General features: G+C 74.1%; 51 protein-coding genes and 7 tRNA genes (2 of these 58 running past the window's edge). 15 read left to right on the top strand and 43 right to left on the bottom strand.

Annotated elements, in window-relative coordinates:
• The 13 genes from secD to pgsA form a co-directional block, all read right to left on the bottom strand.
• Positions 1 to 1198, bottom strand: the 5' portion of a protein-coding gene (gene secD, locus QSK52_RS24335) for a protein translocase subunit SecD (RefSeq protein ID WP_435053345.1). 590 nt of this gene lie to the left of the window's left edge; the window shows 1198 of its 1788 coding nt (coding positions 1-1198); the start codon lies at positions 1196 to 1198; its stop codon lies beyond the left edge, outside the window.
• Between the two features lie 149 nt (positions 1199 to 1347).
• A complete protein-coding gene (yajC, locus tag QSK52_RS24330) occupies positions 1348 to 1740 on the bottom strand; it encodes a preprotein translocase subunit YajC (RefSeq protein WP_285738260.1) in 393 nt (130 codons plus the stop codon).
• 215 nt (positions 1741 to 1955) lie between these two features.
• The gene (gene ruvB, locus QSK52_RS24325; RefSeq protein ID WP_285738259.1) at positions 1956 to 3059 is read right to left on the bottom strand and encodes a Holliday junction branch migration DNA helicase RuvB; all 1104 of its coding nucleotides are present in this window, start codon (positions 3057 to 3059) and stop codon (positions 1956 to 1958) included.
• Positions 3060 to 3099: 40 nt separating this feature from the next.
• Positions 3100 to 3711: a Holliday junction branch migration protein RuvA gene (ruvA, locus tag QSK52_RS24320; protein WP_033252073.1), complete on the bottom strand. Its 612-nt coding sequence runs from the start codon at positions 3709 to 3711 to the stop codon at positions 3100 to 3102.
• Between the two features lie 51 nt (positions 3712 to 3762).
• Entirely contained in the window at positions 3763 to 4335 is a 573-nt protein-coding gene (gene ruvC / locus QSK52_RS24315) for a crossover junction endodeoxyribonuclease RuvC (protein WP_285738258.1), read from the bottom strand.
• Between the two features lie 115 nt (positions 4336 to 4450).
• Entirely contained in the window at positions 4451 to 5206 is a 756-nt protein-coding gene (locus tag QSK52_RS24310) for a YebC/PmpR family DNA-binding transcriptional regulator (RefSeq protein ID WP_285738257.1), read from the bottom strand.
• 98 nt (positions 5207 to 5304) lie between these two features.
• Positions 5305 to 5916 (bottom strand): pyridoxal 5'-phosphate synthase glutaminase subunit PdxT, encoded by a 612-nt coding sequence (pdxT, locus tag QSK52_RS24305; RefSeq protein WP_285738256.1) that lies wholly within the window; start codon positions 5914 to 5916, stop codon positions 5305 to 5307.
• 99 nt (positions 5917 to 6015) lie between these two features.
• A complete protein-coding gene (gene pdxS / locus QSK52_RS24300) occupies positions 6016 to 6927 on the bottom strand; it encodes a pyridoxal 5'-phosphate synthase lyase subunit PdxS (protein WP_285738255.1) in 912 nt (303 codons plus the stop codon).
• 147 nt (positions 6928 to 7074) lie between these two features.
• Positions 7075 to 7620, bottom strand: a complete 546-nt coding sequence (locus QSK52_RS24295; protein WP_285738254.1) for a hypothetical protein — start codon at positions 7618 to 7620, stop codon at positions 7075 to 7077.
• A gap of 19 nt (positions 7621 to 7639) precedes the next feature.
• Positions 7640 to 8002 (bottom strand): tautomerase family protein, encoded by a 363-nt coding sequence (locus tag QSK52_RS24290; RefSeq protein WP_285738253.1) that lies wholly within the window; start codon positions 8000 to 8002, stop codon positions 7640 to 7642.
• A 61-nt stretch (positions 8003 to 8063) separates the two neighbouring features.
• Entirely contained in the window at positions 8064 to 9236 is a 1173-nt protein-coding gene (locus tag QSK52_RS24285) for a glycosyltransferase family 4 protein (protein ID WP_285738252.1), read from the bottom strand.
• Positions 9233 to 10138: a phosphatidylinositol mannoside acyltransferase gene (locus QSK52_RS24280; protein ID WP_285738251.1), complete on the bottom strand. Its 906-nt coding sequence runs from the start codon at positions 10136 to 10138 to the stop codon at positions 9233 to 9235. The genes QSK52_RS24285 and QSK52_RS24280 overlap by 4 nt, the downstream gene beginning before the upstream one ends.
• Entirely contained in the window at positions 10135 to 10791 is a 657-nt protein-coding gene (gene pgsA, locus QSK52_RS24275; RefSeq protein ID WP_285738250.1) for a phosphatidylinositol phosphate synthase, read from the bottom strand. Before pgsA ends, QSK52_RS24280 begins: the two co-directional genes overlap by 4 nt.
• Before the next feature lie 127 nt (positions 10792 to 10918).
• On the opposite strand from pgsA, the gene QSK52_RS24270 reads away from it, so the two are divergent.
• A complete protein-coding gene (locus tag QSK52_RS24270) occupies positions 10919 to 12943 on the top strand; it encodes an elongation factor G (protein WP_285738249.1) in 2025 nt (674 codons plus the stop codon).
• A 6-nt stretch (positions 12944 to 12949) separates the two neighbouring features.
• Here QSK52_RS24270 and QSK52_RS24265 read toward each other — a convergent pair whose 3' ends face one another.
• Positions 12950 to 13372: a thiol-disulfide oxidoreductase DCC family protein gene (locus QSK52_RS24265; protein ID WP_285738248.1), complete on the bottom strand. Its 423-nt coding sequence runs from the start codon at positions 13370 to 13372 to the stop codon at positions 12950 to 12952.
• A 191-nt stretch (positions 13373 to 13563) separates the two neighbouring features.
• Between QSK52_RS24265 and QSK52_RS24260 the strand changes: the two genes are divergently transcribed.
• The gene (locus QSK52_RS24260; protein ID WP_285738247.1) at positions 13564 to 15207 is read left to right on the top strand and encodes a hypothetical protein; all 1644 of its coding nucleotides are present in this window, start codon (positions 13564 to 13566) and stop codon (positions 15205 to 15207) included.
• A gap of 67 nt (positions 15208 to 15274) precedes the next feature.
• Here the strand turns inward: QSK52_RS24260 and QSK52_RS24255 are convergent, their stop codons facing one another.
• Positions 15275 to 15832, bottom strand: a complete 558-nt coding sequence (locus QSK52_RS24255) for an HIT family protein (protein ID WP_285738246.1) — start codon at positions 15830 to 15832, stop codon at positions 15275 to 15277.
• 83 nt (positions 15833 to 15915) lie between these two features.
• Positions 15916 to 17895: a threonine--tRNA ligase gene (thrS, locus tag QSK52_RS24250; protein ID WP_285738245.1), complete on the bottom strand. Its 1980-nt coding sequence runs from the start codon at positions 17893 to 17895 to the stop codon at positions 15916 to 15918.
• A gap of 269 nt (positions 17896 to 18164) precedes the next feature.
• On the opposite strand from thrS, the gene QSK52_RS24245 reads away from it, so the two are divergent.
• Complete coding sequence (locus QSK52_RS24245) at positions 18165 to 18929, top strand: exonuclease domain-containing protein (protein WP_285738317.1); 765 nt, start codon at positions 18165 to 18167, stop codon at positions 18927 to 18929.
• A 75-nt stretch (positions 18930 to 19004) separates the two neighbouring features.
• Here QSK52_RS24245 and QSK52_RS24240 read toward each other — a convergent pair.
• Both QSK52_RS24240 and QSK52_RS24235 read right to left on the bottom strand, forming a co-directional pair.
• Positions 19005 to 19076, bottom strand: a tRNA-Val gene (locus tag QSK52_RS24240).
• Positions 19077 to 19274: 198 nt separating this feature from the next.
• Positions 19275 to 19346 (bottom strand) — tRNA-Val (locus tag QSK52_RS24235).
• A gap of 439 nt (positions 19347 to 19785) precedes the next feature.
• Between QSK52_RS24235 and QSK52_RS24230 the strand changes: the two genes are divergently transcribed.
• The 3 genes from QSK52_RS24230 to QSK52_RS24220 all read left to right on the top strand — a co-directional run bounded on the left by QSK52_RS24230 (position 19786) and on the right by QSK52_RS24220 (position 21610).
• Positions 19786 to 20199 carry an SsgA family sporulation/cell division regulator gene (locus tag QSK52_RS24230; protein WP_030459107.1) on the top strand — a complete coding sequence of 138 codons (414 nt, stop codon included), beginning with the start codon at positions 19786 to 19788 and terminating at the stop codon, positions 20197 to 20199.
• 265 nt (positions 20200 to 20464) lie between these two features.
• Positions 20465 to 21040, top strand: a complete 576-nt coding sequence (locus tag QSK52_RS24225) for a CGNR zinc finger domain-containing protein (protein ID WP_285738244.1) — start codon at positions 20465 to 20467, stop codon at positions 21038 to 21040.
• An 81-nt stretch (positions 21041 to 21121) separates the two neighbouring features.
• Entirely contained in the window at positions 21122 to 21610 is a 489-nt protein-coding gene (locus tag QSK52_RS24220; protein WP_285738243.1) for a DsbA family protein, read from the top strand.
• Positions 21611 to 21636: 26 nt separating this feature from the next.
• On the opposite strand, the gene QSK52_RS24215 is transcribed toward QSK52_RS24220, so the two are convergent.
• From QSK52_RS24215 to QSK52_RS24200, 3 genes are all read right to left on the bottom strand, one after another.
• Positions 21637 to 22482: a GNAT family N-acetyltransferase gene (locus tag QSK52_RS24215; RefSeq protein ID WP_285738242.1), complete on the bottom strand. Its 846-nt coding sequence runs from the start codon at positions 22480 to 22482 to the stop codon at positions 21637 to 21639.
• Between the two features lie 264 nt (positions 22483 to 22746).
• The gene (locus QSK52_RS24205) at positions 22747 to 23565 is read right to left on the bottom strand and encodes an aminotransferase class IV (RefSeq protein ID WP_285738241.1); all 819 of its coding nucleotides are present in this window, start codon (positions 23563 to 23565) and stop codon (positions 22747 to 22749) included.
• Entirely contained in the window at positions 23562 to 24614 is a 1053-nt protein-coding gene (locus QSK52_RS24200; RefSeq protein WP_285738316.1) for a chorismate-binding protein, read from the bottom strand. Before QSK52_RS24200 ends, QSK52_RS24205 begins: the two co-directional genes overlap by 4 nt.
• Before the next feature lie 322 nt (positions 24615 to 24936).
• Here QSK52_RS24200 and QSK52_RS24195 point away from each other — a divergent pair.
• From QSK52_RS24195 to QSK52_RS24175, 5 genes are all read left to right on the top strand, one after another.
• Positions 24937 to 25009 (top strand) — tRNA-Gly (locus QSK52_RS24195).
• 57 nt (positions 25010 to 25066) lie between these two features.
• Positions 25067 to 25140: transfer RNA gene (locus QSK52_RS24190), tRNA-Cys, on the top strand.
• Between the two features lie 36 nt (positions 25141 to 25176).
• A tRNA-Val gene (locus QSK52_RS24185) sits at positions 25177 to 25248 on the top strand.
• 34 nt (positions 25249 to 25282) lie between these two features.
• A tRNA-Val gene (locus tag QSK52_RS24180) sits at positions 25283 to 25354 on the top strand.
• 36 nt (positions 25355 to 25390) lie between these two features.
• Positions 25391 to 25465: transfer RNA gene (locus QSK52_RS24175), tRNA-Val, on the top strand.
• A gap of 212 nt (positions 25466 to 25677) precedes the next feature.
• Here QSK52_RS24175 and QSK52_RS24170 read toward each other — a convergent pair.
• On the bottom strand, positions 25678 to 25854 hold the full coding sequence (locus QSK52_RS24170) for a hypothetical protein (protein ID WP_285738240.1): 177 nt from the start codon (positions 25852 to 25854) through the stop codon (positions 25678 to 25680).
• A 588-nt stretch (positions 25855 to 26442) separates the two neighbouring features.
• Between QSK52_RS24170 and QSK52_RS24165 the strand changes: the two genes are divergently transcribed.
• On the top strand, positions 26443 to 28335 hold the full coding sequence (locus QSK52_RS24165; RefSeq protein ID WP_435053344.1) for a serine/threonine-protein kinase: 1893 nt from the start codon (positions 26443 to 26445) through the stop codon (positions 28333 to 28335).
• A gap of 18 nt (positions 28336 to 28353) precedes the next feature.
• On the opposite strand, the gene QSK52_RS24160 is transcribed toward QSK52_RS24165, so the two are convergent.
• The gene (locus QSK52_RS24160) at positions 28354 to 29790 is read right to left on the bottom strand and encodes a hypothetical protein (RefSeq protein ID WP_285738239.1); all 1437 of its coding nucleotides are present in this window, start codon (positions 29788 to 29790) and stop codon (positions 28354 to 28356) included.
• A gap of 15 nt (positions 29791 to 29805) precedes the next feature.
• Complete coding sequence (locus tag QSK52_RS24155; RefSeq protein WP_285738238.1) at positions 29806 to 30369, bottom strand: GNAT family N-acetyltransferase; 564 nt, start codon at positions 30367 to 30369, stop codon at positions 29806 to 29808.
• A 72-nt stretch (positions 30370 to 30441) separates the two neighbouring features.
• Here QSK52_RS24155 and QSK52_RS24150 point away from each other — a divergent pair, with 72 nt between their 5' ends.
• On the top strand, positions 30442 to 30999 hold the full coding sequence (locus tag QSK52_RS24150; RefSeq protein WP_285738237.1) for a hypothetical protein: 558 nt from the start codon (positions 30442 to 30444) through the stop codon (positions 30997 to 30999).
• A 12-nt stretch (positions 31000 to 31011) separates the two neighbouring features.
• On the opposite strand, the gene QSK52_RS24145 is transcribed toward QSK52_RS24150, so the two are convergent.
• Positions 31012 to 31854 carry a hypothetical protein gene (locus QSK52_RS24145; RefSeq protein ID WP_285738236.1) on the bottom strand — a complete coding sequence of 281 codons (843 nt, stop codon included), beginning with the start codon at positions 31852 to 31854 and terminating at the stop codon, positions 31012 to 31014.
• Positions 31855 to 31981: 127 nt separating this feature from the next.
• Between QSK52_RS24145 and QSK52_RS24140 the strand changes: the two genes are divergently transcribed.
• Entirely contained in the window at positions 31982 to 32356 is a 375-nt protein-coding gene (locus QSK52_RS24140) for a hypothetical protein (protein ID WP_285738235.1), read from the top strand.
• A gap of 16 nt (positions 32357 to 32372) precedes the next feature.
• Here QSK52_RS24140 and QSK52_RS24135 read toward each other — a convergent pair whose 3' ends face one another.
• The 17 genes from QSK52_RS24135 to argC all read right to left on the bottom strand — a co-directional run bounded on the left by QSK52_RS24135 (position 32373) and on the right by argC (position 53797).
• On the bottom strand, positions 32373 to 33176 hold the full coding sequence (locus QSK52_RS24135; protein WP_285738234.1) for a TrmH family RNA methyltransferase: 804 nt from the start codon (positions 33174 to 33176) through the stop codon (positions 32373 to 32375).
• 43 nt (positions 33177 to 33219) lie between these two features.
• Positions 33220 to 34452 (bottom strand): uroporphyrinogen-III C-methyltransferase, encoded by a 1233-nt coding sequence (cobA, locus tag QSK52_RS24130; protein WP_285738233.1) that lies wholly within the window; start codon positions 34450 to 34452, stop codon positions 33220 to 33222.
• Between the two features lie 161 nt (positions 34453 to 34613).
• Positions 34614 to 38174 carry a nicotinate-nucleotide--dimethylbenzimidazole phosphoribosyltransferase gene (gene cobT, locus QSK52_RS24125; RefSeq protein WP_435053343.1) on the bottom strand — a complete coding sequence of 1187 codons (3561 nt, stop codon included), beginning with the start codon at positions 38172 to 38174 and terminating at the stop codon, positions 34614 to 34616.
• Between the two features lie 428 nt (positions 38175 to 38602).
• Positions 38603 to 39841: a precorrin-6y C5,15-methyltransferase (decarboxylating) subunit CbiE gene (cbiE, locus tag QSK52_RS24120; RefSeq protein ID WP_285738232.1), complete on the bottom strand. Its 1239-nt coding sequence runs from the start codon at positions 39839 to 39841 to the stop codon at positions 38603 to 38605.
• Positions 39842 to 39930: 89 nt separating this feature from the next.
• Positions 39931 to 40557, bottom strand: a complete 627-nt coding sequence (locus QSK52_RS24115) for a GNAT family N-acetyltransferase (protein ID WP_285738231.1) — start codon at positions 40555 to 40557, stop codon at positions 39931 to 39933.
• Between the two features lie 144 nt (positions 40558 to 40701).
• Positions 40702 to 41538 (bottom strand): MetQ/NlpA family ABC transporter substrate-binding protein, encoded by an 837-nt coding sequence (locus QSK52_RS24110; protein ID WP_285738230.1) that lies wholly within the window; start codon positions 41536 to 41538, stop codon positions 40702 to 40704.
• Between the two features lie 77 nt (positions 41539 to 41615).
• On the bottom strand, positions 41616 to 42356 hold the full coding sequence (locus QSK52_RS24105) for a methionine ABC transporter permease (protein WP_285738229.1): 741 nt from the start codon (positions 42354 to 42356) through the stop codon (positions 41616 to 41618).
• Positions 42353 to 43393 (bottom strand): methionine ABC transporter ATP-binding protein, encoded by a 1041-nt coding sequence (locus tag QSK52_RS24100; RefSeq protein ID WP_285738228.1) that lies wholly within the window; start codon positions 43391 to 43393, stop codon positions 42353 to 42355. Before QSK52_RS24100 ends, QSK52_RS24105 begins: the two co-directional genes overlap by 4 nt.
• 418 nt (positions 43394 to 43811) lie before the next feature.
• Positions 43812 to 44306 carry a GNAT family N-acetyltransferase gene (locus QSK52_RS24095; RefSeq protein ID WP_285738227.1) on the bottom strand — a complete coding sequence of 165 codons (495 nt, stop codon included), beginning with the start codon at positions 44304 to 44306 and terminating at the stop codon, positions 43812 to 43814.
• A gap of 286 nt (positions 44307 to 44592) precedes the next feature.
• Complete coding sequence (locus tag QSK52_RS24090; protein ID WP_285738226.1) at positions 44593 to 45957, bottom strand: FAD-binding oxidoreductase; 1365 nt, start codon at positions 45955 to 45957, stop codon at positions 44593 to 44595.
• 91 nt (positions 45958 to 46048) lie between these two features.
• Positions 46049 to 47470 carry an argininosuccinate lyase gene (gene argH / locus QSK52_RS24085; protein WP_285738225.1) on the bottom strand — a complete coding sequence of 474 codons (1422 nt, stop codon included), beginning with the start codon at positions 47468 to 47470 and terminating at the stop codon, positions 46049 to 46051.
• Between the two features lie 81 nt (positions 47471 to 47551).
• Complete coding sequence (locus QSK52_RS24080; RefSeq protein WP_285738224.1) at positions 47552 to 48745, bottom strand: argininosuccinate synthase; 1194 nt, start codon at positions 48743 to 48745, stop codon at positions 47552 to 47554.
• A 112-nt stretch (positions 48746 to 48857) separates the two neighbouring features.
• A complete protein-coding gene (locus tag QSK52_RS24075) occupies positions 48858 to 49412 on the bottom strand; it encodes an arginine repressor (RefSeq protein ID WP_033211503.1) in 555 nt (184 codons plus the stop codon).
• Positions 49413 to 49437: 25 nt separating this feature from the next.
• Positions 49438 to 50640, bottom strand: coding sequence for an acetylornithine transaminase (locus tag QSK52_RS24070; protein WP_285738223.1), 1203 nt, complete (start codon positions 50638 to 50640; stop codon positions 49438 to 49440).
• Positions 50637 to 51569: an acetylglutamate kinase gene (argB, locus tag QSK52_RS24065; RefSeq protein WP_285738222.1), complete on the bottom strand. Its 933-nt coding sequence runs from the start codon at positions 51567 to 51569 to the stop codon at positions 50637 to 50639. The genes QSK52_RS24070 and argB overlap by 4 nt, the downstream gene beginning before the upstream one ends.
• A gap of 24 nt (positions 51570 to 51593) precedes the next feature.
• The gene (gene argJ / locus QSK52_RS24060; RefSeq protein WP_285738221.1) at positions 51594 to 52772 is read right to left on the bottom strand and encodes a bifunctional glutamate N-acetyltransferase/amino-acid acetyltransferase ArgJ; all 1179 of its coding nucleotides are present in this window, start codon (positions 52770 to 52772) and stop codon (positions 51594 to 51596) included.
• Positions 52769 to 53797 carry an N-acetyl-gamma-glutamyl-phosphate reductase gene (gene argC, locus QSK52_RS24055; RefSeq protein ID WP_285738220.1) on the bottom strand — a complete coding sequence of 343 codons (1029 nt, stop codon included), beginning with the start codon at positions 53795 to 53797 and terminating at the stop codon, positions 52769 to 52771. The genes argJ and argC overlap by 4 nt, the downstream gene beginning before the upstream one ends.
• Before the next feature lie 104 nt (positions 53798 to 53901).
• Between argC and QSK52_RS24050 the strand changes: the two genes are divergently transcribed.
• Positions 53902 to 55092, top strand: coding sequence for a hypothetical protein (locus QSK52_RS24050; RefSeq protein ID WP_285738219.1), 1191 nt, complete (start codon positions 53902 to 53904; stop codon positions 55090 to 55092).
• A gap of 71 nt (positions 55093 to 55163) precedes the next feature.
• Here QSK52_RS24050 and QSK52_RS24045 read toward each other — a convergent pair whose 3' ends face one another.
• Positions 55164 to 56152 carry the 3' portion of a LacI family DNA-binding transcriptional regulator gene (locus tag QSK52_RS24045; RefSeq protein WP_285738218.1) on the bottom strand. The gene runs 10 nt beyond the window's last position, so the window shows 989 of its 999 coding nt (coding positions 11-999); its start codon lies off the right edge, out of view; the stop codon is at positions 55164 to 55166.

Below are 56152 nucleotides of genomic sequence, written 5' to 3'. Positions count from 1 at the left end.
TCAGCTGCTCCGAGCCGAGCTGCGGGGAGACGGTGGTGACGTCGCTCTTCACGAAGTCCAGCGGGAGCGCGCCGTAGCTCAGCACGTTCGCCAGCGACTTGGCCTCCTCCGCGCTGAAGGTGCCGCTGATCACGGCGCTGCCGCCGGTGATCGACTCCGACACGTACGGGTGCGAGACGACCTGGCCGTCCAGCACGATCGCGAACTGGTTGGCCGGGGAGGTCTGGGTGGCCAGCTGGCCGGTGGTGTCGGCGAAGGCCTTGGAGCCCGCGTCGTTGAACGACAGGTCGACCATCCAGCCCTTGCCGCTCTGGGTGTCGTAGGCGGCCTGCGCCTTGGTGACGTCCGAGCCGTTCACCGCGACGCCGCCGAGCACGAACTTGTACCAGACGCCGTTCTCGGCGTCGTACGAGCAGGCGATCGCCGGGGCGCTCGGGTCGTTGGTCTTCTGGTAGTTGATCCGCTGCGACTCGTTGGTGCAGTCCAGCGCGGCGTACTGCTGCTGCAGCGCGACGGTGGCGGCATCCGGGGTCGGCGCGGCGCTCGGGTCGGCCGCGGGGGCCGAGGCGGCGGCGCTCGGCTGGGCCGGGGCGGAGCCGCTCGCGGAGGCGGAGGCCGAGGGGTCGGCCTGCAGCGCGCCGGAGAGGGCGCGGCCGGCCTTGGTGGCGGAGGCGCTCGCGGAGGCGGGGGCGCCGGCCGAGGCGGAGGCGCCCGCGCTCGCGGAGGCGCCCGCGCTCGGGGCGGCCGAGGCCTCGGCGCCCGAGGAGGCGGAGGCCGACGGCTGGGGCTGCTGGGCGGCCGCGCCGGACGGCTCCAGGGTCAGCACCGGGCGGAAGTAGAGCTTGGCGGTGTCGCCGACCTTGTCGATGGACTGCTGCGTGTTACCACCGTCGGGAATGTTGACGATGATGTTCGCATTGCCCTGGGTCTGGACCTCCGCCTCGGAGACGCCCATGCCGTTGACGCGCTTCTGGATGATGCTGACCGCGGTGTCCAGATTGGTCTTGTTGACCGCGGAAGGATCATCAGACTTAGCGGTCAGCGTGACGCTGGTGCCACCGGCGAGGTCGATTCCGAGACGCGGCTTGGTGTTGCCCGTCCCGAACATGAGGGCCACAAGGCCGACGGTGACCACCAGGATGAGCGCCAGCGCCCGTCCCGGGTATCCGTCGCGCGACCGCGACTTGGGTGTTGCCACCTTGCTCGTTTCTCCCTGTCCATGCCGCCCGGCGGCCGGCCTCCGGCCCCGCGCTGGGCGGGGGCCGGAAGGCGGCGGACGCACGACGGCCCAAGAGGTCCTGTTGGGCTTGCGGCGGGTGCCGCTCGGTCGAGGGTGCCCCGACCGTACTACTTGCTCTCGGGAGCCTCGGCGTCGGCCTTCGCCTCGTCCTTGGACAGGCTCAGCGGCTTCTCGTCGGCCCCGGCGTCCTCCGCGGCGTCCTCGACGGCCTCGTCCTCGGCGGGACGGCCGTTGATGATCGCGTCGTACTCCAGCGGCTCCAGGACGGCCGCGATCGCGCCCTTGGTGTAGTGGGCCACCACGCCGGGGGAGACCTCCAGCTCGACCGTCTCGTCGTTGACCGCCTTCACCAGCGCGTACATGCCGCCGATGGTGCGCACGCCCGACCCCGGCTGCAGCGAGGTCTGCATGCTCTGCATCTGGGCCTGACGCTTCTTCTGCGAGCGCATCATCATGAAGATGGCGAGCAGGGGGAGGAGAAGGATGATGTAAGAGAACACAGCCAGGGTCCTTTGTGGGCCGCCTTCCGGCAGCCAGTGCGTGTACGTCGGCCCGTCGGGCGAGAGGGGCGGTCCGGCGGAGTCTAGGCGACCCGCACTGAACGGACAACGCCAAGCATGCCAGTGTGCCGCCGAAAGTGGCGAGCCTTGGCATGCACATAAACTCCCGATAAGGCGCCGGAGTTATCCCCGGAACCTCCGGCCCGACGGCCGCGTCATCCCTGGCCCTCGGCCCACAGCCCGTTCTGCTGGCCACCCGGCGCCGCCTTCGGCGCCCGCGCCGACTGCGGCGGGGTCAGCCCCAGGTGCTGCCAGGCCGCCGCGGTGGCGATCCGCCCGCGCGGGGTGCGCGCCAGCAGGCCCTCCCGGACGAGGAAAGGTTCAGCCACCTCCTCGACCGTCTCCGCCTCCTCCCCCACCGCCACCGCCAGCGTGGACAGGCCCACCGGGCCGCCGCCGAACAGCTTCAGCAGCGCCTCCAGCACCGCCCGGTCCAGCCGGTCCAGGCCGCGGGCGTCGACCTCGTAGACCTCCAGCGCCTGCGCGGCGATCTCCCGGGTGACCAGGCCGTCGTGCCGGACCTGCGCGAAATCCCTCACCCGGCGCAACAGCCGGTTGGCGATCCGCGGCGTGCCGCGCGAGCGCCCGGCGATCTCGGCCGCGCCCGCCGGGTCGATCTCCACGTCCAGCAGGCCCGCCGAGCGGTGCACCACCCGCTGCAGCTCGGCCGGAGCGTAGAACTCCATGTGGCCGGTGAACCCGAACCGGTCGCGCAGCGGCGGCGGCAGCAGGCCCGCCCGGGTGGTCGCGCCGACCAGCGTGAACGGCGGCAGCTCCAGCGGGATCGCGGTGGCGCCGGGGCCCTTGCCGACGATCACGTCGACCCGGAAGTCCTCCATCGCCATGTACAGCATCTCCTCGGCGGGCCGGGACATCCGGTGGATCTCGTCGAGGAACAGCACCTCGCCCTCGGTCAGCGAGGACAGGATCGCCGCCAGGTCGCCCGCGTGCTGGATCGCCGGGCCCGAGGTGATCCGGATCGGGGCGTTCAGCTCGGCCGCGATGATCATCGACAGGGTGGTCTTGCCCAGCCCGGGCGGGCCGCTCAGCAGCACGTGGTCCGGCGCGGCGCCGCGCTTGCGGGCCGCCTGCAGGACCAGCGAGAGCTGCTCGCGCACCCGCTCCTGCCCGATGAACTCCTCCAGCAGCTTCGGCCGCAGCGCGGCCTCCACCGCCTGGTCCTCACCGTCGGCGGACGCCGTCACCAGGCGGTCGGCGGGGTCGGACTCGTACGGGCTCATCGGGAAACCGCTCTCCATGTCGACTTGGTGACGTGTCGTCTCATTGCTTCGGCGCTGTTCAGCGGGCCCGGTTCAGGCCGCGCAGGGCCAGCCGCAGCAGGGCGCCCACGTCCGGCACGGACTGCGCCTCGGCGTCCGGCGCGACCCGGGCCACCGCCTCGTCCGCCTCCCGCGGAGCGTAGCCCAGGCCCACCAGCGCGGAGTGCAGCTGCTCGTGCCAGGGCGCCGGGCCGGAGGCCACCGGCTTCTGCGCGGGGACGGTGCCGTGCGGGGCCCCGAGCTTGTCCTTGTACTCCAGCAGCAGCTTGGCCGCCTTCGCCTTGCCGATGCCGGGCACCGCGATCAGCGCCTTCTCGTCGCCGCCCGCGACCGCCACCCGCAGCGCCTCCGGCGAGTGCACCCCCAGGATCGCCTGGGCCAGCTTCGGCCCGACCCCGGGCGCGGCCTGCAGCACCTCGAACGTGGCCCGCTCGTCGTCGTCCACGAAGCCGAACAGCGTCAGCGAGTCCTCCCGGACCACCAGCGAGGTCGCCAGCCGGGCCACCTCCCCCACCCGCAGCGTCGCCAGCGTGGTCGGCGTGCACTGCACCGCCATCCCCACCCCGCCGACCTCCACCACGGCCACCCCGGCCCCCACCACCGCAACCGGCCCCTGCACAAAGGCGATCATGGTGAAGTCGTTCCTCTCGATGGTTCCGATGCTTGCCGTGCGCCGAGCCCGTCAGGGGCGCGGGGAACTGCGCGAGCGGCCCGGTGCCGCGCCGTGCCAGGAGCTGCCGCCGGTGCCGTGGGCCCTGATCGCGGCGGTCAGGCGGTTGGTGGTGCCGCCGCGCCAGATGTGGCAGATGGCCAGGGCCAGGGCGTCCGCCGCGTCGGCGGGCTTCGGCGGGGCGTCGAGCCGCAGGATGCGGGTGACCATGGCGGTGACCTGCGCCTTGTCGGCGCGGCCGGAGCCGGTGACGGCGGCCTTGACCTCGCTGGGGGTGTGCAGCGTGACGGGGATGCCGCGGCGGGTCGCGCACAGCACGGCGACCGCGGAGGCCTGCGCGGTGCCCATCACGGTGCGCACGTTGTGCTGGGCGAACACCCGCTCCACCGCGACGAGTTCGGGCGAGTACCGGTCGAGCCAGGACTCCAGGCCCTGCTCGATGGCGAGCAGCCGCGGCCCGATCTCGTCCTCCGCGGGCGTGCGCACCACGCCGACGCCGAGCATCGCCAACTGCCGCCCGGGCAGCCCTTCGACCACCCCGACGCCGCACCTGGTCAGCCCAGGGTCCACACCCAGCACTCGCACGGCCCCGCCTCTCTCCGACCTGCGCAGGTTACCCCCGGCCTCCGACAACCGGCCCCGGACACGCCTCCGCCCGGCGGCCACCAGCGGGCCGCCGGGCGGGGTCGCCGGAGCGGACTCAGGCGTCCAGCTCGGCCATGATCTCGTCGGAGACGTCGAAGTTGGCGAAGACGTTCTGCACGTCGTCGCTGTCCTCGAGCGCGTCGATCAGCTTGAAGATCTTGCGGGCGCCCTCGGCGTCCAGCTCGACCTGCATGCTGGGGACGAAGTTGGCGTCGGCGGAGTCGTAGTCGATGCCCGCGTCGACCAGCGCGGTGCGGACCGCGACCATGTCGCCGGCCTCGGAGAGCACCTCGAAGGCCTCGCCCAGGTCGTTGACCTCCTCGGCCCCGGCGTCCAGGACCACGTCGAGGACCTTGTCCTCGTCCACGCCCTCGGCCTTGGGGACGATCACCACGCCCTTGCGGTTGAACAGGTACGACACCGAACCCGGGTCGGCCATGCTGCCGCCGTTGCGGGTCATCGCCACGCGCACGTCGGAGGCGGCGCGGTTGCGGTTGTCGGTGAGGCACTCGATCAGCACGGCCACGCCGTTGGGGCCGTAGCCCTCGTACATGATGGTCTGGTAGTCGGCGCCGCCGGCCTCCAGGCCGCCGCCGCGCTTGATCGCGCGGTCGATGTTGTCGTTCGGGACGGACGCCTTCTTCGCCTTCTGCACGGCGTCGTACAGCGTCGGGTTGCCCGACAGGTCCGCGCCGCCGGTGCGGGCCGCCACCTCGATGTTCTTGATCATCTTGGCGAAGAGCTTGCCGCGCTTGGCGTCGATCACGGCCTTCTTGTGCTTGGTGGTAGCCCACTTAGAGTGGCCGGACATCGCCAGCTCCTTTTCGTCGCCAATGGGAAATGAACAGGGGAGATCTTACCGGTGCCGCACCGCCGGGTGGCACACGGTCACCGCGCCGCACGGGGCGCTCAGCGCGCCGCGGCCTCGACCATCCGGACGAAGTACTCGTGGACGCGGTGGTCGCCGGTCAGTTCCGGGTGGAAGGAGGTGGCCAGCAGGTTGCCCTGGCGGACCGCGACGATCCGGGCGTCCGGGCCGTCCGCGGCCGGGACCTCGGCGAGCACCTCGACGCCCGCGCCGACCGCCTCGACCCAGGGGGCGCGGATGAACACGCCGGTGACCGGGTCGCCGGCCAGGCCCGCGAACGGGATGGCGGTCTCGAAGGACTCGTTCTGCCGGCCGAAGGCGTTGCGCCGGACGGTCATGTCGATGCCGCCGACGGTCTCCTGGTCGTCCCGGCCGTCCAGGATCTTGTCCGCCAGCATGATCATGCCCGCGCAGGTGCCGTACACCGGCATGCCGGCCGCGACCCGCTCGCGCAGCGGCTCCATCAGGCCGAACAGCACGGCCAGCTTGGAGATGGTGGTGGACTCGCCGCCGGGCATCACCAGCGCGTCCACCTCGGCCAGCTCCTCCGGGCGGCGCACCGGCCGGGCCAGCGCGTCGGCGGCGGCCAGCGCCACCAGGTGCTCGCGGACGTCGCCCTGCAGGGCCAGGACGCCGATGGTGGGGGTGCTCACGGTCTCACTACCTCTTCGTTCTCGAACTACAGGGCCCGGACGCCACGCAGCGGCCCGCCGTACCGGGAACTCGCACGGCGGGCCGGACGCGTGGAGCGCTTACCAGCCGCGGTTGGCGTAGCGCTCGGTCTCCGGGAGGGTGTCGCAGTTGATGCCGACCATGGCCTCGCCCAGGTTGCGGGAGGCGTCCGCGATGATCTTCGGGTCGTCGTAGAAGGTGGTGGCCTTGACGATGGCGGCGGCGCGCTTGGCCGGGTCGCCCGACTTGAAGATGCCGGAGCCGACGAAGACGCCCTCCGCGCCGAGCTGGCGCATCAGCGCGGCGTCGGCCGGGGTGGCCACGCCGCCGGCGGAGAACAGCACGACCGGCAGCTTGCCGAGCTCGGCGACCTCGCGGACCAGCTCGTACGGGGCGCGCAGCTCCTTGGCGGCGGCGTACAGCTCGTTGTTGTCGAAGCCGCGCAGCTTGGCGATCTCGTTCTTGATCTGGCGCAGGTGGCGGACGGCCTCCACCACGTTGCCGGTGCCGGCCTCGCCCTTGGAGCGGATCATGGCCGCGCCCTCGGCGATCCGGCGCAGGGCCTCGCCCAGGTTGGTGGCGCCGCAGACGAAGGGGGTGGTGAAGGCCCACTTGTCGGAGTGGTTGACCTCGTCGGCCGGGGTGAGGACCTCGGACTCGTCGATGTAGTCGACGCCCAGCGACTGCAGGACCTGGGCCTCGACGAAGTGGCCGATCCGGGACTTGGCCATCACCGGGATGGAGACGGCGCCGATGATCTCCTCGATCATGTTCGGGTCGGACATCCGGGCCACGCCGCCGTCCTTGCGGATGTCGGCGGGAACGCGCTCCAGCGCCATGACCGCGACCGCACCGGCGTCCTCGGCGATCTTCGCCTGCTCGGCGTTGACCACGTCCATGATCACGCCGCCCTTGAGCTGCTCGGCCATGCCGCGCTTGACCCGGGCGGTGCCGACCTGGGGCTGCTCAGCGGAAGTGGGGGTGGTGGACACGTAAGACCTCACTCAGGGATGAACCGGTGCTATCGATCTATCGTAGGCCCGGAGGCCCTCCGACCCATGCGCCACATGGTCCAGGGCCGTCCCCGGCATACGACAATCAGGCCAGCGACCCGGCTGCGGCAGGAAACGGGGTTCAGCCTACGCGGGCGCGCCCTCGGGCGTGAGCGCCACCGGGGGCTCGTCGTCCATCTCGAAGGCCATCGGGAACGGCGCACGCCCCGCGAGGCGGAAGTAGCGCACCAGCCGGTGCTCGCGCACCGCACGCGCCGCCCGCACCGCGTCGTTGTGGAAGCGCCGCGCCATCGGCACCCGGCGCACCGCCTCCACCAGGTCGCGCACCGCCTCCTCGCCGCCCGGCGCCGCCCGCAGCGCCCCGACCTGCTCCGGCTCGTCCAGCACCGCCCGCAGCGCCAGGCTCAGCTCGCTCTCCGCCACTTCGCGCTGCTCCGCCTCGGCCTGCCGGGCCGCGTGCGCCGCCTCCAGCAGCAGGATCGACGCCGCCGGGTCCAGCAGCGAGGAGGTCGCCAGCTCGACCGCCACCGCGGAACGGCGCAGCAGCTGGGCGTCCAGCGAGGCCCGGGCCGCGTCGATCCGGGCGTGCAGCCGGTCCAGCCTGCCCGCCGTCCAGCTCAGGTAGACGGCGAACAGCACGACGGCCGCAACGGCCCAGATCCAGGTAGCCACGGGGCGCTACGGTACCGGCTCAGACCCCGAGAACCGTCGAGCGGTAGGCGAGGTGGTCCAACTCCTCGACCTGGACGGCGACTTGCACCGGCCCGGCATCCGGCCCCAGGTACTCGGGCAGCGCCTCCAGCACCGCCTCGGCCAGCGCCGCCTTCGCCTCCGCGCTGCGCCCCGGGAAGATCTCGACCTTCACCGCGACCAGCGCGAAGGTGTCGGCGTCCGCCCCGACCACGTTCTCCTCGGTGCGCCGGAACCTGGTCTTGCACTTGGTCGACGTGGCGCCCAGCAGCTCCACCGCCAGCCGGTTCAGGGCCAGGCCGAAGCCCCGCCGGTCGAAGGAACCGGCGAGCCGGTCGGTGTGGTCGACGGTGATCAGCGGCATGCGGAACTACCTCTCCGGGCGGGACGGATCGACGGACGGGACGGGTCGACGGACGGGACGGTCAACGGCTCGGACGCGGACGGCGGTCGGACGGTTCGACCTCGGCCACCGGCGGGCGCCCGTCGGTCACCGTCTCGTACACCGACAGCACCTCGGCGCCGACCGTCTCCCAGTCGAAGCGCCGCACGTGCCGGGACGCCGCCGCGCGCAGCGCCGCCAGCCGGTCGGGGCTGCCCAGCAGCTTGAGCGCCGAGGCCGCCAGCGCCTCCGCGTCCTCCACCGGGAACAGCTCCCCGGCCGCGCCGCCGTCCAGCACCTGACGGAACGCGTCCAGGTCGCTGGCCAGCACCGGGGCGCCCGCCGACATCGCCTCGACCAGGATGATGCCGAAGGACTCGCCGCCGGTGTTCGGCGCCACGTACAGGTCGACCGAGCGCAGCAGCCGGGCCTTGTCCCGGTCCGAGACCATGCCGAGGAACTCGACCTGGGCCCGCACCTCGGGCGCCAGGCCCGCGACCGCCTCCTCCTCGTCGCCCTTGCCCGCGACCAGCAGCCGCACCCCGGGGCGCTCGGCCAGGATCCGCGGCAGCGCCGCCAGCAGCGTCGGCAGGCCCTTGCGCGGCTCGTTGATCCGCCCGATGAAGCCGATCGTCCCCGGCCCGCCCGTGGACGCCCCGCCCTGCCAGCGCGGGTCCGGCTCGGCGTCCGCGAAGAACCGCACGTCCACGCCGTTCGGGATCACCACCGCGTCGCCGCCCAGGTGCTCCACCAGCGTGCGCCGGGCGTACTCCGACACCGCGATCCGGCCCGACATCTTCTCCAGGCCCGGCTGCAGGATCGGCGAGGCCGCGATCATCGCCCGCGAGCGCGGGTTCGAGGTGTGGAACGTCCCCACCATCGGCCCGGACGCCGCCCAGGCCGCCAGCATCGACAGCGACGGCGAGTTCGGCTCGTGCACGTGCAGCACGTCGAACCGGCCCTCGCGCAGCCAGCGCCGCACCCGCGCCGCCGACAGGATCCCGAAGCTCAGCCGCGCCACCGACCCGTTGTACGGCACCGCCACCGCCCGCCCCGCCGAGACCACGTACGGCGGCAGCGCCTCCTCGTCCTCCGCCGGGGCCAGCACCGACACCTCGTGCCCCAGCCGGATCAGGTGCTCCGCCAGGTCCCGGATGTGGAACTGCACCCCGCCCGGCACGTCCCAGTCGTACGGGCACACCACGCCGATCCTCACCCCTCCGCCCTCCGCGGGGTCAGGTCGGCCAGCCACAGCTTCTGCAGCATGTGCCAGTCCACCGAGTGCTCGCGGATCGCGCCCGCCCACACGTCCGCCATCGCCTGGGTCATCGCCGCGGCCTGCTCCTGCCGGGTGCCCTCCCCCGACGGCACCACCTCCGGGTGCACCTCCGCCCGCAGCATCGCCCCGTCGTACCAGAGCGACACCGGGAACAGCGCCGCCCCCGTCCGCTGGGCCAGCGCCGCCGGACCGGCCGGCATCCGGGTCGGCTCGCCGAAGAAGTCCACCTGGATCCCGGCCTCCGAGAGGTCCCGGTCGCCCACCAGGCACACCAGCCTGCCCTCGCGCAGCCGCCGCGCCAGCGTCCCCACCACCGAGACCTGGGAGCCGGTCAGCGCCAGCACCTCCATGCCCAGGCTCTCCCGGTACGCCACGAACCGGTCGAACAGCGACTCCGGCTTCAACCGCTCCGCGACCGTGGTGAACGGGAACCCGCCCGCCGAGGCGATCCACGCCCCCGCCAGGTCCCAGTTCGCCATGTGCGGCAGCGCCAGCACCGCGCCCCGCCCGGCCGCCATCGCCTCGTTCAACTGCTCCAGGTTCTTCACCGTTATGGCACCGGCGATCCGCTCCCGGCTCCAGGTCGGCAGCCGGAAAGACTCCATCCAGTACCGCATGTACGAGCGCATCCCGGCCCGCGACAGCTCCCGCAACCGGATCCCGTCCGCGTCCGGGTGCACCCGCGACAGGTTGGCCTCCAACTGCCGCACCCCCTTGCCCTGCCGCCGCCACGCCACGTCGGCGATGGCGTCGAACAGGCCGCGGGCCACCGGCTCGGGCAGGTGCTTCAGCCCCGCCCAGCCCGCCGCGTAGGCGGCGTCGACCAACCGTTCCCTCACTTGACCCCCTCGGCGGCGGCCGCCGCCTCCAGCTCCGCCGACTCCCGGCGCACCGTCAGCATCCGCTGCGCCACCGTCACCAGGCTGCCCGCCGCGACCGCCCACAGGGCGACCGGCAGCAGCCACTCGACGTACGGCACCCCGAACGTGTGCAATCCCGCGACCCCCGCCGCGGTCAGACTGATCACCAGCCGCTCCGCCCGCTCCACCAGCCCCGACACGTTCACCGGGAAGCCCAGCGACTCGCCGCGCGCCTTGGTGTACGACACCACCTGGCCGCTGGCCAGGCAGAAGACCGCCACCGCGCACAGCAGGTCGTCGTTCCCGCCCCCCGCGTACCACATCGCCAGGCCGCCGAAGATCGCCGCGTCGGCGACCCGGTCCAGCGTCGAGTCCAGGAACGCGCCCCACTTGCTGGAACGGCCCGCCTGGCGGGCCATGTTGCCGTCCACCAGGTCGGAGAAGATGAACAGCGTGACGGTGATCACGCCCCAGAAGAACTCCCCGCGCGGGAAGAACACCAGGGCACCCGCCACCGACCCCGCCGTACCGATCAGCGTGACGGCGTCCGGACTGACGCCCCACCGCAGCAGCATCGCGGCGAACGGGGTGAGGACACGTGTGAAGAAGGCACGCGCGTACTTGTTGAGCATGGCCTTCCGGTCCGCTCCGCTCCTCGGATTGGCGCCCGCGGACCGCTCGCCCGCCGGGCGGCCGCGCGAATGGACCCGCCCGGCTGGACAATGGTATCCACGCTGATCGAGCGGCAGGAGGCCAACCATGCCGGACCGGACGGCCCACACCCCCGCCCCGCCCGCCGACCGACCCGACCGGCTCCGCAACGTGGCCCTGGTCGGGGCCGGCGGAGCCGGGAAGACCACCCTCGCCGAAGCCCTCGCCCGCACCGCGGGCGTCCTGACCAGGGCCGGAACCGTCCCCGACGGCACCACCGCCGCCGACTGGGAGGACGTCGAGCACCAGCAGCAGCGCTCCGTCCAGCTCGCCCTGCTCCCCCTGCCCTGGCGCGACCTCAAGGTCAACCTGGTCGACGCCCCCGGCTACGCCGACTTCGCGGGCGAGCTCCAGGCCGCCCTGCGCGCCGCCGAGGCCGCCCTGTTCGTCCACTCCGCCGCCGACCCCGAGGTCGCCCGCCCCGTCCGCGCCCTGTGGCAGCAGTGCGAGGACGCCCGGCTGCCCCGCGCGATCGTCCTCACCCACCTGAACACCGCCCGCGTCCGCCTCGACGACGTCCTGCGCCTGCTCCAGGACACCCTCGGCACCCCCGACACCGTCCGCCTGCTGCACCACGTCGACCTGCGCGACGGCCACCTGCACGGCCTCACCGACCTGCTCACCGGCCGCACGTACGGCGCCCCCGGGGACGCCCCCGGCCCGGACGCCGACCTGGACGCCGAGCGCGCCCGCCTGGTCGAGGCCCTGGCCGGCGAGGACGACACCCTGCTGGCCCGCTACCTCGACGGCGCACCCCTCGACACCGCCGCCCTCAGCGCCGGACTGCGCCGCGAACTCCTGGCCGGCACCCTGCACCCCGTCCTGGCCACCGCCCCCGACGGCACCGGCTGCGACGCCCTGCTCGACCTGCTCGCCGACGCCTTCCCCTCCCCCGCCGACCGCACCGACGACCTGCCCGCCGCCGACCCCGACGCCCCCCTCACCGCCCAGGTCGTCCACACCGGCGAGGACCCCTACCTCGGCCGCCTCAGCCTGCTCAAGGTCTTCTCCGGCACCCTCCACCCCGACACCACCGCCCACCTCCCCGACGGCACCGAGGAACGCCTCACCGCCCTGCACTCCCCCTTCGGCCACCACCTGCGCCCCGTCCCGCACGCCGTGGCCGGCGACCTCGCCACCGTCACCAAGCTCACCACCGCCCGCACCGGCGACACCCTCGCCACCGGCAGCACCGCCCTGCCCCCCTGGCCGCTGCCCGAGGCCCTGCTCCCCACCGCCGTCCGGGCCCGCTCCAAGGCCGACGAGGACAAGCTCTCCCAGGCCCTCGGCCGACTCTCCGCCCAGGACCCGGCCCTGCGCGTCGAACAGAACCCCGACACCGGCCAACTCGTCCTGTGGTGCACCGGCGAGGCCCACCTCGCCGTCACCCTCGACCGCCTCACCACCCGCCACGGCGTCCACGTCGACACCGTCCCCTACCAGGTCGCCCTCCGCGAGACCTTCGCCGCCCCCGCCGCCGGCCACGGCCGCCACGTCAAGCAGTCCGGCGGCCACGGCCAGTACGCGATCTGCGACCTCACCGTCGAACCCCTCCCCGGCGGCGGCTTCGAGTTCGTCGACCGCGTCGTCGGCGGCGCCGTCCCCCGCCACTTCGTGCCCTCCGTCGAGAAGGGCGTCCGCGCCCAGCTCGCCCAGGGCCTGCACGGCCACCCCATGACCGACGTCCGGGTCACCCTCACCGACGGCAAGGCGCACTCCGTCGACTCCTCCGACGCCGCCTTCCAGACCGCCGCCGCCCTCGCCCTCAAGGAGGCCGCCGGCCACACCGCCGTCGAGGTCCTCGAACCCGTCGACGAGGTGCGCGTGCTCCTCCCCGACGAGTACCAGGGCGCCGTCCTCACCGACCTGTCCGCCCGCCGCGGCCACGTCCTGGGCACCGAGGTCGGCGGCCCCGGCCTCAGCCTCGTCCGGGCCGAGGTCCCCGAACTCGAACTCACCCGCTACCCGCTCGACCTGCGCTCGCTGTCGCACGGAACCGGCCAGTTCACCCGCAGCTACCTGCGGCACGCCCCGATGCCCGCCCAGCTCGCCGCGCAGCACACCGGCGGCTGAACCCCGCTACGAGCGCCGCGGCAGCGCGCACGCCGGAGTGCCGCCCGGCATCCGGTCCCGGTTCCGCGCCACCCAGCGGTAGACCGCGTCCGCCACCGGCCGCACCGGCGCCAGCGCCAGCACCCCGCCGGCCCACGCCCACAGCCCGCCCGAACGCATCAGCAGCCGCGCCACCGCCTGCGCCCCGCCGTACACCCTGCGGTCCGGCGTCACCCACAGCACCTCCCGCGAGGCCCGTTCCGCCGTCACCTCCCCGCCGGTGAACTCCTCCAGCGCCGCCATGTCCGCGAACTGCCAGGCCACCGCCTCCCACCCCGCCGAGGACAGGCTCTGCCGGGGGTAGCGCTCCGCCCACCGCACGCAGCTGGAGCAGAACGCGCAATCGCCGTCGAAAACCAGCACCGGGCCCGGTGCGTACGCACTCGTCATGCCGGTGATCCTCCACCCCCGCGGCACCGCACCACAAACCGGGGGCGTCGAACCCGCCCCCACGGGGCAGCATCACCCCGAAACCACCGCAGGCGGCCGATATGTGACCCGGGATCAGCCGATGATCCGCACGGCCCGGCCCCCGCGCGGTAACCTGCCGCAGATCGATCAGGGGAGAAGGAGCTGCACAGGTGACTCAGCTCGACATGACGCCGGGCGCGCAGGTACCGCGGACGGACGTCGGCAACCAGACCGCGGTCACCCAGGCGTTCTCCTCCGCCGCGTACCGCACCGGCGAGTACACCGAACTGGAAGTCCTCACCGGAGTCACCGTCAAGAAGGGCAAGTTCGCGCTCTTCCGCCCCAGCGCGGGCGAGGCCTTCAGCCGCGCCCTGATCGACCGCACCCTCGGCAGCGGCCGCAAGCCCCTGGTCCCCTCGCACGGCACCGACGTCCGCATGGTCGTCGAACACTGCCTCGCCGCCCAGGACCTGCGCGAGGCCCGCGACCGCAAACTGGCCGGCCTCAGCCTGCTCTTCGGCGTCCTCTTCCTCCCCGGCACCCTGGTCTGGCTCGCCGCCTACCAGGCCCGCGCCTGGCTCGGCACCAAGAAGTCCGCCGCCCGGGACGGCTTCGTCGGCACCCTCGCCCTGCTGCTCGCCCTCGGCCTGACCGCGCTGCTGCTGGTCCGCCCGCCCTTCGGCGGCCTGCCCGGCCTCTACTTCCGGGTGGTCATGCTCGGCCCGGTCCTCGGCTGGTACCTCGCCAAGCGCACCGTGGTCGCCAGCGTCATGGAGCAGCGCGCCCGCTGGGGCGACCTGGTCGGCGGCAGCCCCGTCGCCGCCGTCGTCCCCAAGGCCGTCCCCAAGGACCACCTCGACAAGAAGGCCAACGCCCTCAAGGCCGCCCTGGACCGCCTCACCACCGAGCAGGCCACCAACATCCAGCACTACGCCGGCCCCAAGGGCATCCTCGGCATCGGCGCCCGCTGGTCCGAGTGGTCCATGACCGAGGACCTCCGCCCCGCCGAGGGCCACGACGACTTCCGCACCTTCCACGTCGCCGACCTCACCCGCCGCATCGCCGACCGCCTCTCCGGCCTCACCGCCAGCGACGTCCCCAACGGCGGCCTGCCCCGCCCGCAGATCAGCCACTGGGTGGTGCTCGACATCGGCGAGGGCGCCGACGAGATCGGCCGCCCCTCCGGCCCCGACATGGACGGCGACCGGATGCGCGACTTCGCCGTCCAGGAACTCGCCAGCAAGCAGAGCCTCGGCACCGACACCCGGCACCGCATCGCGGTCCAGTTCGTCCTGCACAAGGGCCAGTTGGTCGCCACCATCGTCATCAACGTGATGGTGCTCTCCCGCAACCTGCAGATCCACGTCACCCCGCACACCCTCGGCCCGGTCAACGGCTACTTCACCGCCAAGCCGAAGGTCCCCGAGAAGGACGTCCCGAAGACCCTCGTGTTCTGGGAGAACCGCACCGTCCAGCTCCCGATCGTCACCGACGACGAGGTGGTCCGGCAGGCCGTCCGCGCGCCCTTCCACAAGATCCCCAACCTGCTGAAGTGGCTCGGCGGCTCGATCTCCTTCCCCGAACCCCTCTGCCTGCGCCAGGCCTGGGCCGACCCCACCTGGAACAGCCGCTACAAGTCCGACGACACCATCTACCTGCCCCGCCCCGTCGTCGGCATCATCCACGCCGCCGTGATCGAGTTCCTCGAGGAGCACGACGTGGCCACCGACCGGTTCACCAACCGCTCCAACATCCTGCGCAGCGAGATCCAGGGCTCCCGCCCCTACCGCGCCGACAAGTACGACGCCGGCTGACCGGCCCCGCCCGCGGAATCGCTCAGGGGCGTACGGGAGGGTTCCCGTACGCCCCTGAGCGCTTCCGTCAGACCGGCCACACCTCGGACAGCATCTTCCGGGTGTCCGCCAGCAGCTGCGGTAGCACCTTGGTGTGCCCCACCACCGGCATGAAGTTCGTGTCCCCGCCCCAGCGCGGCACCACGTGCTGGTGCAGGTGCGCGGCGATCCCCGCCCCCGCGGCCGCCCCCTGGTTCATCCCGATGTTGAACCCGTGCGCCCCCGACGCCGCCCGCAGCGCCGTCATCGCCCTCTTGGTGAACTCCCCGAGCTCCGCCGTCTCCGGCCCGTCCAGCTCGGTGTAGTCCGCGACGTGCCGGTACGGCACCACCATCAGGTGCCCGCCGTTGTACGGGTACAGGTTCAGCACCGCGAACACCGACTCCCCGCGCTGGACGATCAGCCCCTCCTCGTCACTCAGCTGCGGGATCGAACAGAACGGACAGCCGTCGTCGGGAGCCGGCCCGGTGGGCTTGTTCTCGCCCTGGATGTACGCCATCCGGTGGGGTGTCCACAGGCGCCGGAAGCCGTCCGGCTCCCCCACGCCCCGCTGCAGTTCCGGCTCACTCGTCATGCCCGCCAGCATAAGCGCCGCGGCCCACGAACAAAGCAGTGCGGGGCGGACTCCCGGAGGAGACCGCCCCGCACCTCATGCCCGTCCTACCGGGATCAGACCTGCACCCGGCTGCGCACCGCTTCGACGATCTCCGCGATCGCCTCGGCCTTCGGCACGCCGTTCTTCTGCTCGCCGCTGCGGTAGCGGAACGACACCGCGCCCGCCTCGACGTCGTCGTTGCCCGCGATCAGCATGAACGGCACCTTGGTCTTCTGCGCGTTGCGGATCTTCTTCTGCATCCGGTCGTCCGAGGTGTCGACCTCCACCCGGATCCCGTGCTTCTTCAACTCGGCCGCCACGTCCAGCAGGTACGGCACGTGCTCGTCGGTGATCGGGATGCCGGTGACGGTGACCGGGGCCAGCCACGGCGGCATCGCGCCCGCGTAGTGCTCCAGCAGCACCGCGAAGAAGCGCTCGATCGAGCCGAACAGCGCCCGGTGGATCATGACCGGCCGCTGCCGCGAGCCGTCCGCCGCGGTGTACTCCAGGTCGAAGCGGTTCGGCAGGTTGAAGTCGAGCTGCACGGTCGACATCTGCCAGGTCCGGCCGATCGCGTCGCGCGCCTGCACCGAGATCTTCGGGCCGTAGAAGGCCGCGCCGCCCGGGTCCGGCACCAGCGGCAGGCCCTGCTTCTCGGCCACGCTGGCGAGGACCGCGGTGGCCTCCTCCCAGTCCTCGTCCGACCCGACGAACTTCTCCGGGTCCTTGGTGGACAGCTCCAGGTAGAAGTCGTTCAGACCGTAGTCGCGCAGCAGGTCCAGCACGAAGGTCAGCGTCCGGTCCAGCTCGTCGGCCATCTGCTCGCGGGTGCAGTAGATGTGCGCGTCGTCCTGGGTGAAGCCGCGGGCCCGGGTGAGGCCGTGCACGACGCCGGACTTCTCGTAGCGGTAGACCGTCCCGAACTCGAAGAGGCGCAGCGGCAGTTCGCGGTAGGAGCGGCCGCGCGCGTCGAAGATCAGGTTGTGCATCGGGCAGTTCATCGGCTTGAGGTAGTAGTCGACGCCCTCGTCCAGCTGCATGGGGGGGTACATGCCGTCGGCGTACCAGTCGAGGTGGCCGCTGGTCTCGAACAGCTTCCCCTTGGTCGCGTGGGGGGTGTAGACGAACTCGTAGCCCTCCTCCTCGTGCCGCTTGCGCGAGTAGTCCTCCATGGTGCGGCGGATGATGCCGCCCTTGGGGTGGAAGACCGCGAGGCCGGAGCCGATCTGCTCGGGGATGGAGAACAGGTCGAGCTCGTTGCCGAGCTTGCGGTGGTCGCGCTTGGCGGCCTCCTCCAGGAAGTCGAGGTGGGCCTTGAGCTCGTCCTTGGTGGGCCACGCGGTGCCGTAGAGGCGCTGCAGCATGGGGTTCTTCTCGCTGCCGCGCCAGTACGCGGCGGCGGAGCGCATCAGCTTGAAGGCCGGGATGTGCCGGGTGCTGGGCAGGTGCGGGCCGCGGCAGAGGTCGCCCCAGCAGAGTTCGCCGGTCTTCGGGTCGAGGTTGTCGTAGATGGTGAGCTCGCCGGCGCCGACCTCGACGTCCGCGCCCTCGCCGGCGGTGGCGGCGGAGCCCTTGAGGCCGATCAGTTCGAGCTTGTAGGGCTCCTTGGCGAGCTCCTCGCGGGCGGCCTCGTCGGTGACCACGCGGCGGGAGAACTTCTGGCCCCGCTTGATGATCTCCTGCATCTTCTTCTCGATGGCCTTGAGGTCGTCCGGCTGGAAGGGCCGCTCGACGTCGAAGTCGTAGTAGAAGCCGTCGCGGACGGGCGGGCCGATGCCGAGCTTGGCCTCGGGGAAGACCTGCTGGACGGCCTGGGCCATCACGTGGGCGGTGGAGTGCCGCAGGATGTCGAGGCCGTCGGGGCTGGAGATCACGACGGGTTCGACCTCGTCGCCGTCCTGGACGGCGTAGGCGAGGTCCTTGAGCTGGCCGCCGACCCGGGCGGCGATCACGGCGCGGTCGTCGGCGAAGAGCTCGGCGGCCGTAGTGCCCGTGGTCACCACGCGCTCTTCCCGATCGGGTTCGCGGTTGATGATGATCCGGACGTCCGTCACCGGTCTCTCCTGACGTTCTGGCTACCGTGGTGCAGCAAACCGCTGCACCGTGCATGGTACCGAGCCGGGGCGTGTCCACGTCGCCCAAGGCCCGGCGGCCGCCCCCGGGCCCGTTCCGGTCACGTTCCGCCACGATCCGGTCACCGGGGACGGTTGGCGGGCCGCCGAGTGCGGTATCACTCCAGCACGGTGCGGCCGCTGCACCGGTCCTCGGTGGCAGCGGCGCCCGGCAAGGACCGTGCGGCGTCTGAGGGGGCGTCATGCAGCAGCTGGGTGCGTGGTACCACGGTCCGCTGGCGTCCTTCGACACCGAGACCACGGGTGTCGACGTCGAGCGGGACAGAATCGTTTCGGCCGCCCTGGTGGTGCAGCCCGCACCGGGCGGGGCGGCCGCCGTCCGGACGTGGCTGGCGGATCCGGGCGTGCCGATCCCGGAGCAGGCCCGGGCGGTGCACGGCATCTCGGACGAGCAGGTGCGGGCGCACGGCCGGCCGCCGCGCGCGGTCGCGGTCGAGGTGGCCGCGGCGCTGGCCGAGCAGTCGCGGGCGGGCGTGCCGCTGGTGGTGATGAACGCGCCGTACGACCTGACGCTGCTGGACCGGGAGTTGCGGCGGCACGGGGCGGGTTCGCTGGCGGAGGCGCTGGGCGGCGCGGAGCTGCTGGTGCTGGATCCGCGGGTGCTGGACAAGCAGTTCGACCGCTACCGCAAGGGTCGGCGCACCCTGACCGACCTGTGCGCGCACTACGGCGTCGAGTTGGTGGGCGCGCACGACGCGGCGGCGGACGCGCTGGCGGCGATGGAGCTGGTGCGGGCGGTGGCGGCCCGGCACCGGGAGCGCCTGGGCGGGCTGACGCCGGCCGAGCTGCACCTGCGGCAGGCGGTGTGGCACGCGGCCCAGGCGCGCGGCCTGGAGCGGTGGTTCGAGCGCTCGGGCGCGCCCGAGCGGGTGGACACGGCCTGGCCGGTGCGTCCGGCCCGGTGCCGCTGCGGTGCGCGCCTGGAGCCGGGCCACGCCTGCGAGTTGGCGGCCTGACGGGCCGTCGCACCGCCCGGGCCCGGAAAAAGCCGCAGGCCCCGACGGCGTGGTCGGGGCCTGCGTGGTGCTCGGTGGGCGATACTGGGATCGAACCAGTGACCCCTTCGGTGTGAACGAAGTGCTCTCCCGCTGAGCTAATCGCCCGGGCAACGAGAAGAACTGTAGCACCACTTGGGCCCGGGTTCACAATCCGTTCCACGATCCGTTCCGCGGACGGTCCCCCAGTTCCCCTTCCGGGAGGGCGCGTTGAATGTCCGTCAGAACTCCGGCCGGGGCATGCGAGAAAAGGCGCGGGGCCCCGACCTGATAAACAAGTCGGAGCCCCGCGCCTGTGCATTCCGGTGGGCGATACTGGGATCGAACCAGTGACCCCTTCGGTGTGAACGAAGTGCTCTCCCGCTGAGCTAATCGCCCGGGTGCAGGGAAAACATTACCCCATCCGCAGGGGTGCTCCGAACACCCTCGCCGCCCGCCCGCCGCACCCCCCGTCACCGCCGGACCGCCACCCGGACCGCCACCCGGCCCACCACCGGCCACGGCGGGTGACGGCCCCGGTCGGGGCGGTCACCGGGCCGGGCGGCCGGAGCGCGGGAGGGGCGGCGGCCGGGCCAGGTTCGTGGGTTCCTCCAGTCCTTCCGGGGCCCGCCCCGGTGCGACCGCCGGTAATGCCCTGCCGTTACCGGCCCGTCGTCCCGGCGGCCGGGGCGGCCGGGGGATTCCGCAATGCGCCGGAAGGGGTACGACTCGCACCGGAATCGGGACAGACGGGTTTACACCGGGCTTTCAGGTGGGATGGTCCGTTCGCCGACGTGCGATTCCCCGAGCGCACACTGAGCGAAAGGCCCTGGCGCTTATGAACACCACGGTCAGCTGCGAGCTGCACCTGCGCCTCATCGTGTCTAGCGAGTCGTCACTGCCCGTCCCCGCGGGCCTGCGCTACGACACTGCCGACCCCTATGCCGTGCACGCGACGTTCCACACCGGAGCAGACGAGACCGTGGAGTGGGTGTTCGCCCGCGACCTCCTCGCGGAGGGGCTGCACCGACCGACCGGTACCGGCGACGTCCGGGTGTGGCCGTCCCGCAGTCACGGTCAAGGCGTGGTTTGCATCGCCCTGAGCTCTCCGGAAGGAGAGGCCCTGCTGGAGGCCCCGGCCCGGGCGCTTGAGTCCTTCCTCAAGCGGACGGACGCCGCGGTGCCCCCCGGCACCGAACACCGTCACTTCGACCTCGACCGGGAGCTGTCCCACATCCTCGCCGAGAACTGAACCCCGTACGAGTACGCCCGCCGTCGCGCGGCGGCGGGATCGCCTCGATGCGCACCGTCCTACTCGGGGGCACGGTCGCAGCTCGCAGCCGCCCCGGCGGCCTCGGGGTCCTGCCCCGGGCGCTCACTCCCGCGGAGTGGCCGCCCGGGGCTCAGTCACGTCCTGGACCGTTCGACGGCCCCCGGGCGGGCCGGGGCCGGTAGAGTCGGCGCGCGATGACCGACGCGACGGCCCCGGGGGCCGCCGCCGCGTGAGGAGCCCCCACGTGCTGATCACCCATGACACCGAGTGCGCGCTGAGCATCCTGGTGGAGCTGCTGAACACGGCGCCGGAGGCGTGCGGCAGCGAACGGCTGCCCGACGTGGCGGCCCTGAGCGCGTTCGTGGTGCGGCAGGAGATCAGCGAGGTCGACTCGCTCGGTCCGGCGGACCTGGCGGTGGTGCACGAGCTGCGCGGCCGGCTGCGCGAGGTGTTCGCGGCCGAGTCGGTCGAGCGGGCCGTGGAACTGGTCAACGCGGTGGTCGCGGAGGCGGGCACCACGCCCCGGCTGACCAACCACGACCACCACGGCTGGCACGTCCACTACTTCGCCCCGCACGCCGCGATCGGCCCGCACCTGGCCGCCGAGCTGGGCATGGCGCTGGCGTTCATCGTGATGGCGGGCGAGCTGGAGCGGCTGCGCCGCTGCGAGGCGCCGGGCTGCGCCCGGGTGTTCGTCGACCTGTCGCGCAACCGTTCGCGCCGCTACTGCGACAGCCGCACCTGCGGCAACCGGCTGCACGTGGCGGCGTACCGGGCCCGGCAGCGGTCGGCGGAGGCGGTGCCGGCCCCGGGGCGCTGAGCGGCGGGGCGGTCCGGGGCCGGGCCCGGGCCGTCGGGCGGGCGTTCGGCGGGGCGCTCCCGACCTGGGAGACTTGGCGGCATGAGCGATTCCTCCCTGCCCCGTGTCGAGTTCTGGTGCGACCTGCTGTGCCCCGACTGCCGTACCGCGCTGGACGACGTCCGGGCGCTGCGGGAGCGGTTCGGTGACGCGCTGACCGTCGAGCTGCGGCACTTCCCGCTGGAGAAGCACAAGCACGCGTACCCGGCGGCCGAGGCGGCGGCGGAGGCGTTCGAGCAGGGGCGCGGCTGGGAGTTCGCGGAGGCCGTGCTGACCCGGCTGGAGGACGTCGAGCGGGGCGGGGCGCCGGTGCTGGTGGAGATCGCCGCCACGGTGGGCGTCGACGCGGACGAGGTGGACACCGCGCTGGTCGACGGCCGGCACATGCTGTGGGTCGACGCGGACGTGGCGGAGGGCCGGGCGATCGGGGTCAAGGGCACGCCGACGTACGTGGTGGCCGGGAAGCGGCTGGACGGCGGGCAGTCCCAGGAGGGGCTGCGGGAGCGGATCGTCGAGCTGCTGAACGGCTGAGGCGCGCCGGAAGGGCCGGTGGGCGGTCAGAGCAGGGGTTTGCCGAGCACGTGCCGGGTGGTCCGGTAGCCGAGCGACTCGTACAGCCCGATCGCCACCGCGTTGTCGCGGAACACGTTCAGGCCGAGGTGGCGGACGCCCGCGCGCAGGCACTCGCGTTCGGCGACGTGCATCAGGGTGCGGCCGTGGCCCCGGCCGCGGTGCTCGGGGGTGACCTCGACCAGCATCACCCAGGCGAGCGGGCTGCCGTCGGGCAGCCGGTCCTGGTGGAGGGTGACCCAGATCGTGCCGAGGACGCGGCCGTCGGCGTCCAGCAGGCGGCGCAGCACGGTGCCGACGGTGCCGAGGCCGACGGGGAGGGCGCGGCGGTGGTCGCCCTCGGCGCGGGCGGTGGCCTCGTCGGGGCCGAGACCGGCGGCGAGCAGGTCCTGCCGGTAGCCAGCGACGGCGGCCTCCTGCCAGGCCGGGTACTCCTCGGCGGTCATCGGGCGGTCGGACAACCCGGTTGGCAGTGGCGGGACTTGGTCGAGTTCCTTGCCGAGGTTGCGCATCTGCTCGGTGTAGCCGAGGGTGTGCGCGAGGTGCAGCGCGACGGTGGCCCCGGCCGGGACGACGACCTGCGCCCGGGCGCACCCCCAGTACCGGAGCACCTCCTCGGCGGCCAGCACGGCGACGGTCGCCCGCCCGCGCCGGCGGTCGGCCTCGGCGACCTCCAACTCGCAGATCTCCCCCGGGTACTGCCCGCTGCGGGCCCACCCGTTGGTCCGCAGCCCGCCCACCCGCCGCCCGTTCACCATGATGTGCCAGCGCTGCGTCCGCCCGCCGCCGACGCCCGCCTCCTCGGGCCCGTCGGGCCGCAACGTGGTGGTCATGCCGTCTCCCTTTCCCGCCCCGGACGTTCTTCTACCCCCCGCCCCGCACCCCGCCCGGCGCAGCCGGACCCCGCCCTCAGGCCCCCCGGCGCAGCCGGTCCCCCGCCCCTCAGACCGGGTCGCGATCCTGCGCCGCACGCTCCGCGAAGACCTCCATCGCCTTGCGCGTCACCGGCCCGACCCCGGGGAGCTCGCGGCCGTCGACGCGGGTGACGGCCCCCGACCCCCACCTTCAAGCCCCCGGCGCAGCCGGTCCTCCGCCCCTCAGACCGGGTCGCGATCCTGCGCCGCACGCTCCGCGAAGACCTCCATCGCCTTGCGCGTCACCGGCCCGACCCCGGGGAGCTCGCGGTCGTCGACGCGGGTGACGGCCTGGACGTCGCGGAGGGTGGAGGTCAGGAAGACCTCTTCGGCGTCGGCGAGGGCTTCGAGGGGGACGTCGGTCTCCTCGGCGCCGGTCCACTCGAGGACGAGGCGGCGGGTGATGCCGGCGAGGCAGCCGGAGGCGAGGGTGGGGGTGAGGAGGCGGCCGTCGAGGACGAGGAAGACGTTGGAGCCGGTGCCCTCGCAGAGGTGGCCGGCGGTGTTGGCGAGGAGGGCTTCGCTGGCGCCGGCGCGGTGGGCGGCGGCGAGGGCGACGACGTTCTCGGCGTAGGAGGTGGTCTTGAGGCCGGTGACGGCGGAGTGTTCGTTGCGGCGCCAGGGGACGGTGACGACGGAGGTGGTCTCGGGGCGGGGGTTGGCGCTGCCGAGGGCGACGACCAGGCTGGGGGCGGCGGTGCCGCGTTCGGAGCCGAGCGGGGAGGTGCCGCCGGTGTAGGTGATGCGCAGGCGGCCGAGCGGCAGCGGCTTGGCGGCGAGGACGGCGGCGCAGGCCTCGCGGACCAGGTCGTGGTCGGGGTCGGGGAGGCCGAGGCCGCGGGCGGAGCGGGTGAGGCGGTCGAGGTGCCGGGTGAGGGCGAAGAGTTCGCCGTTCTCGGCCTTCACGGTTTCGAAGACGCCGTCGCCGACGGTGAGTCCGTGGTCGAGGACGGGGAGTGCGGCGGCGTCCTCGGCGGTGAGGGTTCCGTTGACCCAGATCATCGGCGGCTTGCTCCTTCGGGCGCTTCGGGTGTTTCGGGGCTGCCGGTGGAGGCTATCGCCACCAGTCGGGCGGCCTTGAGTTCGGTTTCCCGCCATTCGCGGTCGGGGTCGGAGTCCCAGGTGATTCCGGCGCCGGTGCCGAATTTCAGCAGGGGTGCGCCGGTGGCGGGCCGTTCGATCCAGAAGGAGCGGATGCCGACGGCGAGTTCGGCTTCGTCGCGGTCGGCGTCGACCCAGCCGACGGCGCCGCAGTAGGGGCCGCGGGGGGCGGTTTCGAGGGCGCGGATGATGCGCAGGGCGCTGCTCTTGGGGGCGCCGGTGACGGAGCCGGGCGGGAAGGTGGCGGCGAACAGGTCCGCCCAGCCGGCGCCGGGGCGGAGGGTGCCCTCGACGGTGGAGACGAGGTGGACCAGGCCGGGGTGCTTCTCGACGGCGCACAGGTCGGGGACGGTGACGGTGCCGGTCCCGCAGACCCGGCCGAGGTCGTTGCGGACCAGGTCGACGATCATCACGTTCTCGGCGTGGTCCTTGTCGAGGAGGTCGTGCTCGGTGCGGCCGGTGCCCTTGATCGGGCCGGAGCGGACGGTGCGGCCGCGGCGGGCGAGGTAGAGCTCGGGGGAGGCGGTGGCGATCTCGACGCCGTGGTCGGGCAGGCGGATCGTTCCTGCGTACGGCGCGGGGTTGTGGGCGGCGAGCAGGCCGGTGAGGGCGTCGATGTCGGTGCGGTCGGGGTCGGGCAGGGGCGCGCTCATGACCCGGCAGAGGTTGGCCTGGTAGACCTCGCCCGCGGCGATGTGCTCGCGGATGCGGCGGACCCCGGCGCGGTACGCCTCGGCGTCGAGGGAGCTGTGCCAGGTGTCGGGGGCGGGGCCGCGCCAGCGGTCGGTGGCGGGCGGGGCCGGGTCGGGGCGGACGTCGGCGAAGCGGGCGCAGGTGAGTCGCCCCTCGAAGTCGTGGGCGACGGCCCAGAGTCCGCCGTGTTCGAGGGCGGCCGGGTCGTGGGTGACTTCGCGCAGCCCGGTGGCGAGGCGGCCGGCGAAACGGGCCATCGGCTGGTCGGGGCTGGGGGGCGGGGGGCGGCGGGACACGGTTCTCCTGCGCGGGCGTTTCGGTGCCGCCCGCCGTCGGTGCCGGGTCGGGCACCGTTCGCGCACGTGCGTCGGGCGGGCGCCGGGGGATCGCCCCGGTACCGGAAAGTCTAGGTCGGGGCGGGTGGGAACGTCCGGGCCGGGCCGGGCGGTTCGGTGTGCGGCGGTCACCCCCGCGCCACGCTGCGGGAACGGATTTTTCAGCTGGGCCGGGAATCCGCTAGAGTTCAACACGTCGCCAGGGAGCGCAGCCGGGAAATCCGGAAGGCACCAGGGCAGACAGGCGGACGTGGCTCAGTTGGTAGAGCATCACCTTGCCAAGGTGAGGGTCGCGAGTTCGAATCTCGTCGTCCGCTCGATGGGGAACAGGGTAAGATCGTTCTCCAGGAGTTCGAGAAGTGAAGAAGTTGCCTGGTGGAGTGGCCGAGAGGCGAGGCAACGGCCTGCAAAGCCGTCTACACGGGTTCAAATCCCGTCTCCACCTCCAAGAGGTGCCGTCCGGTTCCGACCGGCGGTCCTCCCCGCGCGATTAGCTCAGCGGGAGAGCACTACCTTGACACGGTAGGGGTCACTGGTTCAATCCCAGTATCGCGCACTGGTCTTCGGATCCCGGTCCTCAGGATCGACCCGCGCGATTAGCTCAGCGGGAGAGCACTACCTTGACACGGTAGGGGTCACTGGTTCAATCCCAGTATCGCGCACTCAGGCTCCCCACCTGCGGGGTTCCTGGCGCACCCGCGCGATTAGCTCAGCGGGAGAGCACTACCTTGACACGGTAGGGGTCACTGGTTCAATCCCAGTATCGCGCACCAGCTTTGAGAGCCGCAGTCCGGTCCGGACTGCGGCTCTCGGCGTTCTCGCGGTCAAAGCGCTGGAACGACGGTGGCCGGGAACGGCACGCCCTCACCGACGTGTCGTTCCCGGCCACCCGACGGGCCGGAGCTGCAGCCTGTGCCACTCACGCTGTCCGTCCACGACGGTGAGGGCGGCTCCGGCCGGCGAAGACCCCTACCCCATCAGGGGGTCAGCGCCCGATCAGGTCGGCGACCGCTCTGGTCTGGGTCGCCAGTTGGTCCCACGCGCCGAACAGGGCCAGCAGCAGGACGGCGCAGGGCAGGACGATGGCGACGGCGACGGCCGGGTGCCGGGTCTCCGTGGCGGGGAGGTGGCGGCGGCGAAGGGCTCTGGTGAGCGGTGCCATGGTGTGCGGGGCTCCTGCCGGGCTGGTGCTGCGGACTGGGTCGGTCGGGTGGGACGGGTGGTGCGTGCGGTCTGCAGCGGGGGCGGCTTCTCGGGGGACGAGCGGGGCCGCCCTCGCTGTGGACAACGGTAGGCGGGAGGGGTGTCGGGGGTCGTCATGCCCGCGTACCGTTCCGATCGCCTCCGCTGGGATGAGGCGTGGTGCGGCGGCGTACTCCTGGAGGCGGAGGCGGGGGCGCGGGTACCCCGAGACGGTCCTCGGGGTCGTCCCCGGGAGGCGGTCGGGGTGGGGCCGGGGGCCGGTGCGGGCGGGGCGGGGAGGAGCGGGGTTCTGACGGGGCGTCGGGGGCGTCGGACGGCGGTTCGGGTGCGGATCGCCGCCGGTGGGGGCGGGCGTCGGGTGGCCGGGACGGCCCGGACGGCGTGTCGGTCCGACAATCCGACCGGCGGTTCGCGTGTTGCGTGTCGACGCGGGGCCGCTACCTGTCCGTAAGCTGTCCCGAGACAGTTGTCTGACGATGCCCCACATCCGACGGGGCCTCACTCCACGGGCTGACGGAACGGAAACGGGTACGGGCAGATGGCAATGATGCGGCTGAGGCGTGAGGACCCCCGCATCGTCGGCCCGTACCGGCTGCACCGGCGGCTGGGCGCCGGCGGGATGGGCGTGGTGTTCCTCGGCTCCGACCGCAAGGGGCAGCGCGTCGCGCTGAAGCTGATCCGGGCCGAGCTGGCCGAGGACGCCGAGTTCCGCACCCGGTTCGCCCGGGAGATCGCCGCCGCCTCGCGGATCCGCGGCGGCTGCACGGCCCGGGTGGTGGGCTCCGACATCGAGGCGGACCGGCCCTGGCTGGCGACCGCGTACGTGCCCGGGCCCTCGCTGTACAAGCAGGTCTCCGAGGAGGGTCCGCTGGCCTGGCCGGACGCGGCGCGGATCGGTTCCGCGCTGGCCGACGGCCTGGTGAAGGTGCACGAGGCCGGGGTGGTGCACCGGGACCTGAAGCCGTCGAACATCCTGCTCTCCCCCAAGGGCCCGCGGATCATCGACTTCGGCATCGCCTGGTCGCGCGGCGCCTCCACGCTCACCCACGTCGGTACGGCGGTCGGCTCGCCCGGCTTCCTGGCGCCCGAGCAGGTGCGCGGCGCGGCCGTCACGCCCGCCACCGACGTGTTCGCGTTCGGGGCGACGCTGGCGTTCGCGCTGACCGGCGAGTCGCCGTTCGGGTCGGGCGCCTCGTCCGAGGTGATGCTGTACCGGGTGGTGCACGAGGAGCCGGACCTGACCGGCATCCCGCCGGTGCTGGCGCCGCTGGTGCGCGCCTGCCTGGCCAAGGAGCCCTCCGAGCGGCCGCCCGCGGCGGCGCTGCACGAGCGGCTGAGCGAGCTCGCGGCGCGCGGCGGCGGTCGGACCGGGCGGGCCGCGACGGCCGCGCGGGCGGACGAGGCGCGGGCGGCGGCCGCGCCCGCCGAGGAGGCGCGCGGGGCGGCGGGCGGTGCCCGGCCGGGTGCGGTGCGGGGCGCGGCGGCGGGCGGTGCCCGGCCGGACGCGGCGGGCGGGCGGGCGCCGGTCGGCGGGCGTCCGGCGGCGGCAGAGGGCGCGGCCGGGGGCCGGATGGTGGCCGCCCCGGCGATGCCCCGGCAGGACGCGGTGCGGCCGGAGGGCCGTCCCGGCGGCCCCGGGGTGCGGCGTCCGGCCCGGGACGGGGACACCGTCCGGGAGCGGCGCCCCGCGGCCGGGCGGGAGCGCACCCCGCTCCCCGGCCGGGAGCGCACTCCCCCGCCCGGGCGGGCCCCGCACACCCTGGGCGGGCGGCCGACGCCCCGGCAGCGGCTGCTGCGGCAGCGGCTGGTGGTGTTCGTGACGGTCACCCTGGGCGTGGCGCTGGCCATCGCCGTCGCGCAGGGCTGCGAGAACCGCGACGCGCAGGGCCTGGGCCCGCAGCCCGCCGGGGTCGCGACCGCGCCGGTCGAGCCGGTCGGCGGGACGACGCTGTCGGTGGACGCCGCGAACGCTGCCGGGCACGGCGGCATCGGGCTGGCCCCGTCCTTCGGCACCCCGCCGCAGGTCGACTGGCCCAACCTCAGCTACCCCGACCCGTCCGGCGGCCCGGCGATCCGGCTGCGCGACGGGCACTCCGCCGAGGGCGGCGGGCCGCCGGTCTCGCTCTCCGCGGTGCTGCCCGCCCGCTACCGGGACGCGCAGGCCACCCTGGTGGTGCTGCGCCGCCTGGAGGGCGCGGTGCCGGTCGACCTGGTCCAGCTGTACGGCTTCACGGGCGGTGCCCCCGTGCTGCTCGCGGACCGGGCCTCGGCGGCGAACCCGGAGGCGGGCGCAGTGTGGCGGGTGGAGAACGGCGCGCTGATCCGCGAGGAGCGGGTGGACCGGACGGGCGCGGTCTCCTCCACCCGGTACACCGTCCGGGCGGACGGCGGGCTGGAGGAGTCCTGGCCGGGCTCGGGCGTCTCGGGGGCGGCGGGCTGAGCTACCTCCGGCCCGGGTTCACAGCCCGGCGGCGTCCAGGCGGGCGCGGATCTCCTCGGCCGGCAGGGCCGGATTGGCGGCGGCGGCGCGCTGGACGGACGGGGACGGGTCGTCGAGCAGGGCCCGCAGGGTGGCCGGGGTGTGGGCGGGGTGGCTCGCGGCGGCGGCGCGGACGTGGTCCTCGGGGTCGGTGGCGAGGCGTTCCAGCAGGTGGGCGGGCAGGTCGGGGTCGCGCAGGGCGAGCAGCCGCATCCGGGGCACGGGGTCGTCGGCGAGGCGGCGGAGGGTCTCGACGGGCAGCGGGAACGCGTCGGCGGGGCGCCAGCGCATCCGCTTGGCGGGGCGGTGCTCGCGGTCGAGGCGTTCGGCGGTGACCGGGTCGATCGGGTCGGGGCTGCTGCGGGCGGCGGCGAGCGCGACCTCGTTGTCGGGGTCGGCCAGCAGCCGGGCCCGGGCCTCGGCGGGCAGGTCGGGCGAGGCGGCGGCGGCGCGGCGGAAGACCGGGTACGGCGAGTCGAGGTGCGGCAGCGGATCGGCGGTGACCCAGGGCAGCTGGAGCATCCAGAGCTCGATGCCGGCCCCGATGTGGTCGATCTCCAGCTCGATGGCGGTCTCCTCGTCCACGTCCGCGCCCGGCGGTTCGAACGGGCCGGTGACCGAGGCGTGCAGGGCGGCGCGCTCGGCGGCGGGGGTGTCGGGGCGGGCCAGGACGGTGAGGCGGATCCGGGCCCGGGGGTCGGCGGCGAGGCGGGCGCGCAGGTGGGCGGGCAGGCCGGGGTGGGCGGCGAGGGCGCGGCGGACCTCCGGGTCGGGGTCGGCGGCGAGGCGTTCGAGGTCGGTGCTGGCCGGGTCGCAGTGCACGGCGGCGCCGGCCCGGGTGAGCGGGTCGGCGAGCAGGGCGGGGAGGAGGTCGGCGGGCGGGACGGGGTGCGGCAGGCGGGGGAAGTAGGTGGCGCAGGCGGCGGCGCGGACGCTGTCCTCGGGGTCGGTGAGCAGGGCGCGGCGGACGGGCTCGGGGGCGGTGGTCCACCACTGGGCGAGGGTGGCGCGGACCTCCGGGTCGGGGTCGTGGGCGAGGCGGGTGCGCAGGTCGGCGGGGGTGCGGTCGGACTCGGCGAGTTGCTTGCGCACCTCGGGCGCCGGGTCGGTGGCGAAGCGTTCGAACAGCTCGCGGTCCTCGTCGGAGTCGGTGGCGGAGACGATCAGGGCGGTCCGGACGGACGGGTCGGGGTGGGCGGCAAGGCGGCGGCGCACCTGCGGCGGCAGGTGGCGGTTGAGGGCGACGGCGTGCGCGTTGCGGGCGATCAGCACGTCGAGTTGGGCTTCGGTCAGGTCGGGACGCTTGGCGAGCGTGTAGGAGCGGTGCGGGGCGGCGACCAGGCGGTCGACCAGGTCGGCGGGCAGGACCGGGTTCTCGGCCAGGCCGCCCAGGAAGTCGTACGGAACGTCGGGCATGCGGGCGGCTCCCCTTCAGCGGGTGGTGAGGCGGGCGCGGGCGGCGGGCCAGTCGGTGGCGGTCATCGTGTAGTGGAGCAGGCCGTGCGGCGGGGCGTCGGGGTCGGCGGGGCGGGCGCCGAGGCGGGTGACGGCTTCGCGGGAGCGGGTGTTGGCGGCGTCGACGCGCCAGCGGACCTCGGTGAAGCCGAGGGTGTCGAAGGCGTGGGACAGCAGCAGGAGCTTGGCCTCGCGGTTGGCGCCGGTGCGCCACCAGCGGCGGCCGAGCCAGCTGCCGCCGATCTCGATCCGGCCGGTGCGGACGTCCCAGCCGTGCAGGTTGGTGGTGCCGATCGCGGCGCTGATCGCGCGGTCGAGGACGGCCAGCGGGAGGCGGTGGCCGCGGGCGGCGTCGGCGAGGCGGGCGGCGACGACGGCGTGCAGCTCGTCCTCGGTGTGCGGGGTGGGGGCGCTGAGGTGGCGCCAGACCTCCTCGTCGCGGCCCCCGGCGGCGAACAGCGCGGGGACGTGCGCGGGGGTGAGCGGTTCGAGCCGCACCCGGCGGCCCTCCAGGACGACGGGTGTCGGCGCGGTCGGCATGGGCGGGAGGCTACCGGAGGGTGCCCGGGCGCCGGTGACGGCTTGTCAGTACGGGGCGGCAGCATGGACGGCATGATGTGGACGACGGACGCGATGCACGTCGCGTACTGCCAGTACTTCCTGTACGGGCCGGAGCTGCCGGACGGCTGGGACGCGCACGCGCTGGACCGGCTGTTCCACGGGAACGGGGTGGCCGCGGGCTGCCCGGACCACCTGACGGTGCTGTGCGGCACGCACACGGGGCTGATCCGGCTGGGGGTGGGGCGCTGCGCGCAGCGGCCGCCGGAGCCGGGGCCGGAGTGGGAGAGCGTGGTGGAGCTGTCGCTGCACAGCAGCGGTGAGCTGCGGCTGCGCGCCTGGGACGGGGTGGACGTCGACGGGCCGGGGAACCTCGCGCACGCCGGGCCGGGCTGGTACCGGGTGCGGGTGCAGACCCGCGGCCGGGACCGCGGGCGGGAGGCGGACACCGCGGCCCGCCCGGTGGAGGAGCACCGGTTGACGCTGTGGCCCGCTCCCCCGGCGCCGGACGCGGTGCTGCGGGTCGGTGACCTCACCGGCCGTCGGCACCACGACCCGCGGCGGCCCGCGCCGCAGCCGATCCGGCCCCCGGCGGCGCGCCGGGCGGCGTGAGGGGCCGGACGTTCAGAAGTGGTCGGGGCCCGACCAGCTGTACCAGCCGCCGCCGAGTTCGGTGTAGTACCCGGCGGACTTGCCCGCGGGGGTGCCGTGCGGGAAGTACGCGTACCCGTGCGGGGCGAAGACGCCGGTGCCCGCGACGGTGAACGTGACGCCGCCGCCGACGAGTCGGGTCTGCTCCAGGTGGTAGCCGGCCACCCAGGCGGGTGCGGTGCTGCCGGTGGCGAGGGTGTGTTCGGCGTGGGTGGTGAGGGCGGAGCGGGTGGCGGCGAAGCGGGCGTCGGCCGGGACGTCGTAGTGGATCAGCAGGGCGCCGGTGGCGAGCAGCAGCGGTGCGGCGGCCCAGCGGCAGCGGCCGAAGCGGCCGGGGGCGGCGGTGGCGGTGGCGGTGGCGGTCCGGCGGGCCAGGGGGGTCCGGTGCCAGAGCAGCCAGCCGACCGGGAGGGCGAGCAGGGTGAACGCGCCGAGGCCGAGCAGACCGCAGTCCCCGCCGGGGACGCTCTCGCCCAGCAGGAGGGCCGTGACGCCGAGGGCGCAGCAGAGCAGGGCGCTGTTGCCGGGGCGGGCGGGGAGCTTGAGGCGCTTGCGGTGGCGGACCGCCAGCAGCGCGGCCGGTGGGCCCACGATCAGCAGGAGCACGACGGCGCCCGGGGGGAACAGGATGTCCGTGGTGGTCCAGAGGAAGCCGCCGAGGACGAACGCCACCACCAGGGCGTCGTGCACCACGCCGTGCGGCACGCACAGGAGCAGGGCGAGCAGGGCCGCCACGGCGAGCGGGGCCCGGTGGCCGGGGCGGCGGGCGAAGCGGCGGAGCGGGGCGACGAACGGGCGCCCCGGGGCGATGGTCACACCGCACTGTTTACCGGAGGGTCCGGCGCGGGCGGAAGTCCGACGGCCCGTCACCCACCGGATAATGGTGCCGTCGTGCGCCGGTCCGGCGGCGGTGCGGAACGATCCGGGAGAGGTGGCGGGAGCGGTGGCCCTGGTGGAGGGAGAGCGCGTCAGGCTGGTCGAGGACCTGGCGCTGGGCGGGGCGTCCGCCGGGGAGGACGGCCCGCCGGTCGGCTTCCTGCTGCTGGGCGCGGGCGTCGAGGGCACCGTGGTCCGGGTCACCGGGGAGCTGCCGCCGCCCGAGGAGGCCCGCGAGTACGAGCGGTTGCGGGCCCTGTTCGAGGACTACGGGCACACCATGCCCGCGGAGAGCCTGCGCCGCCTGGAGGCGCAGCTGGCCGAACTGGAGCCGCACTGGCGGGAGTTCCGCGCGCAGGGGCCGCGCAGTTCGGTGCGGGTCCGGTTCGACAACGGTTTCGTGCTGGACGACGCGGACGCGGCGGCGTTCACCGGCCTCTGAGCGCGAGGCCCGGCCGTCAGCCGTGGTTGACGGCGTAGAAGGCGATCGCGGCGGCCGCGCCGACGTTCAGCGAGTCGATGCCGTGCGCCATCGGGATGCGCACCCGCTGGTCGGCGGCGGCCAGCGCCTTCGGGGTCAGGCCGTCGCCCTCGGCGCCGAGCATCAGCGCGGCCTTGGGCAGCAGGTGCGGGCGGGCCCCGGTGAAGTCCTCCGCGCCGGAGGGCGTCAACGCCAGCAGCTCGAACCCGGCCTCCCGGACGGCGTCGAGCGCGTCCGGCCACGGGTCGAGCCGGGCGTACGGCACCGAGAACACCGCGCCCATCGAGGTCTTGACGGCCCGCCGGTACAGCGGGTCCGCGCAGTCCGGGGAGAGCAGTACCGCGTCCATCCCGAGGGCGGCCGCGGAACGGAAGATCGCCCCCAGGTTGGTGTGGTCGACCAGCCCCTCCAGGACGGCCACCCGGCGGGCCCCGGCGAGCACCTCGGACGCGGCGGGCAGCGGCTTGCGCTCCATCGAGGCGAGCGCGCCGCGGTGCACGTGGTAGCCGGTGACCCGTTCGGCGAGCGCGGGCTCGACCAGGTGGACGGGCGCGTCGGCGTCCGCGATCACGTCCGCCATCACGCCCAGCCACTTGGCCGTCAGCAGCATCGAGCGCATCCGGAACCCGGCGGCCAGCGCCCGCCGGATCACCTTCTCCCCCTCCGCGATGAACAGCCCCTCGGCGGGCTCCCGGCGGCGCCGCAGTTCGACGTCGGTCAGGTCGGTGTAGTCGCTCAGCCGGGGGTCGGCGGCGTCGGTGACGGTGAGAGGCTCGGACACCGGACGATTTTCGCACGTCGGGGCCGGGTCCGAGCCGCCCGCCTCAGGGGTTGAGGACGTTGACCACGTCGCCGATCACGATGACCGCCGGGGGCTTGATCCCCTCCGCGGTGACGGTCTCGGCGATGGTGGCGAGGGTGGCGTCGACGCGGCGCTGGGTGGCGGTGGTGCCCTCCTGGACGACGGCGACGGGGGTGTCCGCGTCGCGGCCGTGGGCGACGAGTTCGGCGGCGATCGCGCCGATCTTGTCGACGGCCATCAGCAGCACCAGGGTGCCGGTCATCCCGGCGACGGCGGCCCAGTTGGTGAGGGAGCGGTCGCCGGGGCCGACGTGGCCGGAGATGACGGTGAACTCGTGGGTGAGGCCGCGGTGGGTGACCGGGATCCCGGCGGCCGCGGGGACGCTGATCGAGGAGGAGATGCCGGGGACGACCGTGACCGGGACGCCCGCCTCGGCGCAGGCGAGCAGTTCCTCGCCGCCGCGGCCGAAGACGTACGGGTCGCCGCCCTTGAGGCGGACCACGAACTTGCCGGCCTTGGCGTGCTCGATCAGGGTCCGGTTGATCGCCTCCTGCGCCATGTAGCGGCCGTAGGGGATCTTGGAGGCGTCGATCACCTCGACGTGCGGGGGCAGCTCGGCCAGCAGCTCGCGCGGGGCGAGGCGGTCGGCGACCACCACGTCGGCGTCGGCGAGCAGGCGGCGGCCGCGGACGGTGATCAGGTCGGGGTCGCCGGGCCCGCCGCCGACCAGGGCGACGCCCGCGTCGCGGGCGCGGTACTGGCGGGCGGCGAGGGAGCCGTCGCGCAGCCCGGCCACGATGGAGTCGCGCAGCGCGGCGGAGTGCCGGGGGTCGCCGGTGAGGACGGCGACGGTGGCGCCGGAGTCGTGGCCGGAGGCGGGCGTCCAGGCGGTGGCGGCGGAGGCGTCGTCGCTGCGGGAGCAGAAGACGCGCAGGCGCTCGGCCTCGGCGGAGACGGCGGTGTTGACGGCCGGGTCGTCGGTGGCGACCAGGGCGTACCAGGTGTCGACGAGGTCGCCGTCGGCGTACGGGCGCCGGTGCCAGGTGATCTCGCCGGCGTCGGCCATCGCGGAGACCGCGGGGGTGGTGGCCGGGGATATCAGGTGGATCTCGGCGCCGGAGGCGATCAGCGCGGGCAGGCGGCGCTGGGCGACCTGTCCGCCGCCGACCACGACGACGCGGCGGCCCGCGAGCAGCAGCCCGACGGGGTACGGGGTGAGGCCCTGGGTGGACGGGTGGGGGGTGGGCGCGGTCATGAGGGGGAGCTCCTGGGTGGGCGGCGGTGCTGGGGCGGTCCGACGTGGTCGGCGGGACGGCCCCACGGGTGGGAGCCCTGTGCCGGCGCGCCCTTGAGCCGGTACGGGTTCGGCGGGGCGGCCGCCCCCTTCGCACTGCGGGGGCGGCCGGTGCCGGTGGGTCAGGCCTTCTCGGTGACTCCGGCGGAGTCGAAGGTGGCTACATCGTGCATCGCCCGGGCCGCGCTCTGCACCAGCGGGAGGGCCAGCAGGGCACCGGTGCCCTCGCCCAGCCGCAGGTCGAGGTCGATCAGCGGGCGCAGGCCGAGCTTGGCGAGCGCGGTCTGGTGGCCGGGCTCGGCGGAGCGGTGGCCCGCGATGCAGGCGGCCAGCACCTCGGGGGCGATGGCCTTGGCGACCAGGGCCGCGGAGCCCGCGATCACGCCGTCCAGGATCACCGGGACGCGCAGCGAGGCCGCACCGAGCAGGAACCCGGCGATCGCGGCGTGCTCCAGGCCGCCGACCGCGGACAGCACGCCGATCGGGTCGGCCGGGTCCGGCTTGTGCAGGTCGAGGGCCTGCCGGATCACCGCGACCTTGCGGGCGTGGGTCTCGTCGTCGATGCCGGTGCCGCGGCCGGTGACCTCGGCCGGGTCGGTCTCGGTGAACACCGAGATCAGCGCGGCGGAGGCGGTGGTGTTGGCGATGCCCATGTCGCCGGTGATCAGCACCTTGTTGCCGGCCGCGACCAGGTCGCGGGCGGTCTCGATGCCGACCTCGATCGCGCGCAGCGCCTCGTCCCGGCTCATCGCCGGGCCCTGCGTCATGTCGTCGGTGCCGGGCTTGACCTTGCGCGGCAGCAGGCCGGTGGTGCGGCCCTGCTGGACGGCGTCCGGGAGCTCGGCGGCGACGCCGACGTCCACCACGCACACCTCGGTGCCGACCTGCGCGGCGAAGGCGTTGACCACCGCGCCGCCCGCCAGGAAGTTGCCGACCATCTGCGCGGTGACCTCCTGCGGCCACGGGGTGACGCCCTGGGCGTGCACGCCGTGGTCGCCCGCGAAGATCGCCACGCAGCCGGGCTCCGGGACCGGCGGCGGGCACTGCCGGGCCAGACCGGACAGCTGGGCCGCGATCAGCTCCAGCACGCCGAGCGAACCGGCGGGCTTGGTCATCCGCTTCTGCCGGTCCCACGCCTCGCCGAGCGCCTTGGCGTCCAGCGGGCGGATGCCGCGCAGGGTGTCCGACAGCAGGTCGTGCGGCTCCTCGCCGGGCAGCGCGCGGTTGCCGTACTGCTCCTCGTGCACCACCCAGGACAGCGGGCGCTTCTTCGCCCAGCCCTGCTGCTGCAGCTCCGGCTCGTCCGGGAACGCGTCCACGTAGCCGACGCACAGGTAGGCGACGACGTCCAGGTGCTCGGGCAGGCCGAGTTCGCGGACCAGCTCCTCCTCGTCGAAGAAGCTCACCCACCCGACGCCCAGGCCCTCGGCGCGGGCCGCCAGCCACAGGTTCTCCACCGCCAGCGCGGCCGAGTACGGGGCCATCTGCGGCTGGGTGTGCCGGCCCAGGGTGTGCCGGCCGCCGCGGGTGCGGTCGGCGGTCACCACGATGTTGACCGGCGTCTCCAGGATCGCCTCGATCTTGATTTCCTTGAACTGCTTCGCCCGGCCCTTGGGCAGCGAGTCCGCGTACGCCTCGCGCTGGCGCTCCGCGAGTTCGTGCATCTTCCGACGGGTCTTCGCGGAGCGGATCACCACGAAGTCCCACGGCTGCGAGTAGCCGACGCTGGGCGCGGTGTGCGCCGCCTCCAGGACCCGGATCAGCACCTCGTGCGGGATCGCGTCCGGCCGGAAGCCGTTGCGCACGTCGCGCCGCTCCCGGATCACCTGGTGAACGGCCTCCCGCCCGGCCTCGTCGTACCCGGGCGCGGCGGGCGGACGCTCCTCCTCCGCGACGGGTTCGGCGGCGGCGTCGGCGCTCTCCGGCTCGGGCTCGGACTCGGACTCGGCCGGCGCCTCGGCGGGCGCGGCCGGGGCCTCGGGCGCCTCCGCGGTCTGCCCGGCCGGCTGCTCCTCGGCGACGGGCTCGACGACCGGCTCGGCGACGGGCTCGGCCGGGACCTCGGCCACGGGCTCGGGCTGCGGCTCGGCCACGGGCTCGGCGGCGGCCGGGGCCTGCACGGCCTGTTCGGCCTGTTCGGCCGGGGCTTCAGGGGTCTCGGGGGCCTCCGCCACGGGCTCCACGACGGCGGCGACGGTCTCGGTGGCCCCGGTGGTCCCGGTCGCCTCTGCGGCGGCGGGTGCGGCCTGCTCGGCCTCGGGCTGCGGCTCGGCCACGGGCTCGGCGGCGGCCGGGGCCTCGGGCTCCAGCAGCGGCAGGCCCGCGGGAGCAGCGAGGAACGCGGAGATGCGCCGGTGCGCCCCCCGTCCGGACGACTTCGCGGCCGGGTCGGGGATCGGCTCCGCGACGGCCTCGCCGCTCACCGTCTCCGCGGGCCCGGCCTGCGCGGTCTCGGACTGCACGGCCTCGGGCTGCACGTTCTCGACCTCGACGGGCGCGGCCTCGACGGGCGCGGGCTGCTCGGTCGACGGGGCGTCACCTGCCGCCTCGACCGCGACGGCGGCCACGGCAGCCGCCTCGGGCTGCTGCTCCGACGGCGCGGCCTCGACCGGGGCCGCCTCGACCGCAACGGCCTCGGCGGCGGGCGCAGTAGCAGCAGCCGCAACGGGCTCGACCGGCTCGGCCTGCTCGACCGGCTCGACGAACACCGGCGCCAGGTTCGCGGCGGGCCCGGCCACCGGCTCGGCCACCGGTTCGGCGGTCGGCTCGGTGACCGGCTCCGCGACGGGCTCGACGGGCGCGGGCTGCTCGGCGACGGGCGCGGCGGCGGCCGGCTCGGCCTCCACCGCGGGCGCCACGGCCACCGACTCGGCCACGGCCGCCGCCGCGGCGGCCTCCACCACCTGCGGCTGCACCGGCGCGGGCACCTGGACGGCCGGGGCCTGCACCGCGACCGGCACGCCGTGCGCGGGGGTGCCGGTCGGCACCTGCTGCACGGGCGCCTGCACCGGCTGCTGCACCGTTTCGGCGGTCGGGAGCGGCACCCCGTACGCGGGCGTGCCGCCGGGCACGGTCGGGCCGCGGTCGGCGAGGGAGCGGACGGGGACGTGACCGGTCATCAGGGACGGGTCGGGGATCGGCGGCCCGGCGTGCAGCGGGCGGCGCGGCTGCGGCGGCACGGGCTGCTGCACGGCGGCCGCGGCCGCGGCGGGCTGCGCCTGCGGGCCGCCGAGGTGCAGGGTGCCGCTGCCGTCGGCCTGTTCGGCGGGCGGCTGGGCGCCCTCGGCCGCCGGTGCGGCCTCCGCGACCGGCGCGGTCGCGGCGGCCCCGACCTCCGCGGCCTCCTCGGCGGGCGGGACGACGGTCAGGAGGGGGGGCGCGAGCGGCGGCCAGGACGGCGCGACGGGGGTGCCGGGCGGCTGTTCGCCCGCGGCGGCGTTCTCGACGCCCTGCGCGGCCTCGCCCCAGGCGGTCTGCGGCCCGGGCATCAGCAGGACGTCGTCCTCCTCGTCGCCGTCGGGCTGGTCGAGGAAGGTGTACGCGGGCCGCTGGTCGCCGTGCCAGGGCCCGGCGGGCGCGGCGGGCTGGAGGGGCGCGCCGAGGTGGGGCTCCGGTACGGCTCCGCCGGGCCCGGGCTCGGGCGCGAGGGGACCGGCACTGGGGGTGTGTCCGCCGTCGGTCATGTCAATGCTCCTTCCAGGCCGCTTGCGCGTCCTCGGCGAGGTCCCCGGAGGCCCCGCCCACTTCGCCGGAACGGAACCGCACCGACCCGTCCCTTACTCCATCGGCCGTCACCCGCCCGGGTGGCGTGCCATCAGAAACAACGACGGCCCCGGGCAACCGGCACGACGGCGCGGCCGCTCCGGACCCTCACGGCATTCTTCCGGGCGGGTGCGCACCGCGTCGAATGCCCGCGAAGCGGGCCGTTCGGGTTGCAACGCGTCAAATGGGCGGCAACCGTGCCGGATCGGACACGGTGCTGCTTCGACGGGATGGTCCCCCGGGGAAACCCTACCGGCCGCGGCCGGGCCGATCTCGAAACCGTGTCCGGATGCGACGGGGATCACCGTACCGCCCGGGTCGGACGGTCCGCAGGGGGCGGAAACGGAGATCAGTCGTACGGTTCTCCCCAGATCAACAGGGTGTAGTCGCCGCGGCCGAAGGAGGGCCCGGAGCCCTCGTCGGCCTCGGCGCGCAGCGGGGCGGACTGCAGCAGCAGGCCGTCGGTGCGGTAGCCGGCGGCGTCCAGGACGCGGCGGGTCTCGGTGGCTTCGGCGAGGCTGCGGGCGACGGCGACGACGCGTTCGGGTTTGCGGGCGGCGACGGCGCGGACCATCACGGGGCCGCCCTGCTCGACGGCGACGGCGTCGGGTTCGGGGAGCGCGCCGAGGACCTCGGGCCCGGCTCCGGCGGCGGTCTCGACCTCGACGCCGGCCTTGCGGGCGTTGGCGGAGATCCGGGCGCAGTCGGCGGGTTCGGCCTCGACGGCGACCACGGCGGCGCCGAACCGGGCGGCTTCGACGGCGAGCGCGCCGTCCCCGGCGCCGACGGCCCACAGCAGGTCGCCGGGGGCGGGTGCGAGCCGGGCCAGCGCCAGCGCGCGGACGTGCGGCGGGAGTGCGCGGGGGCGGCTGCCCTCGGCGCCCGCTCCGGCGTACGCCCGGTTGGGGAGGGCCCAGCCGCGCTGGGTGCCGGGGTGGTCGAGCGGTTTGCCGGCCAGCCAGCCGGCGGCGGCGTCGGCGGGCGGGACGTTGCCGATGACCAGGACGACCGAGGGGTCGCGCCAGTCGTGGTCGGGGACGCGTTCGGAGGTGAGGACGGTGACGTCCTCCTCGGGGGTGCCGAGCGCCTCGCAGACCACGAAGGTGCGGGGGACGCCGCGGAGCATCAGGGCGAGTTCGCTGGGCCCGGCGCCGCCGGTGGTGAGGACGGCGACCTTGGGGTGGGCGCGGCAGACGTTGGCGGCGCGGCGCAGGCGGCCGCCGTGGGCGGAGACCACCTGGGCGTCCTCCCAGGCCATCCCGGCCCGGGCGAAGGCGGTGGCCACCGAGGAGACGGCGGGCAGGACTTCGAGTTCGAGGCCGTACTCGGGGCGGCGCAGGGTGCGCACGACGCCGAAGAAGCCGGGGTCGCCCTCGGCGACGACGACGGCGGTGCCGCGGTGCTCGGCGATCCGCCGGGCGGCGGCCCGCAGGTCGGCGAGGCCGATGCGTTCGGCGCGTTCGGGCACGGGGAGGGCGGCGAGCTGGTAGCCCGCTCCGGCGACCAGGGTGGCTCCGGCGAGCGCGCCGGCGGCGGCCTGGGTCAGTGGGGTGCCGTCCCACCCGATGACCGTGATCCGGTCAGCCATCTGCGGCAGTTCTCCCTACGCCGTGTTCCGCCCCTGGTGGGGTGCGCCGCGGGCGCTCCCTGGGCAGAGGCTACCCGCTCGGCCGGGGTTCAGCGGCGCAGGGCGTGGTACCGGTCGTCGGGGTGGGCGGGCTCGGGCGGGTCGAGGTCCTCGGGGAGCAGGCTCCACACGATCAGGTCGGTGTGCTCCTCGGGCCCGGGGCCCCATTCGCCGCCGCGGACTATCGCGGCGTTGCGCAGCACGCCCTCGCTGATCGCGCCGGTCTTCTGGGCGACCTGCTGGGCGGCGGTGTTGCCCGCGGCGGTGCGCAGTTCGAGGCGCTGGAAGCCGCGGTCCTCGAACAGCCACTGGGCGGTGCCGAGGACGGCCTCGGGGGCGTAGCCCTCGCCGCGGGCCCAGGGGGCGGTGACGAAGCGGACCTCGGTGGCGCGCAGGTGCCAGTCGGTGCGGTCGAGTTCGAGCAGGCCGACCAGCCGCTGGGTGAGGTGCTCGGTGACGGCGAAGACGATGCCGCGTCCCCGGGCGCGCCGTTCGGGCGCGTGACGGGCGATCAGCTCGTGGGCGTCGGCCTGCCGGTAGGGGCGGGGGTGGCCGGTCCAGGTCTGGACGAGTTCGTCGTCGAGCATGGCGGCCAGTCCGGGGGCGTCCTGCTCCTCAAGGGCGCGCAGCAGCAGCCGTTCGGTGCTGATGGCTGTCTCGGGGAAGTTCGCAACCATGCCGTCTCTCCTCGCCGGGTCGTGGACACACCGTACGCCCCGCCCTTCGTCGGGCGTGCCAGCGTACCCGCTCCGCACCTCACGGCTCGTCAGCACGGTGCCCCCGGCGGGGAGGCCGGGGGCACCGCGGGGGTGGGGCGAGGGTCAGAACGCCGGGATGACGGCGCCCTGGAAGTTGTCGTTGATGTACTTCTTCACCTCGTCGGAGTGCAGCAGCTCGGCGAGCTTCTGCACCCGCGGGTCGTTCTCGTGGCCCTTCTTGACGGCGAGGATGTTGGCGTAGGGGTTGCCCTCGGCCTTCTCCAGCACCAGGGCGTCGGTGGCGGGCTTGAGGTTGGCGCCCAGGGCGTAGTTGCCGTTGATGACGGCGGCGTCGACGTCGTCGAGGGCGCGCGGCAGCTGGGCGGCCTCCAGCTCCTTGAACTTGAGGTTCTTCGGGTTGCCGGTGACGTCCTGGACGGTGGCGGTGGTGCCGGCGCCGGCCTTGAGGGTGATCACGCCGTTGTCGGCGAGCAGCTTGAGCGCCCGGCCCTCGTTGGTGGCGTCGTTCGGGACGGCGACCTGGGCGCCGTCCTTGAGCTCGCCGACGCTCTTGACCTTCTTGGAGTAGACGCCGAGCGGCTCCAGGTGGACGGCCTCGACGGACACGATGTTCGTGCCGTTCTTCTTGTTGAAGTCGTCCAGGTAGGGCTGGTGCTGGAAGTAGTTCGCGTCCGCGGAGCCGTCCTGGACCGAGGTGTTGGGGGTCACGTAGTCGGTGACCTCCTTGATGTCCAGCTTGAGGCCGGCCTTGGCCGCCAGGTTGTCCTGCACGAACTTGAGGATCTGCGCGTGCGGGGTGGGGCTGGCGGCGACCACCAGGGCCTTGTTCGGGTCGGCGGAGGCGCCGGAGTCCGAGGAGCCCGAGGAGCAGGCGGCGAGGGTGAGCGCGAGGCCGGCGGCGGTGGCGGTCAGGGCGGTGGTCTTCAGGACGTTACGCACGAAAAGTGCCTTTCTGCGGGATGCGAACGGCCCTGGTGGGGCCGGGGTGCCCGTCCTCGTGGTGCGGGACGGGGAGTTCAGTGCGAGGAGAGCAGGTCTTCCTCGGTGTCCTTCGGCTTCGCGGCGGCGGAGCGGAAGAAGCTGAGCGGGCTGCGGTAGTCGCCGCGGTGCGAGAGCCGCCGGGCGGCGAAGTCGCCGAGCAGCTGGATCGCGGTGACGATGACCACGAGTTCGGCGACGATGACCCACATGAAGGCGGTCTCGAAGCGCAGGTAGCCGTAGGTGATGGCGAGGTTGCCGAGCCCGCCGCCGCCGACCGTGCCGGCCATCGCGGAGTAGCCGATCAGCGCGATCACCGTGGTGGTGGCGGAGGCGACCAGCGAGGGCAGCGCCTCGGGCAGCAGGGTCTTGCGGACGATGGTGCCGGTGCTCGCGCCCATCGACTTGAGCGCCTCGACCAGGCCGCCGTCCACCTCGCGGACGGAGGTCTCCACCAGCCGGGCGTAGAACGGGATCGCGCCGATCGCCAGCGGGACGCTGGCGGCCTGCCAGCCGAGCGTGGTGCCCGCGACCGCCCGGGTGACCGGGAGCAGCGCGACCATCAGGATGACGAACGGGATGGAGCGGCCGAGGTTGACGACCGCGCCGAGCACCCGGCTGACCGCGAGGTTCTGCAGCAGGCCGTCCTTGTCGGTGAGCACCAGCAGCAGCCCGACCGGCAGGCCGATCGCCAGGCTGGCGAGGCCGGCGATGCCGACCATGCCCAGGGTCTCCCAGGTGGCGGGCCACATCAGTTCCTGCATCTGGTCCCAGGTCATGCGGCCGCTCCGTTCGACGGGTCGAGGACGTCCACCTGGAGCCCTTGTTGGCGCAGGTAGCCGATCGGCACCACGTTGTCGGTGTGGCTGCCGGGCAGTTCGACCCGCATCCGGCCGACCAGGCGGCCGGCGATGGTCTCGACGGCCGCGCCGAGGATGTTGATGTCGATCTGGTAGGTGCGGGCCAGCTGGGAGACGAACGGCTGGGCGGGCGCGTCGCCCTGGAAGGTGATCTCCAGGACGGTGCGCTCGCCCTCCTCCGGTGTCGCAGTGCGGGCGCCGAGGTCGCCGAGCGGGAAGAGGTCCCGGGCGATCCGCGAGTGGCCGTCGGCGAGCAGGTCGGTGAGCTGCCCGCTCTCCACGACCCGACCGCCGCGCATCAGGGCGGCGGAGTCGCAGACCGACTTGATGACGTCCATCTCGTGGGTGATCAGCAGGATCGTCAGGCCGAGCTGCTGGTTGAGCTCGCGCAGCAGCTTGAGGATCGAGCGGGTGGTCTCCGGGTCGAGGGCGCTGGTGGCCTCGTCGGAGAGCAGCACCTTGGGGTCGCCGGCCAGGGCGCGGGCGATGCCCACGCGCTGCTTCTGGCCGCCGGAGAGCTGGGCGGGGTAGCTGCGGGCCTTGTCGCCGAGGCCGACCAGGTCGAGCAGTTCGGCGGCCCTGCGGCGGCGCTCGCGCCGGTCCAGGCCGGTGATCTCCAGCGGCAGTTCGACGTTCTGCTGGACGGTGCGCGAGGAGAGCAGGTTGAAGTGCTGGAAGACCATGCCGATCCGCTGCCGGGCGGCGCGCAGGTCGCGTCCGGCGCGCTGCTCGCTGCCGGAGAGCGCGGTCAGGTCCACGCCGTCGACGGTGACGGTGCCGGAGGTGGGCCGCTCCAGCAGGTTGACGCACCGGATCAGGGTGGACTTGCCGGCGCCGCTGGTGCCGACGACCCCGAACACCTCGCCCTGCCGTACGTGCAGGTCCACGTCGTCCAGCGCCCGGACCTCGCGGTCCTGGGAGCGGTAGACCTTGGTCAGGCCCTTGGTGGTGATCACAGCTGCTTCCGTTGTTCGTCTGCGGACGGCCGCGGGGGCGTCCGCGCCAGTGGCGGGATGGGCACCCGGGTGCCTGGGAAGGGTGGGCTGCCGACGCTGTCTCGATCATGGCCGCCGGTCGGGCGGGCCGCCCGTGGGCGTGGCCCTAACGAGTCATCAGCGGGCCGGGGGCCGGAGGGCGTCGGGGCGGGGCCTCAGCGGCGACACATTCGACGGCCGCACATGCGCGACTCACCTGCCGGCGTCGCGCCGGTGGGGATGCATGTCGTCGTCGTGGTCATGGAAACCAGTAAATCAGACATTTGGTTCACGTCCCAATTCTCAGGACGCGCCGTCCACGATGTGGTCACGACCCTTGCGGCACAAGCGCTGCGGCGCCCGACCCCACGTTCGGGTCGGGCGCCGCAGCGGGGTGTGCTCAGGCGGCCAGGGTGGTCGCCACCGGCTTGGCCAGCGTCACGATCGACAGTCGGCGGGACACCTCGCGCACCTCGGTCTCGCGGTAGCCGAGCCGGCGGTACAGGCGCAGGTTGCCCAGGCTGCGGTGGCCGGTGAACAGCTCGAAGCCGCCCGTCGCGCCGTCGGCGGCCAGCTGGGCCTCCAGCGCCTCCAGCAGGCGGCGGCCCAGGCCGTGCCGCTGCATCCGCGGGTGCACCACCAGCCGGCCGATGTGGCCCACGCCGTCGCCGTCCACCCAGCCGCGGGCGCTGCCCACGACCTCGTCGCCGAGCCGGGCCACCAGCACCCGGTGCTCGGCCAGCTCGGCCTTCAGGCTCTCCAGGGTCTGGGTCAGCGGCTCCAGCGTCCAGTCGCCGTACAGCTCGGCCTCGCTCTGGTAGCCGAGGTACTGGAGCTTGAGGATCTGCTCCGCCTCTTCCGGTCGTGCCGCTGCGATGATCACACTCATGCCCATGTGCGGGGGCCTCCATCGTTAAGTGCCCGGCGCGTGCGAGTGAGGGTCTTGCACCGGTTCCTGTCCGAGGTGTGCCCGGACGGGGATCGGCCCGGCCCGGGAAAAGCGCGACGCGTCCCGCCGGACGGTGGTCCAGACAGTCGGAACCGGCGCGCTCACGCTCAGTATCCGGGCAGCCGGACGGCCGTCAAGAGAGACGTTCGCCACCGCTCTACCCAGACGCCAACCGTTCTCAACCTCCCCGACGCCCGACGTGGCGAGCGTCACGCCCCCGCGGGCGGTGCCGTCACCCGCTCGGCCGGACGTTCTGGTTGACCCGGAACAGGTTCGCCGGGTCGTACCGGTCCTTCAGCGCCACCAGCCGCTCGTACTTCGCCAGCCCGTACGCCTCCACCACCCGGGCCCGCCCCTCCCGGCCCATCAGGTTGACGTACGCCCCGCCCGAGGAGAACCGCCGCATCGCCTCCCAGCACCCCCGCACCCACGCCACCAGCGGCTCCGCCGGGCCGTCCGTCCACCGCCCCACCGCGTTCAGCAGGTAGGGCGCCGACCGGTAGGTGTACGCGGTGTCGTCCGGGCCGACCCGGGCCACCGCGCCGCCCAGGAACGCCAGTTGCAGGTGCGCCCCCGGGCCCGGCATCGCGTCGACCTGCTCGGCCAGCCGCCCGATCGCCGCCCCGTCCAGCACCGACAGGAACTCGGAGCGCGAGTAGCTGCCCGCGCCGGGCCCCCGGTCCGCGTCCAGCATCTGCTGCCACTGCACGTACGGCCGGGTCTGCACGGTGTCCACCAGCACCCCCGGCAGGGCGCGCAGCGGGGCCACCGCCTCCCGCCCCCGGTCCGCCCGGCCCGACCAGCACAGGCCGATCCGCAGCACCGTCCGGTCCGGCAGCTGCGGCACACCCTGCGGCCGCCCGAACCCCACCCCCACCGTCAGGCCGTCCGGCGCCTGCGCCATGAAGTCGCGCACCGCGGCCAGGGTCTGCGCCGTCAGCTCCACCGGCACGTACAGCGCCCCGCACAGCACGTGCGGGCCCACCCGGTGCAGCCGGTACGTGAACGAGGTCACCACCCCGAAGTTGCCGCCGCCGCCGCGCAGCCCCGCGAACAGCTCCGGGTGCGCGGCCGCGCTCGTCGTCAGCAGCCGCCCCTCGGCGGTCACCACGTCCGCCTCCACCAGGTTGTCGCAGGTCAGCCCGTACGCGCGGGCCAGCCAGCCCACTCCCCCGCCGAGCGTCACCCCCGCGATGCCCGCCCCCGAGTACGGCGCGCCCGGCGTCGCCAGGTCGAACGCCTGCGTCTCGTGGTCGAACGCCCCCCAGGTCACTCCCGGCTGCGCCCGGGCGAGCCGCCGGGCCGGGTCCACCCGGACGCCGCGCAGCCGCGACAGGTCGACCAGCATCCCGCCGTCGCAGGTGCCCATCCCGGCGAGGCCGCGGCCCGCGCCCCGCACCCCCACGTGCAGGCCGTTCTCCCGGGCCACCACGACGGCCTGCAGCACGTCCGCGACGCCCGTGCAGCGCGCGATCACCTCCGGGCGCCGGTCCACCGCGGCGTTCCACACCGCCCGCGCCTCGTCGTACCCCTCGTCCCCGGGCACCACGATCTCGCCCCGGAACCCCTCGGCGAGCGCCATGGCTGCTTTGGACATGGATCCAGCGTAGGCCGGGGAAACTCTTCAGGCAGAACGGGAAGCGGAATCAGGGGCCCGGGGAACGGCGGGTCCGAGCTGCTGCCGGGTCTCAGCCCAGCCAGGCCTGCTGGGCCGCGAGGTCCTCCTTGATCTCGGCGAGCTGGACGGCGACGGCCGACGGGGCGGTGCCGCCGCGGCCGTTGCGGGAGGCGATGGCGCCGTGGACGGACAGCACGGTGCGGACCTCGGGGGTGAGGTGGGGGGAGATCTCGGCGAACTGGGCGTCGGTGAGGTCGGAGAGCTCGATGCCCTCGGCCTCGCAGACCTTGACGCAGGCGCCGGCCACCTCGTGCGCGACCCGGAACGGGACGCCCTGCTTGACCAGCCACTCGGCGATGTCGGTGGCGAGCGAGAAGCCGGCCGGGGCCAGCTCCTCCAGGCGCTCGCGGTGGACGGTCAGGGTGGCGACCATGCCGGTGAAGGCGGGCAGCAGCACCTCCAGGGTGTCGCAGGAGTCGAAGACCGGCTCCTTGTCCTCCTGGAGGTCGCGGTTGTAGGCGAGCGGCAGGGCCTTGAGGGTGGCGAGCAGGCCGGTCAGGTTGCCGATCAGGCGGCCGGACTTGCCGCGGGCGAGCTCCGCGATGTCGGGGTTCTTCTTCTGCGGCATGATCGACGACCCGGTGGAGAAGGCGTCGTGCAGCGTGATGAAGCCGAACTCCTTGGTGTTCCAGATGATGATCTCCTCCGCGATCCGCGAGAGGTTGATGCCGATCATCGCGGTGACGAAGGCGAACTCGGCGACGAAGTCGCGCGAGGCGGTGCCGTCGATCGAGTTGCCCACCGAGCCGCGCTCGAAGCCGAGGTCCGCGGCGACGGCCTGCGGGTCGAGGCCGAGCGAGGAGCCGGCCAGCGCGCCGGAGCCGTACGGGGAGACGGCGGTGCGGGCGTCCCACTGGCGCAGCCGCTCGGCGTCCCGGCCGAGGGCCTGGACGTGGGCGAGGACGTGGTGGGCGAAGAGCACCGGCTGGGCGTGCTGGAGGTGGGTGCGGCCGGGCATCGCGGTGGTCGGGTGGGCCTCGGCGAGGCCGACCAGGGCGTGCTGGAGGTCGAGCACCAGGGCGCCGATGGTCTTGGCGTGGTCGCGCAGGTACATCCGGAACAGGGTGGCGATCTGGTCGTTGCGCGAGCGCCCGGCGCGGAGCTTGCCGCCGAGGTCGGGGCCCAGGCGCTCCAGCAGGCCGCGCTCCAGGGCGGTGTGCACGTCCTCGTCGGCGACGGTGCCGACGAACGCGCCGGACTCCACGTCGGCCAGCAGCTGGTCCAACCCGGCCAGCATGCCCTCGAGTTCGGCGTCGCTGAGCAGCCCGGCCCCGTGCAGGACGCGGGCGTGCGCCTTGGAGCCGGCGATGTCGTACGGGGCGAGCCGCCAGTCGAAGTGGACGGAGGCGGAGAGCTTGGCCAGGGCCTCGGAGGGGCCGTCGGCGAAACGCGCGCCCCAGAGGCGGACGTCTGCGGGCTGGTCGGCGGTCATCGCGTGGGCTCCTTCGGAAGGCGGGTCTGGGTGCGGCGGTGCCCCGGCCGCCGCGGGCGGCCGGGGCGGGTGCTGGCGGGGTCAGGCCAGGTCGCGGCGGGCGGCGATCTTCGAGGACATGCCGAAGATCTCGATGAAGCCCTTGGACATGGACTGGTCGAAGGTGTCGCCGGTGTCGTAGGTGGCGAGGTTGAAGTCGTACAGCGACTGGTCCGACTTGCGGCCGTTGACCACGGCGCGGCCGCCGTGCAGGACCATCCGGATCTCGCCGGAGACGTGCTGGTTGGCCTCGTTGACGAAGCCGTCCAGGGCGCGCTTGAGCGGGGAGAACCACAGGCCGTCGTAGACCAGCTCGGCCCAGCGCTGCTCGACCTGCCGCTTGTAGCGGGCGAGTTCGCGCTCGACGGTGACGTTCTCCAGGGCCTGGTGGGCGGTGATCAGGGCGATCGCGCCGGGGGCCTCGTAGATCTCGCGGGACTTGATGCCGACCAGGCGGTCCTCGACCATGTCCAGGCGGCCGACGCCCTGGGCACCGGCCCGCTTGTTGAGCTCCTCGACGGCCTGGAGCACGGTGACCTTGCGGCCGTCGATCGCGACCGGGACGCCGGCCTCGAAGGTGATGACGACCTCGTCGGCCTCGCGCGGGGCGGCCGGGTCCTGGGTGTACTCGTAGACGTCCTCGATCGGGGCGTTCCAGATGTCTTCCAGGAAGCCGGTCTCGACGGCGCGGCCGAAGACGTTCTGGTCGATCGAGTACGGGTTCTTCTTGGTGGTGACGATCGGGAGGTTCTTGGCCTCGGCGAAGGCGATCGCCTTGTCGCGGGTCATCGCGTAGTCGCGGACAGGGGCGATGCACTTCAGGCTCGGGGCCAGCGACTGGATGCCGACCTCGAAGCGGACCTGGTCGTTGCCCTTGCCGGTGCAGCCGTGGGCGACGGTGGTGGCGCCGTGCTTCTGCGCGGCGGCGACCAGGTGCTTGACGATCACCGGGCGGGAGAGCGCGGAGACCAGCGGGTACTGGCCCTGGTAGAGGGCGTTGGCCTTGAGGGCCGGCAGGCAGTACTCGTTGGCGAACTCGTCGCGGGCGTCGGCCACCTCGGCCTCGACGGCGCCGCAGTCGAGCGCACGCTGGCGGATGACCTCCAGGTCCTCGCCGCCCTGGCCGACGTCGACGGCGACGGCGATGACCTCGGCGCCGGTCTCCTCGGCGATCCAGCCGATGCAGACGGACGTGTCCAGACCGCCCGAGTAGGCGAGTACGACGCGATCGGTCACGGCTATCTCCATTCACAAACACAGGTTCCATGCGGCGTTAGGCATAAGTATGCACCACCGCGTATGAGTTCACAAACCAGTACCGCACAGCACGTTTGAAACGCTCGGGAACTTACTGCGACTTGGCCTGGGCGAGTTGCATCAGGTGGTCGGCCAGCGCCTGCCCGCCCGCCGCGTCGCGGCTGATCAGCAGCACGGTGTCGTCCCCGGCGATGGTGCCGAGGATCTCGAACACCTCGGCGGTGTCGATCGCGGAGGCCAGGAACTGGGCCGCGCCGGGCGGGGTGCGCAGCACCACCAGGTTGCCGGAGGCGGTGGCGGAGACCATCAGCTCGCCCGCCAGCCGGGCCATCCGGGCCTCGCTGGCGGACTCGCCCATCGGGGCGCGCGGGGTGCGGTCCCCGCCCTCGGCCGGGACGGCGTAGATGAGCGCGCCGTCCCGGTTGCGGATCTTCACCGCTCCGAGCTCGTCCAGGTCCCGGGAGAGGGTGGCCTGGGTGACCACGAGTCCGTCGTCGGCGAGCAGCTTGGCGAGCTGGCTCTGCGAGCGGACGGGCTGACGGGTCAGCAGGTCCACGATCCGCCGGTGGCGCGCGGTGCGGGTCTGCGGGACCTGCGGCGTGGGGCCGGTGGCGGGGGTCGTGTGCTCGGGGCGGGGTTCGGTCATAACTGATGATTCTCCTGAAGGACGCTCAGCCGGTCGCGCCGGGGGCGGCTTCGCGGACCGTCCGGAGGATCGCGGGCAGGGCGGCGAGGAAGCCGTCGGCCTGCTCCTCGGTGAGGATCAGCGGCGGGACCAGCCGGACGGCGTCCGCGACGGCGGCGTTGACCAGGAAGCCCGCCTCCTGCGCGGCGGCCTGGACCTGGCCGGCCACCGGCTCGGTCAGCACGATGCCCAGCAGCAGGCCCTTGCCCCGGACGTGGTCGACCAGCGGGTCGCCGATCGCCTCGATGCCGGTGCGCAGCCGCTCGCCGAGCTTGGCGGCGTGCTCCAGCAGGCCCTGCTCCGCGATGGTGCGCAGCACGGCCAGGCCCGCGGCGGCGACCACCGGGTTGCCGCCGAAGGTGGTGCCGTGGTGGCCGGGGCCGAGCAGGTCGGCGGCCGGGCCGAAGGCGAGCACGGCGCCGATCGGCAGTCCGCCGCCCAGGCCCTTGGCGAGGGTGACGAGGTCGGGGTCGACGCCCTCGTACGCCTGGTGGGCGAACCAGTGGCCGGTGCGGCCGGTGCCGGTCTGGATCTCGTCCAGGACCAGCAGGGTGCCGGTGGCCCGGGTGATCTCGCGGGCGGCCTCCAGGTAGCCGTCGGGCAGCGGGATCGCGCCGTTCTCGCCCTGGATCGGCTCCAGGAAGACCGCGGCGGTGTCGGTGGTGACGGCGGCGCGCAGGGCCTCGACGTCGCCGAACGGGACGTACGTGACGTCGCCGGGCAGCGGCTTGAACGGGTCCTGCTTGCCGGGCTGGGCGGTGAGCGCGAGGGCGCCCATGGTGCGGCCGTGGAAGGCGCCCCGGAGGGAGACCAGGTGGGTGCGGCCGGTCAGCCGGGAGATCTTGAAGGCGGCCTCGTTGGCCTCGGTGCCGGAGTTGCAGAAGAAGACCTTGCCCGGGCGGCCGGACAGCTCGATCAGCTTCTCGGCGAGCTCGATCGTCGGCTCGGCCGTGAAGAGGTTGGAGACGTGGCCCAGGGTGGTGATCTGCTGCGTCACGGCCTCGACGATCGCGGGGTGGGCGGTGCCCAGCGCGTTGACCGCGATGCCGCCGACCAGGTCGAGGTACTGCTTGCCGTCGGCGTCCCACAGCAGCGCGCCCTCGCCGCGGGCCAGCGGGATCCGCGGGGTGCCGTAGTTGTTCATCAGGCTGTGCTTGTACCGCTCGATGACGGCGTCGTTGCTGCTCATGCCAGGCCCCCCAGTACGGTGCTGTCGTCGTCGGGCACGACCATGGTGCCGATGCCCTCGTCGGTGAAGATCTCCAGCAGCAGGCTGTGCTGGACGCGACCGTCCAGGACGCGGGCGGTGCCCACGCCGGAGCGGACGGCGCGCAGGCAGCCCTCCATCTTGGGGAGCATGCCGGAGGCCAGGGTGGGGAGCATCTCCTCCAGCTCGCTGGCGCTCAGCTGGCTGATCACGTCGTCGGAGTTCGGCCAGTCCTTGTACAGGCCCTCGACGTCGGTGAGCACGACCAGCATCTCGGCGCCGAGCGCGACCGCCATCGCGGCGGCGGCGGTGTCGGCGTTGATGTTGTAGACGTGGCCGTCGGTGCCGCGGGCGATCGAGGAGATCACCGGGATCCGGCCGTCGGCGATCAGCGCCTTCACGGCGCCCGCCTCGATGTTGACGATGTCGCCGACCAGGCCGATGTCGACCTGCTCGCCGTCGACCACGGCGTAGCGCTTGGCGGCGGTCATGGTGTGGGCGTCCTCGCCGGTCATGCCGACGGCGAACGGGCCGTGGGTGTTGAGCAGGCCGACCAGTTCGCGCTGGACCTGGCCGGCGAGCACCATCCGGACCACGTCCATGGTCTCGGGGGTGGTGACGCGCAGGCCGGCGGTGAAGGAGGACTCCAGGCCGAGCCTGTCGAGCTGGGCGCTGATCTGCGGGCCGCCACCGTGCACCACGACGGGGTGCAGGCCGGCGAAGCGCAGGAAGACGACGTCCTGGGCGAACGCGGCCTTGAGGTCCTCGTCGACCATGGCGTTGCCGCCGAACTTGATGACCACGGTCTTGCCGTGGAAGCGCTCCAGCCACGGCAGCGCCTCGATCAGGGTGCGGGCCTTGGGCAGGGCGGCGTTGCTGCGGGCCTGTTCGCCCTTGGGTGCGATCTGCATGGCGGTGGGAGGACCCCCCTCGGGTCAGCTGGAGTAGGCGCTGTTCTCGTGCACGTACTCGGCGGTCAGGTCGTTGGTCCAGACGGTGGCCGAGGCCTGACCGGCCTTCAGGTCGGCGGTGATGACGACCTCGCGGTCCTTCATCGAGACCAGGTCGCGGTCCTCGCCGACGCCGCCGTTGCGGCAGACCCAGACGCCGTTGATGGCGACGTCCAGCTGGTCCGGGTCGAAGGTGGCGGAGGTGGTGCCGATCGCGGACAGCACCCGGCCCCAGTTGGGGTCCTCGCCGTGGATGGCGCACTTGAGCAGGTTGCTGCGGGAGACGGTGCGGGCGACGTCGACGGCCTCGTCCTCGGTGGCGGCGTTGACCACCTCGATCCGGATGTCCTTGGAGGCGCCCTCGGCGTCGCCGATCAGCTGGCGGGCCAGGTCGGCGCAGACGGTGCGCACGGCCTCGGCGAACTCGGCCTGCTCGGGGGCGACCCCGGAGGCGCCGGAGGCCAGCAGCAGCACGGTGTCGTTGGTGGACATGCAGCCGTCGGAGTCGACCCGGTCGAAGGTGGTGCGGGTGGCGTCGCGCAGCGCGGCGTCCAGGGCGGCGGAGTCGACCGCGGCGTCGGTGGTGAGCACGACCAGCATGGTGGCCAGGCCGGGGGCGAGCATGCCCGCGCCCTTGGCCATGCCGCCGACCGTCCAGCCCGCGGGGGCGGTGACCTGGGCGGTCTTGTGCACGGTGTCGGTGGTCTTGATGGCGATCGCGGCGCTCTCGCCGCCGGTGTCGCTGAGGGCCTTCACCGCGAGCTCGACGCCGGGCAGCAGCTTGTCCATCGGCAGCCGGACGCCGATCAGGCCGGTGGAGCAGACCGCGACCTCGATGGCGCCGATGCCGAGCTCGGCGGCGACCTTCTCGGCGGTGGCGTGGGTGTCCTGGAAGCCCTCGGGGCCGGTGCAGGCGTTGGCGCCGCCGGAGTTGAGGACCACGGCGGCCAGTTCGCCGTCGTTGAGCACCTGGCGCGACCACTTCACCGGCGCGGCGTGCACCCGGTTGGAGGTGAACACTCCGGCCGCGGCGTGCTGCGGGCCGTCGTTGACGACCAGCGCGAGGTCCGGGGTGCCGGACGCCTTGATGCCCGCGGTGACGCCCGCCGCGCGGAAGCCCCTGGCCGCGGTGACGCCGACGTTCTGGTCCTGGGGGGTGGTCACGGTGCGACTCCGTTCAGCGGGAGGCCGAGCTCCTCGGGGAGGCCGAGGGCGATGTTCATGCTCTGCACCGCGCCGCCCGCGGTGCCCTTCACCAGGTTGTCGATCGCGCTGATCGCGATGATCCGCCCGGCGTGCTCGTCCAGCACCACCTGCAGCACCGCGGCGTTCGACCCGTACACCGACGAGGTGTGCGGCCACTGGCCCTCGGGCAGCAGCTGGACGAACGGCTCGCCGCCGTACGCCTTCTCGTACGCGGCGCGCAGCTCGGCGCCGGTGGTGCCGGGCCGCGCCTTGGCCGAGCAGGTGGCGAGGATGCCGCGCGGCATCGGCGCCAGGGTGGGCGTGAAGGAGACGGTGACCGGCTCGCCCGCGAGCGGGGTCAGGTTCTGCGCCATCTCCGGGGTGTGCCGGTGGCCGCCGCCGACGCCGTACGGGCTCATCGAGCCCATCACCTCGCTGCCCAACAGGTGCGCCTTGACGGCCTTGCCCGCGCCGGAGGTGCCGGACGCGGCGGTGATCACGGCCTCCGGCTCGGCCAGGCCCGCGGCGTACATCGGGTACATGGCGAGCGTGACGGCGGTCGGGTAGCAGCCGGGCACGGCGATCCGCTTGCTGCCGCGCAGCGCCTCGCGGTGGCCGGGCAGCTCGGGCAGGCCGTAGGGCCACGTCCCCGCGTGCGGGGAGCCGTAGAACTGCTCCCAGTCGGCCGCGGACTTCAGCCGGTGGTCGGCGCCCAGGTCGACCACCAGGACGTCCTCGCCGAGCTGGGCGGCGATCTCGGCGGACTGGCCGTGCGGCAGGCCGAGGAAGACGATGTCGTGCCCCGCCAGCGTCTGCGGGTTGGTCGGCTCCAGCACCCGGTCGGCCAGGCCGATCAGGTGCGGCTGCAGCGCGCCGAAGCGCTGGCCCGCGTTGGAGCCGCCGGTCAGCGCCCCGATCTCCACCTCGGGGTGCGCCTGCAGCAGTCGCAGCACCTCACCGCCCGCGTATCCGCTCGCTCCGGCGACGGCTACTCGCAATACCATGGCATTCCCTCCTGAAGCCCAGCATGAATATACGCAGCCCAGCAAAATCATGCAAGGATGCGGTCGGCCCGCGCACTGTCGCACCCCTCTCCTAGGGTGCCGCCATGACCGATCTCGCCGTCGCGGCACGCCTGTCGGCCGGAGCGGACCTCCCGGTGGACCTGCTGGCCTGCCACCCCCGCCTCCCGCTGGCCGCCGGGATCGGCACCGACGAGGACGCCGGGCGCTCGCGCGTCCGGGTCTGGGACTGCTCCGGCGGAGGGCCGGGCGAACTCGCCTCCTTCGACGTCGCGCTCGCCCTCACCCCCTGGGGCGACCACCGCCCGCCCTCGGTCGCCTGGCACCCGCACGAGCCCCTGCTGACCGTCGCCGACGGGAACGTGCTGCGCCGCTGGACGCCCGGCGGCCCGGCCGCGCCGCTGCCCGCCCCCGACGGCTGCGAGGCGCTCGCCTACAGCCCCGACGGCCGCGCCCTGTGGGCCTCGACGTCCGGCGACGACGAGACCTCGGCGGTCCTCGACCCCGCCACCGGCGCCGCCGCCCCCGCCCGCTGGTGGGACACCGGCGTCGGCGCGCACCCCTCCGGCGAGCTGGTCGCCACCCTGGTCAGCGACCAGGGCGCCACCTTCTGCGTGTTCGCCCGCCCCGGCGGCGAGGGCGGGGCGATGCGGCAGCAGCGGCGGGCCCTGGTCCTCGACGTCGACGGCTACGGCACCCCGCTGTTCGGTCCCGACGGGCGGTACCTCGCCCTGCACGGCAACGCCTACCTCGAAACGCTGGACGTCTTCGCCTTCCCCTCGCTGCGCAAGGTCCTGCACACCCGCCTCGCCCGGGACGAGGACCGGCTGCGCCACAACCTCGCCTTCGGTCCCCGCCCCGGCACGCTGTGGCTCGCCACTCCCGGCGGCACCCTGGTCGAACTGGACGTGGCGGCCCGGGAGGCCGTCGAGCACGGGGACCCGGACGACGCGGCGGTCACCGCGCTGGCCGCGACCGCCGCCGGCGAACTGCTGGTCGCCCGGGAGGACGGCAGCCTGACCCTGCTGACACCGCCCACCGGGGACGAGCCCCCGAGCCCCGCCACCACGGCGGGCGAGGACGCGGCGGCGTTCCTGGCCGGCACCGGGGACGTCCCCGCCGACGGCGACCTCGACGACCACCTGGACTTCACCGACGGCGACCACGACCGGGGCCGGGAGAGCCTGGCCGAGGCCACCGACGCCTCCCCCGACGACCCCACCTGGCTCCGGCTCCGCGCCCGCCCCAACCGGTTGTCCGCGGGGCACGCCGACTGACTGGGCACCCGGGCGGCGCCCCGGCCCGGCCGCGGGGAAGTCCCGTCCCGCGCCAGCGAATTGACGTCGCGTCAGGCGTGCGCGTCCGCGTCGGTGGAGGCGCGGACGACGAGCTGCGGGGCGAAGCGTTCGACCTGTTCGGTGCGGTCGGCGGCGGGGCCCTGGAGCAGGGCCAGGGCGCGCTCGGCCATGTCGGCGAGCGGGTGGCGGATGGAGGTGATCGGGGGGTCGAGGAGTTCGAGCATCTCGGTGTCGTCGAAGCCGGTGACGGCGATCTCGCCGGGGACGGGGACCGCCGAGCGCTGCAGGGTGCTGACCAGGCCGACGGCGAGGACGTCCGCGCCGCAGACGACGGCGTCGACCTCGGCGCGGCGTTCGGCGATCCGGCGGCCCGCGGTGCGGCCCGCGTCGGTGGTGAAGCTGGGCAGCAGGACGGTGGTGGCGTCGGCGCCGCGGGCGGCGGTGAAGGCGGCGAGGCGTTCCGCGCCGGAGGAGGAGGCCTGGTCGGCGGCGACCAGGGCGATCCGGTGGCGGCCGAGGGCGTCCAGGTGGTCGAGCAGCAGGCGCATCGCGGCGGCGTTGTCGAGCGTGACGGCGACGGTGCCGGAGCCGCGCGCCCAGCGGTCGAACAGCACGACGGGGGCGCGCTTCGCGGCGGCCCGGACGGCGGCCCCGGAGGCCGCGGCGGAGACCGGGACGACCAGCAGCCCGTCCACCCGTCCGCCCAGCAGGGTCTCGATCTGCTCGGCCTCGATGGTGGGCGAGTTCGCCGCGTCGGAGACCACCAGCTGCCCGCCCGCGGCCCGGACCTGCTGGGCGATGGCGTCGGCGAGCTGGACGAAGTACGGGTTGGCGAGCGAGGGGACGACCACGCCGACGGTGCCGGTGGTGCCGGTGCGCAGCGCCCGCGCGGAGTGGTTGGTGCGGTAGCCCAGACGCCGGGCGGCCTCCTCGACGCGGCGGGCCAGGTCGGGGTCGACGTTGCGCGGGGTGCCGGCCAGGACGCGGGAGGCGGTGGCCCGGGAGACGCCGGCGGCGGCGGCCACGTCGAGGAGTCGGG

The organism is Kitasatospora phosalacinea (assembly GCF_030268885.1).
GTDB lineage: Bacteria > Actinomycetota > Actinomycetes > Streptomycetales > Streptomycetaceae > Kitasatospora > Kitasatospora phosalacinea_C.
The sequence above is the reverse complement of the archived record's forward strand: the minus strand, read 5'-3'. Positions and strand labels throughout refer to the sequence as shown.

Excerpts from the sequence above, each read along its gene's own strand:
- ruvB (WP_285738259.1), bottom strand. The coding sequence starts at position 3,059 with ATGGAGAGCGGTTTCCCGATGAGCCCGTACGAGTCCGACCCCGCCGAC.
- ruvA (WP_033252073.1), bottom strand. The coding sequence starts at position 3,711 with ATGATCGCCTTTGTGCAGGGGCCGGTTGCGGTGGTGGGGGCCGGGGTG.
- QSK52_RS24310 (WP_285738257.1), bottom strand. The coding sequence starts at position 5,206 with ATGTCCGGCCACTCTAAGTGGGCTACCACCAAGCACAAGAAGGCCGTG.
- QSK52_RS24290 (WP_285738253.1), bottom strand. The coding sequence starts at position 8,002 with ATGCCGCTGATCACCGTCGACCACACCGACCGGCTCGCCGGTTCCTTC.
- pgsA (WP_285738250.1), bottom strand. The coding sequence starts at position 10,791 with ATGCTCAACAAGTACGCGCGTGCCTTCTTCACACGTGTCCTCACCCCG.
- QSK52_RS24270 (WP_285738249.1), top strand. The coding sequence starts at position 10,919 with ATGCCGGACCGGACGGCCCACACCCCCGCCCCGCCCGCCGACCGACCC.
- QSK52_RS24265 (WP_285738248.1), bottom strand. The coding sequence starts at position 13,372 with ATGACGAGTGCGTACGCACCGGGCCCGGTGCTGGTTTTCGACGGCGAT.
- QSK52_RS24255 (WP_285738246.1), bottom strand. The coding sequence starts at position 15,832 with ATGCTGGCGGGCATGACGAGTGAGCCGGAACTGCAGCGGGGCGTGGGG.
- QSK52_RS24230 (WP_030459107.1), top strand. The coding sequence starts at position 19,786 with ATGAACACCACGGTCAGCTGCGAGCTGCACCTGCGCCTCATCGTGTCT.
- QSK52_RS24220 (WP_285738243.1), top strand. The coding sequence starts at position 21,122 with ATGAGCGATTCCTCCCTGCCCCGTGTCGAGTTCTGGTGCGACCTGCTG.
- QSK52_RS24215 (WP_285738242.1), bottom strand. The coding sequence starts at position 22,482 with ATGACCACCACGTTGCGGCCCGACGGGCCCGAGGAGGCGGGCGTCGGC.
- QSK52_RS24205 (WP_285738241.1), bottom strand. The coding sequence starts at position 23,565 with ATGATCTGGGTCAACGGAACCCTCACCGCCGAGGACGCCGCCGCACTC.
- QSK52_RS24200 (WP_285738316.1), bottom strand. The coding sequence starts at position 24,614 with ATGGCCCGTTTCGCCGGCCGCCTCGCCACCGGGCTGCGCGAAGTCACC.
- QSK52_RS24170 (WP_285738240.1), bottom strand. The coding sequence starts at position 25,854 with ATGGCACCGCTCACCAGAGCCCTTCGCCGCCGCCACCTCCCCGCCACG.
- QSK52_RS24165 (WP_435053344.1), top strand. The coding sequence starts at position 26,443 with ATGCGGCTGAGGCGTGAGGACCCCCGCATCGTCGGCCCGTACCGGCTG.
- QSK52_RS24160 (WP_285738239.1), bottom strand. The coding sequence starts at position 29,790 with ATGCCCGACGTTCCGTACGACTTCCTGGGCGGCCTGGCCGAGAACCCG.
- QSK52_RS24155 (WP_285738238.1), bottom strand. The coding sequence starts at position 30,369 with ATGCCGACCGCGCCGACACCCGTCGTCCTGGAGGGCCGCCGGGTGCGG.
- QSK52_RS24150 (WP_285738237.1), top strand. The coding sequence starts at position 30,442 with ATGATGTGGACGACGGACGCGATGCACGTCGCGTACTGCCAGTACTTC.
- cobA (WP_285738233.1), bottom strand. The coding sequence starts at position 34,452 with ATGACCGCGCCCACCCCCCACCCGTCCACCCAGGGCCTCACCCCGTAC.
- cobT (WP_435053343.1), bottom strand. The coding sequence starts at position 38,174 with ATGACCGACGGCGGACACACCCCCAGTGCCGGTCCCCTCGCGCCCGAG.
- cbiE (WP_285738232.1), bottom strand. The coding sequence starts at position 39,841 with ATGGCTGACCGGATCACGGTCATCGGGTGGGACGGCACCCCACTGACC.
- QSK52_RS24115 (WP_285738231.1), bottom strand. The coding sequence starts at position 40,557 with ATGGTTGCGAACTTCCCCGAGACAGCCATCAGCACCGAACGGCTGCTG.
- QSK52_RS24105 (WP_285738229.1), bottom strand. The coding sequence starts at position 42,356 with ATGACCTGGGACCAGATGCAGGAACTGATGTGGCCCGCCACCTGGGAG.
- QSK52_RS24095 (WP_285738227.1), bottom strand. The coding sequence starts at position 44,306 with ATGGGCATGAGTGTGATCATCGCAGCGGCACGACCGGAAGAGGCGGAG.
- QSK52_RS24090 (WP_285738226.1), bottom strand. The coding sequence starts at position 45,957 with ATGTCCAAAGCAGCCATGGCGCTCGCCGAGGGGTTCCGGGGCGAGATC.
- argH (WP_285738225.1), bottom strand. The coding sequence starts at position 47,470 with ATGACCGCCGACCAGCCCGCAGACGTCCGCCTCTGGGGCGCGCGTTTC.
- QSK52_RS24075 (WP_033211503.1), bottom strand. The coding sequence starts at position 49,412 with ATGACCGAACCCCGCCCCGAGCACACGACCCCCGCCACCGGCCCCACG.
- QSK52_RS24070 (WP_285738223.1), bottom strand. The coding sequence starts at position 50,640 with ATGAGCAGCAACGACGCCGTCATCGAGCGGTACAAGCACAGCCTGATG.
- argB (WP_285738222.1), bottom strand. The coding sequence starts at position 51,569 with ATGCAGATCGCACCCAAGGGCGAACAGGCCCGCAGCAACGCCGCCCTG.
- argC (WP_285738220.1), bottom strand. The coding sequence starts at position 53,797 with ATGGTATTGCGAGTAGCCGTCGCCGGAGCGAGCGGATACGCGGGCGGT.
- QSK52_RS24050 (WP_285738219.1), top strand. The coding sequence starts at position 53,902 with ATGACCGATCTCGCCGTCGCGGCACGCCTGTCGGCCGGAGCGGACCTC.